Source organism: Paenibacillus glycinis (assembly GCF_009909185.1).
GTDB lineage: Bacteria > Bacillota > Bacilli > Paenibacillales > Paenibacillaceae > Paenibacillus_Z > Paenibacillus_Z glycinis.
The window spans coordinates 1-57,671 of sequence record NZ_JAAAMV010000001.1; the positions used below are offsets into that span (position 1 = coordinate 1).

Here is a 57,671-nt window from a genome sequence, read left to right on the forward strand (position 1 = left end):
CCGCTGTCGCGCAGGTTTTGCGCTTGCGCGTGACCTTGGGAACCGTAACCGATGACTGCGATCGTTTTGCCTTGCAGCACGCTTTCGTCTGCGTCTTGCTCGTAATACAATGTAACTGCCATGGATGAAACCTCCTGTATTTTAACCTTGACGTGCAGGCGATATCGCCGCTGCGATCAGCCCCACCGATCCTTCTGCATCGGCACTCCGCAGCCGGTTGAACCTAGTGATCGGTTTCGACCTGGTGAACGTCGGCCGGATTAACTTGGGTTAGGTCGGTATCATGAAACTCTTGCGATTGCGGGAGCTCTACTTGCAGCTTATCGATCGCATCGATTTGCGCGGTACCGGAACCCATTTTCAGATTCAGAACATGTCCGCCGATTTTTTTATCGTCGCTTACGAAGTGCGCGTGGAATCCGGGAACGTTCAGCATGGCGGCATAGTTAGGCGTGTAAAACACAACCAAGGTGCCGGTTACGTTTTGATACTCCCAGACGGATTGCTTTTCCAGCACTTTGGGAAGCGTCGGATACGGCTTGTTCTGCTTGGGCTCGGAACGGACTTTCAGGTAGTTCAGCGTCCCGTGCACCTTGAACGCGTAGAAGTTGTTTTTCTTGGTTATTTCCGTAGAAAGGATTTTCGTCAGACCCTCGAAAGTATCGATTTGACCCACTTCGATCGTTTTATCGGTTTGGAAATTCACTGTCGATACGAATGGCGTTTTCTCCTTCTCGTCTACTTGATAGAAATGACCTTCATTATCGAAACGATAGAATTTACCGTTCACCTGCGTCAGCTCGCCATCTACCCCGTTAAACGTTCCAAGCCCCGTATCCCCATGCTCCGCCACTTCGCGAAGCGTTTTTTCCCCATCGAATTGACCTTGCATCAAAGCGTTAATGGTCGAGTATTGGTACAACGAATTTTGACTGGCCTTCTCCGATGCTTCCTTCGCTTTCGACACGCTGACTTCCGCGGCGGCTTTCGCCGACTTGGCCTCGGCCACTTTGATTTCCGCGGCGGCTTTGGCTGCCTCGGCCTCGGCCAGCTTCAATTCTGCAGCTGCCTTGGCTTTCTCGGCTTCTGCCACGCTAAAATCGGCAGCGGCTTTCGTTGCCGGTTCGCTGCCGGAAGCATAAGCCGTGAGTGCCGCTGCCAGCAGAACTGCAAGTATGGCGACGGATGATACGATGGTCTTTTTGTTGTTCATGATGCTCCTCCTGGAAAAAAAGATTTATAGCAAGGCTTTCACCAATACTAATGCAATCAGACCGTGCAGAACGGGTATCTCTGGTAATTCCGCATTTATTTTCTTGATATTTAATAGCTTTTAATATTGTAGTTATATTATTTCTGTATTACAAATTACAAAAATACAACACTATCATAAATTTATTTATTACACGACCAAATATAGCGTTAATTTTCCGCATAAAAAGGATAATTTAGGATAATTTATTTGTTATTAACTACATGTTTTCAGGAGACGCTGGTCATGAGATTTCGAAAACATCTCTTCCATGGAATGGTTTCAGGACCCGATCCTGACGTAACCGGGATTCCGTTAGAGCCGAATATCTCGAAAAACGAACGCATGCTAAAAAGCGTATTCGAAGCTTGTTCCGATGTCGTGATCCATTCCGCTTCAACGCCCGGGCAGATCGACATGCTCGCGATTTACATCGCCGGCCTGCCCGATACGAAACATCTGGACGAACTGATTTTCAATCAGTTCGCGAGCCGCTCGCGAGACCTGGATAAGCCGGATGGCATGGAACGAGCCGTTCAAGCAAGCTTTATCCCTGTCAGCATGACAAAGAAGGTCGCTTTCCTCTCCGAAGCCGTCGATAGCATCTTGAGAGGAGACGTCGTTTTCCTTTTTGACGGCGTGGATTACGGTCATGCGGTTTCCGTTCAAGGGACGGAAAGAAGAGCCATTGAAGAACCCGCTTCGGAGCCCGTTATCCGCGGACCTCGCGAGGGATTCGTGGAATGCCTGCAAATCAACACCGGCTTATTGCGCGTCAGACTTCGAAGCGCCAGTTTGAAAATTGAAACGTTATCGATCGGAACGCTCTCGCAGACGGAAATCGCGATCGCATACATAAAGGATATCGCGAAAGACGAACTGCTCCATGACGTCCGTCATCGGCTTCGGCGCATTCGAATCGACGGGGTGTTGGAGTCGGGTTATATCGAAGAACTTATTACGGATACCCCCTACTCGCCATTTCCGCAGATTCAGAATACTGAACGGCCCGATGTGGTAATCGGGAGTCTTCTGGAAGGGAAAGTAGCCGTCATCACGGACGGTTCTCCTATCGCTTTGGTGCTGCCGATGACCTTTTGGACAGGCCTGCAAGCAAGCGAAGACTATTACGAGCGATCGATAACCGCAACGCCCATCCGTTGGCTCCGCATCTTATTTACGTCCGTTTCCTTATTCCTGCCTTCCTTGTATGTCTCGCTGGTCAGTTACGATCATCCTGCACTGCCGACGAGTCTGCTCTTGAGCATTGCTTCATCGCAACGAATGTCTCCATTTCCCGCCATTATCGAAACGCTGCTGATGGAAATAACGTTCGAAGCTTTACGCGAAGCGGGGTTGCGTCTTCCGAAGGGCGTCGGTTCCGCAGTCACCATCGTCGGCGGCATCGTCATCGGACAGGCCGCCGTCCAGGCCGGCTTTATCTCGGCCCCGGTGGTCATCGTGGTGGCGACGACCGGGATCGCGTCGTTTATTATTCCTCGCTATAATTTCGGACTGGCGTTTCGTTTATTACGATTTCCCTTGCTGCTGCTGGCTGGTTTTATGGGCTTCTTCGGACTCATGATCGGCATCATTGGAATCCTCATCCATTTAGCTTCGCTGCGTTCTTTCGGCACTCCTTACCTCTATCCGTTAGCGCCGCTTTCGATGGACGGATTAAAGGACGTGTTCATTCGCAAAGCGTGGTTCGGCATGAATTTGCGGCCAAGAACGGCCGCCGAACAAAACGGATTAAGGATTCCGCCGGGACAGCGGCCGGATTCCGGCGATCGCGGCGATTAGATGCGGAGGCACAGACGATGAAGACGGAGAAGCTCACGCAATGGCAGTTCGTGATTATGATCAGCATCTCCGTTCTGGGAACGGAAATTTTCAATATCGCGGCCTTCCCTGCGCAATTTGCCGGGCAGGATGCATGGATATCCGTGTTGATCGCGCCGATTACAAGCTTTTGGTGTATAGCGGTTTGCACGGCGTTAGCCCGTCGTTACCCCGACATGACGATCATCGAGTACAGCAGAAGCATATTGGGAAGCTGGGTCAGCACATTAGTCGAAGCCTACTACTTGTGCTTCCTCTTCGTATACGCGACCGTGATTTCAAAAGCGCTCGCCGATCTGATTGCCATGATCTCGCATCAGCTTACTCCTCATGCCATCATCTTGCTTATGCTGCTCGCCGTCTGCGGCACCGCCGCATGGTGCGGCATTGGCGTGATCGGTCGTTGCGGCGAGATCATCTTTCCGATCATGATCGTCATTGCGACCATGATTTTATTGATATCGATTCGCGATTGGAACGTGACGTACCTGCAACCCGTTGCGGAAAAGGGACTGCCGTCGATCCTGCGAGGGGCTTCCGTCCCGAGCGGCTGGCTAGGCGAAACCGTTCTTATCGCGTTCTTGATTCCTTTTCTGAATCAACCGGGACAAGCCCGCAAGGCATCGTACTATTCGACGCTGATCATTACCGTGTTCATGCTTAAAACCGTGCTGATATGCACCCTTGCCGAAGGGCCGCTCGTCACGAAATTCCCGTTTCCTTACGCCGCTTTAATCCGCTACATCAGTTTGGGCGATATGTTGGAAAGGCTCGATCCGGTTTTCTTTCCGATCTGGGTCTCCGTGGGTTTCATTAAATTAGCCACGTTTTTGTTTGTCGCGTGTCTCTGCGTCAGCCGGATCAGCCGAGTCAAGAATCAGCGAACGATAACGCTTCCCGTGGTTCTCCTCGTATTCGCCGGAACGACAGGGATCATGAAGGATGCTCCCGGCATGGATGCCATTCTGCAGTTCTACGTCTATACGTTCCCTGTCGCGAGTTTCGTCGCCGCAAATGCAATACCGACCGTGCTATTAGTCGTCGATTGGACCTATTCAAGGCGGAGGGCTTTGCATGAAGCGTAGAAATACGGCCGCCGCCGCGGTTATCGCGTGTTTGCTTATGATGACCGGGTGCTGGGATCGGAAGGAAGTGAAGGATCTCGCGATCGTTACCGCAAGCGGTCTTGATCTTAACAAGGATGGAACGTTGACGCAAAGCGTCCAGATCGTGATCCCGACTCCCATGCAATCCAGCGGGAGCAGCAGTGATGCAAAGTCCTTTTTCGTCATCGCCGCAGAAGGAAAAACGCTGGCCGATTCGCGCCAACGGCTGCAGGAAAAAATTCATCTGAAGCTGTATTACTCACATCGGCGAGTTATTATCATCGGCGAGCGCATGGCCCGACATGGACTAGAATCTGTTTTCGACAGCTTTCATCGCGAGATGGACATGCGGATGAGAAACATGGTATTTGTCGCCAAAGGAGCGGCTGCCGAATCGCTGCTTAATTATCCCGTCGCGCTCGAAGCGATTCCGGCGGATCAATTCAAAAACCTGCATAAGCAGCCGGCCGGCAGGGCAACCACGATCATGAACTTCGATGCAACGGCCGCCACCGAGGGAATCGAGCCCACGATGGGGGCATTCGAGGTGATTCAAAAGCAAGCGTCCGGCCCGTCCGCGTCTTCGACCGGGGCAGAACCGCATATCAAGCTTTACGGAGTCGGCGTCTTCAAGGAATTAAAGTTGCTCGGGTTTTTTAACGACGAAGAAACCCGCGCGATGAATTGGGCCACGAAAAACATGGCGGGTTCTTTCCTTACGGTCTACGTTCCGCAAGGAAACGGCAACGTCAGCGTGCAAATCCTGAAGTCCAAGCACGGTTTTCATCCGCTGGTTAAAGGGAATCGGATCACCATGGGCGTGTCTGTCCAAAGTGAATGCGAGCTCATCGAGAACGGGACGAAGCTTGATTTTAGCGAGCCTGCGAATGTTAAGCTTTTGAATGCGCTTCTCTCGTCGCAGCTTACGCAATCCATCGCAGCGACCGTAAAGAAAAGCCAACGGCTGTACAAGGCCGATGTCTTCGGATTCGGACGCAGCGTGCATGCCGCTTATCCTTCGGAGTGGAAACGATTGTCGGCTGCATGGGCGAACGTCTATCCCGAAGTCGAAGTAACCGTTCGAGCAAAAACATCCGTTATAGGCACAGGGTATGTAAAGTTGCCGTTGCACCGAAAAGAGACCAAAGGTGATGTGGAATAATGCAGATGATAACCGTGTTGCTGTTATTCCTGCTCGCGGCTGCCGTGACGTTTTTTCAAGTCCGCAGGCTGTTTCTTCAACGAGAAAAGACGGCAGCCTACGCCTATATGGCATTAATGTCCATAGCCGTGGCGATGTACGCGGTCGTGGCGTTAAGCAGGACGCCCCTGTTTAACCCCATGCGCCTCTTATCCATCCCGTTTGAAGCCATCGGGAAGTACTTGTTGGAATACGAGTGAAATAAAACGAAGAGAACGGCATAAAGCCGTCCTCTTCCCTGTCTTCTCTCTACGATATGACTTACGCTTCCTACTCCGGCCGCTTGCCTGCCGGTGCTTGCATGTTATTTCGCAATCGACAGGGTGCGAAGAATAACCGTTACGGCTTCTGCTCGGGTCGCTCCATTAGCCGGCCGGAACTCGCCTTGATAGCCTTCGATAATCCCTAAGCCTGCCGCCGAATGGATGGAGGCTTTCGACCAATCGGGCAGTTTGTCTTCGTCTTTGAAAACGATTGGGCTTTGTTCGTTCTTGCCCAGTTGGAAAGCGCGTACCAGCATCGTGATCATCTCGGCGCGGTCGATGCTTTTATTGGGAAGCAGCGTACCGTCTTCGTAGCCCGTTACGATGCCTGCCGCGACGGCCGCCCCCAGGCTTTCCTCGGCCCATGCCGGGATATCCTTGCGGTCCGCGAAGCCGCTCAGGTCATGAGCCTCGCTTAAGCCGAGCGCGCGAACGAGCATGGCGGAGAATTGGGCTCTCGTAAGCTGGGCATCCGGTTTCATGCTTCCGTCCGGGTAGCCGGTCAAAATGCCCAGTTTAACGGCTTCCGTGATTTCCGCCGCGGCCCAATGACCGTTTACGTCGGACCAAGTCGGATTCGGCAGCTCCGGCTTTTGCTCCCCGTCCACCGAATAAACGGCAAACTTGCCGATCTCCAGCGTTGCGACCGTGATCGTTCCATCCTTCACATAGCCGCCGAGCTCGATCCATTGATGACCGGTTTCATCCAACCGGAAGACGGAGGCTCTTCCCCCGCCTAGCGACGACGCATCGAACTGGATGGAAAGCGTGATTGCCTTGCTCAGCTTCCGGCCCGAATCCGTCTCGATCGCGTACACGGGGCTTATTAACTTGTACGGCGCCGTATCGGTTCCCGCTTCCAGCTTCCGAAGCTTCAGTCCCAGCCCCTGATTCTCTTGCGGGATATCGACCGTCAATTCGTCGCCCAGCTTCTTGGTCTCGCCTGCCGGCGCAGCCGGCTGCTGTACCACCACCGTGTGGCCGGAATCTGCGGGCGCCTGACGATGAACCGCAATGGTGTAGATCGTGCGATCCGCCACTCCTGCAGCCCTTGCTTCCAGCGTGACCAGATTGACGCCGGTTTGAAGCGCGATCGCTTCGCTTTCCTCTCCGCTTGCCACCGTGCGTTCCACGCCATCCGGCAGGCCGATCACGATCGAGAGGCTTGCATCCCGCGCCGCAGGACGGAGCTTCAGCTCCGTAACGCTATTCGGCACCTCGACCGTATACTGAAGCCGGTCCGGCGCAAAGGCCGGCGACAAGCTTCCCGCGGACAGGCCGATATCAGTTAATGCCGCGCTTCGTTCGACGACGATCCGGTATTCGCGCTTCGCTTGGCCGTCCTCCGACGTCACCGCGACGACGATGGTCGTTCCGTCGACGGCGGCGATCGGCATGCTCGCGGTTCCGCTCTTCACCTCGACCGGCTCGCCGTCCCCGGTACGCACCGTGATCGAGGCGCGTTCGTCGACCGCGTCAGGCGTGACTTGAATCGCGTCGCTGCCTGCCGGCACGAGCACCTTGTACTCGTAAAGATCCTTCGCAAAAGCCGGCGATAACTGGCCTGCCGTCAGCTGCAGGCCATTCAAATCGGCGGATACGCCCGACTTGCGAACGCGAACGGAAGCGTGCGCCTCTCCTCCGACCGCGTTGGCAGCCGTAATCGTGGCCGTTCCTTCGCCTACGGCCGTAACGTTGCCGTCGGCATCGACCGCGGCGACGTTCTCGTCGCTGGACGTCCAGCGCACCGAGCGGTCCGCCACGTTAAGCGGCTTGATCGTCGCGACAAGCTTGCTTCCGCTGCCGCCGAGCAGCAGATCGAGCTCGGAGCGGTCCAGCGTGATCGCCTGAATCGGCATCGTATACACGATTCGCAAATAAGGCCGCTGCGAGACATCCGTGTAATCTTTGGTGCGGAATCGCTTCGTCCCGGTCATCTCGGGATTGCTCGCGTCCTGATAAGTGGTCGTCTTCAGTACGACGCCATAGTTGTTAGCCGGCGTATCGATCCATTGCTGGACGTCTCCCGAGAGATTGAACGCGTACCAAGCCGGATCGTCGTTCACGTTCACCGTGGCGCTGGGAGCGGACGCGAACGGATCCGTTCCGTTCGTAATGTAATTCTCCCACGTCACCTCGCCGGCCTGACCCGGGGAGCCGTCGTTCGAATCGCCGCTGCCGCCGGAGCCTTCCGTCCAAGGCGCATTGGCTCTGTGCGCGAAAATGTCGAACGGGCGATTCGTGCTGCGTTGCGCGTAATGGTAGAGGTTCAAGGTAGCTTCGCTTACGATCGCCCCTTCCGGTATCGGCAGGTTGTCGAATCGAATCAGGCCGTACTTCTGGTCGCTGGCGCTCTGATTGTAATAGCCGACCTCGATGCCATGCTGACCGCCAAGATTGTATTGATAGTATTTGTTGCCCGTCGATCCCGTTCCTTGGGAAAGCTGGGTGTCCGCCGTGCCTGCGTAGCCGTCGACGCCTTGCTGCAACGCGACGGCAGCCTTCGGCACGGTGACGTCATACGTCTTCATGATCGTGCCGCCGATCGACACGGTCACGATAATGCGGTTATCGCCGATTTCGAGCGGGAAAGACGAGCTTTGTTGACCGCTCGCGATCTGCGTCGGCGTCTCTCCGTTGACCGACAACGCGATGACGGCATCCTCGTCTTCCGCGATCGGCGTAATCGCCAGGTGATTGTAGGTCTCCGGCACGGCAGCGGCGTACGTGGTCGTCTCCGGTTGGAACGGCGTCGTGAATTCGCCGGCGCTTAACCGGAGCTCCTGCAGCGATCCCGTCGCTTGGGGGCGAGTGACGGTTACCGTCATGGACGCGGTATGTCCGCCGTCCACGGTCGTTGCCGTCATGACGGCGCTGCCTTTGCTGATCGCATGCACCGTGCCCGTGCTATCGATGGTCGCCACCGCTTCGTTATTCGAGCTCCAGGTGACGTCGCGGTTCAGCGCGTAGTCCGGCAATACGCTCGCCGAAAGCTTGGATTGCTCGCCGGCTTCCAGCGTCAGCTCCGATGGCGTAATCGTGACGCCCGTTGCCGGAATCGTATAAGTGAGTTCAAGCTTTGGCCGCCATTCCAGCACGTTATCGGACGAAGCGAATGCGTAGGCCTTGTCCTTGCCTTCCAACAGGAAGCCGAAATTGGATGCCGGTTGTTCCATCCACCCCTTCGCAAGGCCCGTCATGTCGATCTCGTTCCAACGATAGGCCTGCTTGTCGATCGAAGCCGTGACGGACGGGACGGTATCATATGTGGGGCGCGTCTCCCAGGTCGTCCAGTTCTTCCCGCTTGGAACCGCGCTGCCGTTATCTCCCGTTCCCTCTCCCTCGTTCCAGCTCTCCGTTACCCGATGTACCGAGATGCCTTGAACAAGCGTCTCGTCCGCGATGCCTGCTTCGAGCATGTAAAGGCCCAGCTTGGCCGAAACGATTTTGGCGCCCTTCGGAATGGACGACAGATCGAATCGCATCAATCCGTTCCGATGATCCTGGGTCGCAGGCATATCCGGCTTGACCGCGCTTCCGTCGGACAATTGGATTTCCGCGATCTGAAGATAACCATCGCCATGGTTGGCCGTAAAATTGAATCTGTACATCGCATAGGCCGTTTGGTTTCCGATATTCCGGTAGGAATTGGTCGTGAAACGGTCGGCGAACGACTGTTCCGTCCTTGTGTCCAGCACATCCCAATGCTGACCGTCGTTCGACCCCTCGAAGGTCCAGTCCTTCGGATCCCTGGCCGGCGTATCGTTCGCGGACGAGAGCGCATAGCCGTTCACGGCAACGGGTGCCTTCATGGCGAACGTTACGACGGCTTGATTTTGAAACGCCAGCCATTTCGCCCCAAGCCCGTAATCGATCAGATTGTCTTTGCCTTCCTTATCGGGACTCGTGCCGGTGGCGGAGACCGTGGCCACTTTGCCGCTGACGTTGCCGTTCATCATCGGCAGCACGGGCTGCTGCGGTCCGACTTTCAACTGCATGTAATGGCCGAAGTTGTGACTATTAGCGTCATTGGCCGGGAGCTCCACGATTTGCGTGTCCGATGTCCCTGCATAACCGCCTGCCCCATTCTGCAGGACGGTCGTCTGCGTGACGCCGGTCTGCGGATTGCCTTCCCTTGCCTCCAGATAATGAAGCAGGAGCGCCGTCGTATCCGTTTGAATCATGTTGACTCCGCGGTTCAACAGCCACGGATACCCTGCATTCGGATCCGAGAGGAACGCATAGTCGCCATGTCGGCCTACCAAGCCCGGTACGGAAAAGATCGTGTTGACCCATATTCTTGCGCCAGCCGCCCGAAGCTCGCTGATTAAAGCAGGATCCACGATGGGAGCGTTGTCGTCGTTGAAGCTGATCTCGAAGGCATTGACCGTAAACGGCGTCGTGGCCGGATTCATGAAATCGCGGGCCGTACCCGGATCGGAGGTCAGCTGCATGAACAGCGGCTGCACGGCGGATTGATGGAATTTGGCCATCCAGGCTGCCGTCGAAGATTTGTCCGAGCCGGTTTTGTACAAGGCGTGATCCGTCGTGTCGGTGCGGACCAGGATATCCCACATCGTGTCCCAATTCGCGTTTTTGATGTCCAAGTTGACCATGATGTGGCCTCTTGCGACGGTCATCGCTTCCTCCAGCGTCGGAATGGTCTCGCAGGGGTTGCTGATCGTGCCGTTGCTGTTGCGGAGGCAAAGCTGCTTGATCTGCGCCAGCGTAAGGCTGCCCACGTTGCCGCTTCCGTTCGTCGTCCGGTTGACGCTGTCGTCATGCATGAGGACGGGAACGCCGTCGCTCGTCGTGCGAATGTCCAGCTCGACCATGTCCACGCCTTCTTCGATGGACGCGCGGATGGAGTTCAGCCCGTTCTCCGGCATGCCGTTCAGCCAATTCCCCCGGTGGGCGACGACGAGCACGCGACCGTTCGGATCCAGGAAGTCGCGGATGATCTGATCGCCCGTTCCGCCGGTTTCCCTATGCTTGATCAAGACGGTATACACGCCGGTCTTCCCGGGCTCGTCGGCATGTTGCGATTCGACCTTCACGTCGACACGCGTGGCGTCCTGCTGCAGCGGAACAGCTTGGCTCAAGCTGCCGCTTGCGACCGTCTGCGGTTCCGCCCCATCGGCCGTTACCGTAATGACGGCATCCTGCTCGAAGGCCGTCGGGGTCAAATAGACCTCTTTCGCGTTCAGCGGCACCTCGAGCGTATACTCGTGCACCTCGGATTTGAATCCGGGCACGATCGCCGCGCCCTTCACTTCAAGCCCGGAGAGGACGCCTTGCACATTCAGCTCGGTTACGGTCACTTGGACCGTATCGGAGTAGGAGGTGCCGTTGCCCGTCGCGGTCACTTGGATCTCCGCCGTTCCCGGACCGACGGGCGTCACCGTCCCGGCGGCGTCCACGGTCGCGACTGCCGCATCGCTCGAAGACCATGCAAGCGCTTCGTCCAGATGCGCGTTAAGCGGTCTCGGGAAGGCGTAGTCCGCAAGCTCGACCGGCGCTTGTCCGGCCACGAGCTCGACCGGCTCGCTTGCCATGCGGATGCCCGTCAGCGGCATCTCGTAATTGAGCGCCAATTTGGGTCTGATACTGGCATTGCTTTGCTGCGCCGAGGCAAAATCCTTCGTCGAAGGCGTCGTTTCGCCATCGCTCGCACTGTCGATCTCCTTTAAAATGACGCCGTTGTTCGCTTCGCTGCCATCGATCCATTTCTGAGCCAGCTCGGTTAACCCCCAATCGTACCAAGTGCCCAGGGTAGTGCCGACGACCTTGGAGTCCAGTGCGGCGGTTTCGTCGAAGCCGGGCTTTGTTCCCCAGACGACGCCCGGCGCTCCGGCCGTCCCGTCATAGCCGGCACCCGTTCCCTCTTCCCACGCGCTCGTAATTTTGTACAGGTTCAACGTCTTGTCGTATTTCGCCCCGCTGCGGACGCGCATATCAATCAGGTTCAATTCCAGCCGCGCGTCCTTCACAAGCGCTCCTTGCGGAATCGACGATACGTCGAATTGGAAAAGCCCCCACTTGCGATCCGTCTTTAACGGATCGAAATAACCGACTTCTATGGCCTCGTTAGCACCGGTATTTTTGCTTCCGTGTTTCCCCTCGCTGACGTGGGCGTCTTTTTGCCCGGCGTAACCGGCGCCCTGTTGCAGGACGATTGCCGTCTTGGTCAATGCAATGGAATAGTCGGTTCTTGACTGGCCGTCCGCGGATTCTACTCGAACCGCGATGACGTTACGGCCGATCTCGAGCGGCAGCGAAGGGCTTGCCGCCCCGCTTGCCACCGGGATGTCCGCATCGCCATTGATCGATACCGAGATGCTCGCTTCCGAATCGGACGCCGTCGGAGTAAGCGATAACGCGTTAACCGAATCCGCCACGTTCGCGGCATAGGACGTATGCGTAGATTGAAAGGCGGGGGAAAGCGAACCCGAGCTTATGGAAAGCGAAGCAAGGGCGGGCTCTTCCTCCGATGCCGCGAGGATTCGGGCCGGGAATAAGGCCGCTAACGCCGACCATAAGAGGAGAAGCGTCATTACCCCGGCAAGCAACCGCTGACCTGAATTGTTTTTAATCGCATTCATGCTTCATATTCCTCCACATTTGTAAGTGATAGACGCGTACTTCCTTCGTAACTGACTTCTCGCTGTCCGTCCATTGCGATTTCCTGGCTTTACGTCACGCTGTATGTACGAATCTGTGCATGAATCCAACCGTTACGCATGCGGGCCGACGGTAAAGCAATCACGGGTGATGGCCCTCCGCTCCGATCCGGCATCGTCGTCCGGATCGCGCAGGCGCCAGCATGCGGCGGGCGGAAAAAGCGGTTACCACAGACAAAACAGTTCCCTCCTTATTTTTTTCTACGCTTTAACTATGAAAGAATGGCGGAGAAACGACAATGAGGTAACGTTGCCAAGATGTTGATTATTTTGCATAACGATCGGCGAGACCTTCAAGGTGCGCATCGGGCTCTCGTCCACGGGCTATCGCGCATCATGAGTGTAGCGCATGTTTATTTTCAACGATTCAATGACATATAAATAAATGGATAATCGGGAAGAAAACGCAGCGTATTCGAGGAATTGCGACGGCAGAGGACGCTAGCCGCCCGGCACCGGGCGGCGCGGCGAACAAAAAGAACCTTGAGCGGCGCAAAGCCGATCAAGGTTCTAGGTACGACAGGTTTGGATGTTCGACGGCAGCAGTCGGCTGCGCTCGCGATCGATATCTTCCGATCCAGCAAGTTCCCGTCTCTTTTCCGGTCAGGCAACACTAGGCACGACTATTTCTCCAACTCGTAGCGGGTCGCGATAATGCCCGACTGGAGCGTCCGGCTGGACAGCAGCTTGAGCTTGATTTTCTCGACGCCGCCGTCGAAGACCGATTTTCCGCCGCCCAGGACGACCGGACAAATCGTCAGCAGGAACTCGTCGATCAGACCGAGCTCAAGCAGCGTCTTCGCAGCCCCCGGGCTGCCGAAGATAACGAGATTTTTGCCTGGCCGCTCCTTGAGCGCCTTGATTTTCTCTGCGATTCGGTCCTTGATCAGCACCGTGTTGTTCCACTCGGCCTTGTCCATCGTGCCGGAAATGACGATCTTCTCGACATCCTGCAGCCATTTGGCATGCTCCGTTTCATGCCTCGACGCATTCGGATCATCCAGCATCGCGGGCCAGTAGCTCTCCATCAACCGGTACGTCGCACGTCCGTAAACGGGAGAACCGACTTCGGCTACGATCTCCTCGGCGTAGTTCGCCAATTCCTCGTCGTACGGAATCCAGCCCAGTCCTCCGTTCGAATCCGACGCATACCCATCCAGCGACACATGCATGAACAATACGAGTTTTCTCATGTTCGTTCCTCCTCCGATTTCCAATGGATCCCGTACGATTTTGTGACCGTTGTCCCGCGTGTTGTCCTGCTGTCACGTTCACAATAAATCATTACGTTACGTAAGGTGCAAGGGGAAATCTTATTAAAACCAGCCATCGGGTGCATGTAAGACATTCACTTCCGATTGATTGATATCCCCGACATGCCCCGTGCCGTCGATGATGATATCAGCCGAATCAAACGGGTGTTGGACCATAAAATATCTATCCTCGTCAGGCAGCCATACCTTTTCCCACATTTCGCGGTTCCCTCCGCCGTCACGCCGCACGCCTCTTTCGAGTCTGAATTCACGAGGACTATCCACCCAGATTCGAATGTCGTACAAGGACGACAATTCCTCTCTTAATGCATAACACCCTTCGATCATAACAATGCCGCCGACGGGTACCGAATGCCAGTCGGTCAAAGAATCGCGATCCCAATCGTAAATTTGATATTTACCTTCCTCGTTTCGTTGTAACGGCTCCAGAATCTGCATAAGAAGGCGCTTCCAATCCCAATTGCCCCCGATTTCATTTTGATGCGGACGTTGATTTCTATACGCTGACACATGATAAAAATCATCCATGTGAACGACGGTTACGTCGTCTTGAAGAGCTTGAAATTTCTGAGCAAGCGTGCTTTTACCGGAAGCGCCGCCGCCGTCGATCCCTATGATCAGCGTATTTCGCTCTTTGGGTGCTTCGAGAAACTTATCGAACAGATATTTAATCGGCGTCAGCACGCCTACCACCCCGTTTTGATTACTGATTCGGAATTGCTTGCTCCAAGATGCGTAAGTATCCGGTCGTTATAACGCCACCTCTAATTGAATATCCCGCACTTCTCGTTGATATATCCGCTCATTAATCTCTGCTGCGTGCACGCAGCCCATTGTACGATAAAAATGCTGCGTTTCCACCGATGGGTGCGCCCCAATATACAGTTTCTCCGCACCTAATGATTTTGCAACTTCTTTTGCCTTTAGAAATAGAGACTTACCTGCCTTTCGTCCTCGGGCGGGGCAAGTTACATGGAGAAAAGATAGCTCCCGATAAATAGACCTGCTGCCGAAAGGCACGGCTTCAATAACAGCAAAACCGATCAATCGCGCACCTTCTTTTGCGATTACGACCGCACCGCCATTCTTAATCGTCTCCGTAAAATGCTCCACGATCTCCCGTTTCCTTTCCAAACTCCAATTATCTTCGAACGAATCCTCGATCTCGACCCACTTGTCCCGATCTTTGAAGAGCACCTTCGTTGTTTTTTGAAAACGTTCAAAAGAATCAAGCATCTCGGTCCATACATCGTCTAGTCGCAAAACTTCCAACGTTAACACGGATCCTCACTCCTAAACAAGCCGTACCTCGCTCATATCTCCGGGCAGTTCCCGAATCCTGCCGATGGCAGACCCGGTCAAAGCCGCGCGAAGGTGATGTAATCGACTTGGACAGGCGCTGCCGAATCGATCCGAAGTGCCCGGTTGATCTGTCCCCGGTGATACTGCCCATGCAAGAGCACCTGCAGCAGGATGTCCCGGACGGACGTTCGGAACGGAACCCCGCTCTGGCTCGCATAGTCGATCATCTCGTCCAGCTCGGACTCCTCGAGTCCGGCGATATAGGCCCGGTAGTGCTCGGCGTTTTCTTCGAACATCGTCCGGATCGCCGTCAGGTCTTCCGCGTCCTCCCACAACGAATATTGCGCGGTGCCCTTATTCTGCAATCGGGATAGCCAGACTCGTTCCGCGACCGCGACGTGCCGAACCAGCTTCAGCAGTTCCTTGTTCGGCGTCTCGCACTCCTCGAGCGCGTCCAAGATGCGCCCGTCCGCCCAGTACAGGTGGTCCATCATGCGCGTGATGGTTTTCATTTCGTTTTCCCCCTCTTCGCCTCGTCGATGACTTGAACCTGCCGTTCTCCATTAGAGCTTAACGCGTCCGCAGCAAGTCTACAACTTTATTTTCAACCCTCGGGATGCGACGAGCGCGCTGCTTAGGCATCCTGGTGCCTGACCGGTCGAAGCTGTAATGCTCTCCCGAAGATAGTCAAGAAAGAATTCGATTAAGATTCTCATTGTTTTCTAATAAAACAGGCCATTCCCTGATCAGCCAATGGTTTACTCCTCTTCTAGCAAATTATAGGCGGCTTCCGGTCTGCTATACTTGACCAGGCGATGATTCAGCTAACACCAAGGAGGAGAACAACAGCGATGAAATTACATCTTAGATGGACTAAACGCTTGGCCATTGTTACGATCGGAGCAACGATTGCTATTTCTGGCGGGGCAATCAGTCGTCCTCATGCTGCTCAAGCCGCTAGCATTTCTTCAATGTCCGCGACCGCTAAAGCCGATAGCATCATCTCTTTAGGGAAAAAATATTTAGGCACGCCCTATAAATTCGGTGCTAAAGTCGGGCAAACGCGCAACTTCGACTGCTCGTCATTTACGAAATACGTTTATGGGAAATACGGAGTTACCCTTCCGCGAACGGCTGCTCAGCAAGCGAAAGTCGGAAGTTACGTTTCAAAAAGCAATCGCAAGAAAGGCGACCTGCTCTTCTTCTCCGTCCCCGGCAGATCGGGAGTCGCACATGTAGGCATTTACCTTGGAAGCAACAAAATGTTAAACACATACGGTGCGGGCGGCGTGAAAATCACGACGCTTAACTCCTACTGGAATTCCCACTACTTAACGGCACGACGCGTGATCAAATAAGCAAAAATCCCCCCGTAAGCCGCGATGGCGTCCATCGCTGTTTTACAACATCTATTCCCAACACAAAAAGCCGCATTTATTGCGGCTTTTTGTGCGGTCATTTCCGGTCATCCGACAAACCGGCATTATGAATCCCATGCATGGCTTGTTCGCCGGCGGTAACGGCCGAACGGCGCAGCGCTTTGGTGATTCAAGGATTTCCAAGCGAGTTCCTGCCGGCCGCAACCGCGATTGCAGTATGGGCCACGCGTTTTCCCAACACTTCCCCCAGCTCGAGACCCTTCGCGAATAGCGATTGAATGAGCTCATCGTTGGTTTCTTCGACGGGAGACGTCACTCCGACTCCATAATAGCTGCCGTACAGCGCGTTCTCCGGAATATTGGCCGGCAAGCCGACAACCATCATGCCTTGGTGCAGCATCGGCGTGATCAGGTTAAGCAAGGTTGCCTCGATACCGCCATGAATGGTGACCGTCGTACAAAATACCGCGCCGACTTTATCCACTAACGTCCCGTTTGCCCACAAATACCCGAGTTTATCGATCCATTGCTTTAAGCCCGAGCTAATCGTGCCGAAGTGTCCCGGACATCCCCAGATAATGGCATCCATATCGGCCAGATCCCTGACGTTCGCCTTATTCACGTGATTGATGAACACCTTGGCGCCTTCCACGCTTTGTGCTCCTTTGGCAATGGAACGGGCCAGTTGTTCCGTATGCCCCGCTTCGCTATCGTAAACGATATAGATTTTCATCGATTGTTCTCCCCTCTTGACGGTTATTCAGACCGGCTTATGACTCGTTTTTCTGCTGGCGCCCCGTCAATTTCTTCAGCGTTTCCCGGTAGGCTTTATCGGGGGGCATTCCTTCGTATCGGTCCTCTTCCTTGTTAGCGGCATCGTTCAGCTTCAGCAGCGCCTTCCGGTATTCGTTGTCGGTGAACGGCCCATCTTCTCTCGCGGGCTGAGGCGGGGTCAAGAAACCTCGAATGGCGTTGCGGAATTCGCCATCCTTGATGGGCAAGTCCGTATGAGCCGCCGCTGCCTCCGCGCGGGAAGAATCGCCGGGTACGTCCGTATCCAGACGCTTACGCTCCATTGCGTTATCGGCCGTCCGGTGCCGCTTCACCACCGATAAAAGGATCAAGCCGACGGCAACGCCGCCAATCGCGGCCAGCGTCCACGTCGGGCTTTCCAAATTCAATCCTCTGAAATAAAACAGATCCCGCAGCCCGTCCGCCGCGAACCGAAGCGGCATCCAGTCGTACAGGAAGCGGCGGCTGAATGCCGGCAGCAGCTCCGGCGGAAGCGCGAGCAGCGGGGCCGAGAAAAAGAAAAGCAGCACGAAGAGCGGCATGCCCACGAAGCCCAGCCAGCTGACGACCGTCGTCTGGACCAGGAAGAACACGAGGCAGACGAAAAATAAATACCAGCCGATGCCGGCGTAATCCGGGATATGCAGGCCGAACCATTGGCCGGCGATCCAGAGGATGCTAAGCGCGGCGGCGCCCGAGGCGGGGATGCCCATGAGGATTTGGGACGCGCGGATACCGAAGCGATGCAGGCGGAACCCGTTCGCGGTCGCCCGGTTCGCCGCCACGAACAGCATCATCGTCGCGACCATCGCGGCGAACCAGACGAGCTGGGTCAACACGACCGGCGCGTTGCCGTTCGAGCTGTTCGAACCGACGGCGTTGATGCTGCGGCTCGAAACCCGGATCGGCTCGGCGAGCGCGTCCGTCTGCGCGGGCGTCAGCGTACCGCCCGGACCGGCTTGCGCCAACAGCCGTTCGCGAAGCTGGGCGTTCGCGGCGCCCAGCATCTGCGACACGATGCCGCTTGCCATCGTCGCGCCGTTATAATTCATGCCCTGGTTAACGTACAAGACGGTGGAAGCGGACCGCGGATCGGGCGAGAGCAGGCTCGACAGCTTCTTCGAGAAATCCGCCGGAATGACAAGCGCGGCATAGGCCACTTCGCGGTTCATCGCCTTGATGGCCGCAGCCTCGGAAGAAATGACGTGCCAGACCAGCACCGGTCCCTCTCCGCCCGGCGGCTCGGCATTCCGCAGGCGCTCCGACAGGTCGCGCCCGAAATTCGTGTCGCCGGCGGGCGTCATCGTGCCGGCATCTCCCTGCACGAGCAGCACGGGCAGGTCGCGCGGCACCGGGTTAACGCTTGAACCGAGCTGCGCCAAGCCGAGGACGAGCACAACGAGAAAGACAAGGAGGACCGTAAGATAAGGATGCCTTTGTCGAAAAAATCTGATCATGAACCGTTTAAGCCTCCACTTCATTCATTCTACGTTCGGTTAATAAAACTAGAAAAAAGAAATCACTTTCGCCTTGGGGTCACGGCGAAAGCGACCGTGTTTCGAATACGACTCCTAAGCTCGACGCGTGACTGGACTCCGCGTCTCGGAACATCATCCGGATGAATGCCCGGTCTTTCGTCTGGAAATCCTATTCCGTGCATTCGCCTCGCTTTCCTCCAATTTCATTCAACGAATGTATAACGAAATACTAAACGATTTTCATCCGCAAGTCAATTCATGGACAGCGTGCGGCATACGTGCAACATATGGAAGGAACCGGCTTTATCCGCGTCGCAGCTGCGATTCAAAGGGATTGGACGGTTTTACGGGCGCTCCCTGCGATAAAACATCCTGCTCTGCCAGCTCCCGATGCGATCCAGCGTAAGGATGGTCTCGCCTTTGCTTTGCCGATAAGCGTCGTCCGGCACCACGCGGCTGCTGCCGTCGGCCATCAGCTCGCAGACGGTTCCGATGTCCGCCGCTGCCCGCAGCTTGACCTCGATCGCGCTCGCATCGTCGAACGACCCGTTCACTAACAGGACGAACCAGGCGCTGCCGTCCTCCGCTTCTTTGAAGAACGGCATCACCTTGCAGGCGCGGTCGATGACAACGGGAAGACGCCCGTAGCTCAGCCAATCCGAGATTCGCAGCAATTGCGTTCTTTTGACCCCGGAGTGGATATGCTGCCAAGGGATGTAGCCTTGAACGGCAACCCGGCCGCCCAGCGTATTCTCGTATACCGAGGAGACCGGACCTAGATCCGCATTGCCGAAGCTTACCAGCCGGCTAAGCACGCGCACATCCTCGCGAAGCGGGGTCAAGGCGTAGCACAACCCTTTCGACATCGAATTGCGCGCGTCTCTCTCCTCGCCCTGGTGGCCATCGTTCAGCGGATCGTCCGTCAAACGTTCCAGTACCCCGTTGTCATAGATGCGGTCAACCGCTACTCCGCAATAAGCGCCCAAGCCGCGTTCGGTTAAAATCTCCAACGCGCGACCGTCCAGCAATACCCCTCGGCTTAACATCGCGACCAGCTCTTCCGTCGCGTACGCTTCCGGCATGTTCCCCCAGAGTACGACTCCGCATGCGGTGGCCTGATTCATGGCCAGCGGAATGCCAATCTCGCTCAGCACGTAAGGCTTCGGGGAATTGTCTACCGCGATGCTGTCGAACCAGTTGCCGTTCTCGACGTTTCTTTTGGCTTCATAGGCGGCAGGCAAGGCGGGGTAAAGCCCCGCCGTTCTATACGCCCCGGCAATGCGCTCCATCTCGGCCCATAACGGTCTGCTCGCTCGAATGCCGCGCATCAGCTCGCGATATTCATCCAGCGATCCCTTCTCTCCCTTCAGCGCGTCGAATGCCACGCCGTTCGAACCGGCCATGATCGCGGCCGTGCATTCCAAGAGCGTGATATGCACGGATTTGGCCAGCCGTTGGAAAGGGAAATTTTCCAGCTCGTACTGGATATCCCGGACGGATTCCGGGTAGATTCCGATTTGACGATTCGTCTCGTGGATTTTGCGAACGAAGCCGAACGGCTTGCCGTCTTCGAAGAAACCGCCGCCCGGCCGGGCCTTCACGGCTTTCAACGCGTGAAACCATTTCGCGTAATCCGCGCCGGAATACGTGGAGATGCCGAGACTTACCGTCATCAGGCCCAGCTCGATCGATGCATCCACGCCATGAACGGCTTCCGCGATATGCGCAAGCAAGCGTTCGATCGTCGCTATGTTCTGCGCGACCCACCGCTCCCGGTGGATTCCGCCTTCGCTCGCGTTCAGCTCGCTCACCAGCTGCTCTCTCGAGAAGTCGGATGCGCAGCTGCGATTATAGATTCGCAGGCATTCCGGACAGAAGCAAGCATAGTCGACGCCCAAAGCGAACATCCGAACGTCGTCGTCGACCCAGATGAAATCCGGCTTCGTCTGCGCGGCAAGCCTATATTTGTCGGCAATATAAGCGCGAAACTCGGCGGAGTTCGGACAGAAGCTGCTCGTGGACGCCGCCCCGTCCGGCCCCACGGCTCCCTGATAAGGCAGCGCCGGCAACCAGTCCCACGCTTCCGGAAAATGGCCGAGCGTGGCAAGCATGTTCACGCCGACGTTCCGGAAGCCGGCCGCGCGCAAACGCGCGATCCGATCCTCGATGATGGCGCATCTGGCACTAAATTCATCTAACGGATAGTAACCTTGATGCCAATACTCCGAAAATATCGCGAGCTCGTCGATACAGTCCTTATAGTCCGTTAGGAAGGCCAGGAGCTGCCGAAATTGCTCCTCCTCCTCGTAGCGGTTCACGACGATCCGAAAAGAAAGCTTCAACTCGCCCGATCTGCCCATCGCTTGCCTCTCCCTCTATGGTCAAAATGACAGCCCCATGAACGCAAAAGCCCGAATCGGCGCTGCTTAAGATCGAAAATCCATGCGTCTATCATGGCGTGAGCGGTATCAGCTTGCCCTCGCCCGGGTCCAACCGAATCGTCAATCTTCGATTGTCCTCGAACACGACGACCGATTCGGCCGGTCGCGCATAATCGCGGTTCACCACGAATAATGAATGAGGCCGATTGCCGCTGGCGAAACAACCCGCGATAACCGGATCTCCCTCCAGGTCCGTCACGGGACCGAAGGATCGGCCTGCATGCTCGACGCCGGGCAGCGCGTCCCCGGATACGAGCAGCCCGACGGACTGCAGCGACTGCAGCATCGGACCAACGGAAGCCACTTCGCGATTCACGATTTGAACGTTCCGATAGGTCGAGGTCTTGGAACCGTCCATCCGGATCAGCGCCTCCCCGTAAGTTTCTCCGTTCGCGGGTTCCGGCGTCCAATAGGTAAAGTACTGAATCCCTTTCGCGCCGAACGCGAGACTGACATTGACTTGCCAACGGATCTCCGCCTCGTTCGGTTCCCGGTACGTGCCGTTGAAGCCGATCGCTTGGATGAACAGCCAGAACGGCACTTGGTGCAAGCGGCATGCTTCGCGGATCGTCCACAAGTTCGCGTAATACGTCGCCTTCACCGAACCGTCCATCCGCAAAGGATAGTAGTCGTACGATAACACCTTCGGCTTGAACGTCCGCAGGAACATTTCCACGTGGTCCGCGTACGCGTCCGTTCCCAATTGCTGGGCGGACGCATAGTCAGGCAGCAAATTCACGTAGGCCAGTCCGCCCGGTACATGCGATTCGTAGGTTCGGGCAAGCGCTGCCAAGCGGTCGAATTGGTCGGTGCCCGGCTCGTCGTAGAACAAATGTCCCATATAGGCGGGATGGGAGGAGAATGGGGATACCAGCGGCTCCAGGACCGACAATTCGGTCACATCCAAATTTTTCACGAGCGGATCGCTGACGATATACTTCAACCCGTTTGCCAGCGAGCAATCCAAAGCATGGATCACCGCCTCCTCGCCGTGTTCGATTTCCCTGAATCCGATCACGAACGTAAAACCGGCATCGCGAATATCCTTGTAGCTTTCGACGGAAACCTCATGAGCCGGTGGCGGTACCCAAAGGCCGATCGGAAACGGCCGCAAACCGGCGGATATGGAATCGTTCATTGCTTGCTTCCTCCATTCAATATCGTTTGCAAAATCGGCGTCAAGCGGTCCGCGATGCTCATAAAGCCGAGATCGGTCGGATGAACGCCGTCTACCGTGCATTCGTTCCAGAGATCACCGGTCAAATCGGCGCCATCGTAGAATGCGATATATCGATCGCCAAGACCGCGAAGCCGCTCGACCAGCTCCCGCTGATAATCCCGTCTCGCGATCCTGTCCTGCCTGGATGTCGTCAGCACGTGTTCGTATCCGTACGGAATCCGCGACAGGACGAGGATCGGCACCTCGGCATGCCGGCTTCGCAATATGCGCAGAAACTCGGGCATCGTGCGAATCAGATGATCGATATGCGGATTATTCGCGTCATAATCGATCACGAAGCAGCCCGGGTCGTCGATCTCGCTCATGAACGTCGCGATTTCCGGATCGCCCTGACCGTTGCCCGAGAAACCCAGATTGATAAATTCCCTGTCGAATCTGCGGCTCAGCATGTTCGTATACGACATGCCCGGCCGCGACGCGCAGCCTCCCTGCGTAATCGAAGTTCCGTACAGCACGACTTTGCGATCCGACGCATAGGCCGGATAATCAAGCAAGCAAGCCTCCGAATCCACCCCGATCCGAACTTCATGGACGCCCTGGAACAACGGGAAATTCAAGGTGACGGCGCGCATCTCCGGTTCCAGTCCTTCGAAGAACGCGTACTCGTAATGATCGGCATCGTGCGGGAATCTCGTCGTTCCGAAATACTGCTGCTCCCCGGGTCCTCCCAGATAACAGTCGAATCCGTTCACGGCCGTCGCGGGGATATGCTCCGCGGCGTTCGGCGCGAACAGCTTGACCCGAATCGCGAGCTTCGTCGCGTTCGTGCGGAAACGAATTTGTCCGCCGGACGTGTGATACGCCAACTCGTCCAAGATTTCCCGTATGGCGCCTGGCGCCGTGACCGGCAGCCGGCGATACTTGCGCTCCTTCGCCCACCAAGCGAAGCCGGCGATCTGAAAGGGAGCTTCGTCGGGCGAGAGCCACTTCAACTCATCGTTGGGCGCGGTTCGTTCCATCGTTAGCGCTTCCTCCATTCGGCGATTTTGACGATTTGAACCGGGTCCGGAAACGGTATTCGCCGGACCCTGCTTGAAAGACGCGCCTGTTGCCGATAATCCCGAGATCGATAACGGACGCGCCCGTCCCGTCAGTCGCCCCGCCCGGTATCGGTTGCCCGCTTTCATACACGGGCTCGCCGTCCGCGTACGGGATATAGATGTCGGCTATCGTATTCGGCGGGATCGTCACCTGCATGTCGGCGATATCGTCCTCGATCGACCACCGGCTCCGGATCGTCCCGTAGCTGCATTCATAGCGGCAATCCACGAACGAGAGCCTCTCGTTCATGATGGGACGAATCTGTATATGCTTGAACCCCGGGGTATCGGGATGCCTGTCGATCCCGCCCATGTAACGATACATCCATTCCCCCACGGCGCCGAGCGCGTAATGGTTGAAGGAGTTCATGCCGGGATTCTGGAACCCTTTCTCCTCGGTCCAACCGTCCCATCGCTCCCAGATCGTCGTCGCCCCGTTGCGAACGGAATAGAGCCAGGAAGGATACGTGTCCTGCAGCAGCAGGCGGTAAGCCGCGTCCTCGTAGCCAGCTTCGCATAATACCGGCAGCAAGTATTTGATGCCATGGATCCCCGTCGTGATATGCCAGCCGCGCCGCTCGATATCCGCGACCAGATGGGCGGCGGCTTGACGCCTCGTCTCTTCGGGCAGCAAGTCCATGAATAACGCCATCGCGTAACCGGTCTGCGTCTCGCCCGCGATTCGGCCGTCCTCGGCGACGAACGCTTCGTTATACCGGGCACGAATGCGTTCGAATAACGCGCCGTACGAAGCAGCTTGCTCCGTTCTCCCTACCGCCTCCGACATGTCCGCCATGAGCTTGGCGCAATAGGCGAAGTAAGCGGTCGCGAACGCGTCCATCGGCGTGTTCGCGTTCAGCGACAGCCAGTCTCCGTAATACTGGGTATCCGTGCGCAGCAGGCCCGGATTCATCTTGACCAGATAAGCCATCCAGGCGGCCATCGCGTCATAATGGTCTTCGATGAGCTTCCGATCCTCATAAACGACGTACATCGTCCACGGGATGATAACGCCCGCGTCGGCCCAGCCCGCGGAGGCGACGAACGTGCTCCAATCCGAGAAGCCTTTGAGAAACGGGGCCGTGTCCGTGAAAGCGCCCGTTTTCCGCTGCGCGTCCGCGATATCGGTCATGTACTTCGCGAAGAAACCGGCGGCGTCCATGTTATACGTCGCCGTGCGGGAGAAGATCTGCGCGTCCCCGGTCCACCCCATCCGCTCGTCCCGCTGCGGACAGTCCGTCGGGACGCTGATAAAGTTCGCGCGCTGCGTCCATAGGATGTTGCCGAACAATCGATTGACGCCCGCATCGGACGTGACGAGCCCGCCTGTCGGCTTCATCGCGTTGTGGATGACGCGTCCCGTGATTTCGATCACGTTCACGTCCGCGGATGCGGCGATCTCCACGTACCTGAAGCCGTGAAACGTAAACTTGGGCTCGTATCGTTCTTCTCCCTCGCCTTTGAGGATGTAAGTATCCGTCTGTTTCGCCGTTCGCAGGTTATCGGTGTAGATCGAGCCGTCCGGGTTCAACACTTCCGCGTAGCGCAATGTAACCGTCGAGCCCCGTTCGCCCGTCAATCGGATGCGTACCCAACCGACCATATTCTGGCCGAGGTCGACGAGCTGCGCGCCGGACGCAAGCGTCTGCTTTGCAATCGGCTCCTTTTCTTCCATGACCCGGATCGGCGGGCTGATCTGCGCATGAATCCATCCTTTGAAATCCCCGAATGCATGAGGGCTGCGCCAGGCCGAATCATCGAAGCCCGCTTCGTTCCAACCGCCGTGCTCCAACCTGGCGTCGTAGCGCTCTCCCATCAGAAAGTCCGAGCACAGAATCGGTCCCTTGCTCTCTTTCCACGAGGCATCCGAGACGATGGTCTCCTCCGTGCCGTCTTCGTAACGGATATTCAGCTGCAGCATGAAACGAAGCGCCTCGCCGTACAGGTTCTTCCCGTACCAGGCGATGTGGCCGCTGTACCATCCCTCTCCGAGAATGCTTCCGACGGCGTTCGAGCCCTCGCGAAGCAATGCGGTGACGTCATACGTCCGGTAATGAACCCGCGTATGGTAATCGGTCCATTCCGGAGCGAAATAGTCCTCGCCGACGCGGCTGCCGTTGAGGCTGATCTCGATCGCGCCGAAGGCGGTCGCATGGATCGTCGCGCTGCGGACCGGTCGGCCGATCGCGAACGATTTACGGAAGAAGCCGGCTTCCCGGCTTCCTTCGACGGGCGCGAAAACCTCGCCGATCCAATTCGCCTTCCAATCGCTCCGGCTCAGGAGTCCCATGGACCATTCGCCGATGTCGCTCCACTCGGACGGATTCCCTCCCGCGTCCCATACGCGGACCTTCCAATAATAGCGCTCGTTGGACAATAGAGGCGTCCCGTCATAATTAACGAATACCGACTGATCCGAGTTCACTTTCCCCGAATCCCAGACGAATCCGGATTCATCGAGGAGCTGCCGTTTGTCCGCGGAGACGAGGATGCGGTATGCGGATTGGAGAAAGCCCCTTGCCTTGGTCTCGGTCATCCAACTCAATCTTGGCCGCGGCGAATCGATGCCAAGCGGGTTGACTAAATATTCCGTTTTGAGATGCGTCGGGATGATGCTGTGCATGTTAACGCCTCCGATTTGTCGACTTCATTCGTTCTCCAGGATTTTCAATATGGCCTTGCCGAGCACGCGATCGAACGGCCCCCAATTCTGGTCGACTAGCCCGTAAGGATGGTTCACCATGTTGCCTTTGAGCTCCGTGAGGAAATACTTCCCGAACAAATGAAGCTGGCTGAAATAGGCGTAAGCGCCGACAAAGGCCATTCCATATTCGGCGGCCAGGCTGCGATACAGCTCATGATACTTCCGAAAGCTGCTTGAAGAGCCGTTTCCGGAGAAGAGCGGGTTGGCTCCGTTATTCGTCAGGAGGATGCAAGGAATGCCGGCAGCTTGGATGTTTTGCAAAATATCGCGGGCGGCCCGCTCGGTCTCCTCCGGATCGCCGAAGCAGACATCGTTGATAAAATACTCCATCACGATCAAGTCGGGCGCGACGCGCAGTACTTCCTCGCGGAAACGATGCCGGCCATGGCGCATCTCCTCCCCGCCGTACGCAATGATCGAGGTCGAGATGGCGGTTTGCGGATAGGCCTGCCTGAGTTCCCTGACGACTTGAGCGGGCCACAATCCGGCACGCGCGTTGCTGGCGCCGAAGAACGCGACGCGCACCGGATGTCCGGAAGCGGCCTTATGCCTGAACCCGTCCAGATGACCGGGCTGCTCCAAGGGAATGAAGGCCAGCGGATCGCTGCCGTTAAGCGCCTGTCTTCGATCGAATATCATGTCCGGGTAAGCTGTAACGCGGTATTCGCCAGACAAGTCAAGCTTGGCATCCGACTCCATTGGCGAGAAATCCAGCTCCAACCCCCAGCTTACCGGATATCGGTAGGCGGACTGCGCGAGCAAGGGCAGCTTCCGATCGGGCGGCAGCGGCTTCTGTTCCGTCCATCGCAAATTATCCATCGTCAAGGATTCCGCCGTGCCGTAATCCTCGCCCGTAGCGCCGATCCTGACCCGGTATCGTTCCTCGGCATCGCTAGCCGCGGCCGTAACCTCGACCACGTAGGTACGTTCCGCCATGTCTTCGTATCGTCCCTTCAGAACCGGCAGCGATCTCTTCGACCGCGAAGAAGGAGGCGAGCTGCTCGCGGCGATCACGCTGCCTCCGCCGTAGATGCAGGTCTGTCCCCAGCCCGTGAAAATATGGGCCAAGACGAATCCCGCATGAACCGGCGGCGGCTCGGGCAGCAGCAGCTCGCGCGACTCCGGCGCGGCGCTTGCGCCTTCGACGACTTGGATCGTGCCGTCCTCGCGCAGAACGACGGCATCGTATCTGCATAACCATGCCTCGTAATCGATGGAAAGCTCTTGCTCCGCGGCGATCTCCCCTTGCGGATGGCGCTTAATGGTGCCCCAATAGCTGTCTTCGGTATAATCGACTTCCGAAACGTAACGCTTTTCCCGGTCTCGGGAAAACACCTGCAGCGATCCGGGAACCATGCGTTGATAAGGCATTCCGGCCGAGCCGCGCAGGCTCTCGCCGTTCCAGCCGCTCGGGGAAGCGGTCCCTTCGCCTTGAATGCGATAGATTTGCTTGTCATACCGCCTCTGCCCGCCCTCGCGAATACGAACCGAGACCGTCTGGGCAAGCTCGATAAGCCGATCGCCCGTATCGATTATTCCCGGCTCGACGATGACGTTCATGGAAGCCGGCCTCGTAGGCACGACCGCAAGGCCCGAATAGTTAATGCTCATGGCTGTCTCCTCCCGCTAAGTAAAAAGGGACCCCCTAAGGCAGTCCCTTTTTGCTGCATCCATCCCCGATGACCAGGGTTGAAGCGACGCTGCGTCCATTCCTATTCCAGGTTGTTGTCCTTCGCGAACTTTTTGGCATCATCGATGAGCTGGTGGAACTCGGCATACGCTTTGTCCACGCCCATCGCGACGAAATCGTCGACGGCTTTGTTCTTCGCGGCATCGAAGGCGGCGTCGTCCTTGGCCATGATGTATTTGGCGACGTTCGCCAAGAAGTATTGGTCCGCTTTAACGAACACCTGTTGACTCGGTTCGGACAACTGCTTGACGAATGCCGTGTACGCGAAGTACTTGGAATCCGTAACGGCTTTTCCGTCTTTGACCAGCTTGTCGTATACTTGCCCAGGGTACAGCTCGGCGCCGTTTTGCTGAGCGAGTTCCTTTTCGGCTTTCGTAATGGTGGCCGGGTTGATGACAAGCTTGAGATCGAGCGGATATCCGTCTTCCGCCGTCCAGGCTTCATGCAGATTCGATAATTTGTTCAGCGTCGTCACGCCTACGCTTTTCACGTAATCGTTGTACCCCGGATCGGAAGGATTCGCCATTTTGCCGATCAGCTGCGGCTTGCCGTCCACGACGTCCCAATCTACGCCTTTCACGCCGGTAAACAGCAATCTTCCGCCTTCGTCTCCGCTAAGGTAGTTGAACAGCTCCATCGTGCGTTCCGGATATTTATTCGCCTTGGTAATGGCGCGAGCCGGCCCCAATAGATTTCCGCCGGGAGCATCTTTGGCATACAACGCCATATAGCCTGGGAACGGTCCGGGCAGCTGCTGCAATTCCGCATTATCGTTGCCGGTATTCGCGATCAGATCATTGCCGCCCGTCCAGAAGCTCGCTGCCGAGTTGAAGACTTGGCCGTTGTTCAGCTTGGCGATGTACTGATCGATTTTCTGCGTGAAACCTTCCGGATCGAACAATCCCATGCGGTAAGCTTTATTGAAGAACTTGATTCCGTTCCAGAATACGCCATCCTTGTCGAGGTAATTGTCGACGACGTCTCCGGTCGTCGCGCTGATGGACGTATCCGCCGTCCAGTTGTTGTACCCCATGGAGAACGGATACGAAATGATGTAAGGGAACGGATCCGCGGCCCATGCCGAGAACGCGTAGGTTTTCTTGCCGTCCTTGGTTTTCGGGAACTTATCCTGCATTTCTTTATTGACCTTCAGGAAGTCGTCTTCGTTGCTCATCGCCGGGGCGCCGATCGCTTTATACAGATCCCATCTCGTGTAGAACCCGGCAAGCGCGGTCAACAATGGCGTAGGCGTGCTTGCCGCTTTGTTCACCCGAACCGGCAGGAAATAGACTTTGCCCGTGTTGTTGCTGGCCGTCGCTTTCATGATATCGAGTGCTTGCGGCGTATTCTTCGTGATGTTCTGGCCGTATTTGGCAATCAAATCATCGAGCGGAATGACCTGGCCGCCTTGAATCAAGGAGTCGACCAGCGCGCTGACGGATCCGCCGGTCGTAATCACGTCAGGCAAGTCGCCGCCGGCGATCAACGTTTTCTCTTTGACGTCGTCGCCCGTGATGAAATCAAGCGTGATGCCGAATTTCTTCTGAATTTCCTTCGCGATGCTGGTATTCCAAACGCCCTTGTTATCGTCCGTGCCGCCGATGAATACTTTCAGCGTAATGGGATCCCGGGGAAGCTCGCCGTTATCCGATCCTGCCGAAGCGTCAGGCGTATCGGTTGACGCATCCGCGCCGTTGGATGCGGCCGGCTCGGAGGATGCCGCATTGTTCGTGTCATTCGTATTGTTTTTGCTTGAGCAAGCCGATAGCATCAGAAGCATCATGACCAGAACCATCGCAAGCGGATATCTTCTCTTCTTCATCGAATAGCCTCCCTGGAATTATCGGTTCAAAGATGGATCTATTGATAAATGGTTCTCTAGAAAAACCATCGTATCCGCATTCTATAGCCGCATTAACCTTTTACCGCGCCAAGCATGATGCCCTTGATAAAATTCTTCTGCAGGAAGGGATAGACCAGGATAATCGGAAGCACCGAAATGACGGTGATGCTCATCTTGATCGTTTCCGGCGAGAGATGGAGCTGCCTGCCCGAACCCGCATTGGCCAACATGGCCGATATGTCCTGGGTCAAGCTCTGCGCTTCGTTCAGATAGCCGAACAAGATGACTTGAATCGTCTGCAGGTTGGGATTCTCGACCAACAAGTAATTATCGATCCAACTATTCCAGCAGCCTACCGAGGCATAGACGGCAACCGTCGCGACGATCGGCTTGGACAACGGAAAGATAATGCGATTGAAGACGGTCATGAACCCGGCGCCGTCGATTTGAGCCGACTCTTCGAGCGAGGCGGGCAATTGCTCGATATACGTCTTGATCAGGATGATATAGAAGGCGTTAATGATGCCCGGCAGGACGTAGAGGAGGAAGGAATTGCGCAATCCATACGTCTTCATCGTGATATACCAGGGGATCAAGCCCGAGTTCAGATACATGGATGAAATCACGATACGATACATGACTTTGCGGAAAGGCATCACGTGTTTGGTGAACAGATAAGCAAGCATCGAGGAGAAATAGACGCATAATACGGTGAAGATCACGGTTTTCTCTACCGAAACCAGAAAGGCATGCGGAATCGTATGAAGGCTGAAGATTTTGATATAAGCATCGACGTTGAATTGGCCCGGCCAGAGATACACGCCCTTTTGCGCCAATCGGGGTTCGCTGATCGAATAGATGAAGACGTAATAAAACGGATAGATGCAGATAAAGGAGAACAAGGCCATGAACGCGTAGTTCAAGATGTCGAAAATCCGTTCGGCCAGCGAACGCCGTTGGTTGCTTATCACAGGATCGACTCCCCCTTCGTTTTCTTGGAGAGATAGTTGACGGCGAACAGCAGCGCTATGCCCAGCAGAGACTTGACCATTCCCAGCACGGTAGCATAGGAATAGTCGCTGACTCCCCAGCCGACCTTGTAGATGTAGTAATCGAGGACATCCAATTTATCCGCTACGAGCGGATTATAGAAAACGAAAAATTGATCAAGGCCGTTGTTCAACAAATTGCTGATTTGCAGCAAGAGGAGAACGAATAGCGTCGGTCCCAGTCCCGGAATCGTGATATGGCGCATCAGGCCGAACTTGTCGGCGCCGTCGATGCGGGCCGCTTCGTACTGCTCGCTGTCGATTCCCGCGATCGCGGCCATATAGATGATCATCGTCCAGCCGATCGTCTTCCACGCGTACAGACCCGCCTGGAAAAACCAAGCCGCCCCGTTGTTGCCCATGATGCCGATCACGGGCACGTCGATATGCAAGTTGCGCAGCAGCGTATAATAGAGTCCCTCATTCGAAAAGATGGCGAACGATAAGGCGAATACGACAATCCAGCTTATAAAATTCGGCAGCGTCGTCACCGTCTGAATGAATCGCTTGAACTTGTTATGCTTGATTTCATTGATCATCACGGCCGCGATCATCGGCAACGGCGTGATCAGGATCATGAGGAAGCTCATCGCGAGGGTATTCTTGAGCACCCGGAAAATCTCGCTTCGTTCATGGAAGATCTTCACGAAGTTATCGAAGCCCACGAACTTCAGCTGCGAGAAACTGAGCGCCGGATTGTAGTTGTAGAAGGAATAGACCCAACCGAACAGCGGCACGAAATAGAAAGCGATCACGTAAATCATGAAGGGCATGGCGACCAGGAAATAGGTCCATCCGATTTTGTTCCGTTTAGATAGCATCCTTGATTCTCCTTACCTGTCGATAGTAGGTCTTCTATATTCATTATAGAAGGAGGATAATCGTTAAAAAATGGACTATCTAGTGAAATACACAACAAACCGAATGCCCAAAAGCGGCTTATCGCCGTCATGCCGAATTAGTTGCACTTTCTTTACGTTTTTTGCACTTTCGGAAGCTTAAAGTTCAATTCCGTCCCTACTTGCAGCTTGCTATGAATCTTGATGCCGTAATGGTCGCCGAAGTGAAGCTGGATCCGGCGGTTCGTATTGTACAAGCCGATCCCCTTCTTCTCCCGCGACGGTTCGCTATTGCCGTTCAACAGCGATGCCCGTTCCTCCTGCAGCTTCGCTTCGGACATGCCTTCGCCGTTGTCGGAGATGCTCCAGACGATCTGGTCTTTGTCTTCCGCGGCCATGATCGTGATCGTTCCGCCGGTTCGGTTTTTCAGCCCGTGCATAATCGCATTTTCGACCAGCGGCTGCAGCAGGAAGCGCAAAATCGGGTATTCGAGGACTTCCGGGGAAATCTGATACTCGAGCTTTACCCCGCCTGCCATCCGGTAATTCATGATTTTGATATAGTTCTCGATATACTCGATTTCTTCCCGGATGGTACAGAGCATGCCTTGCTTGAACATCGGCTGCAAATAGTCCCCGAGGGTCGTGATGCTCTCCACGATATTGTCCGCCTTGACCATAATCGCCATCCATTTGATCGTATTTAACGAGTTATAGAAGAAATGAGGGTTAATCTGCGACTGCAGCGCCCCGATCTCGATCGTCCGTTTCTCTTCCTGAATGGTTTCCTTCTGTTCGATCAAGTCTTGGATATTCTTGGACATTTTGTTGAACTGCGCGATGAGGATCCCGAGTTCGTTCTTCAAATCCAGCTTCAGCGTGAGTCCCAGATTGCCTTGTCCCATTCTTCGGACGACGCCGGTCAAACTGTTGAGCGGCTTCGTTACCCTGCGAATCCAGTACCGCGAAAGAATGGCCGCCGTTGCCAGGCTGAAAATAAACATCGTCACGACGATGAGCCGGAGCGTCGAAATATCTTTGGTGAATAGGCTGACGGGAATCTCGTGAACGAGCAGCCAACCCAAACTGTTGATCCGGTACGACATGATCTGTTTGCCGTTCCGTTCCGCGCTGGCGAACAGATCGCTTGCGTCCGCGGGAGCATCGGCGTTTACGGGGAGGGCGCCCTCTTGACCGATCTTCGTTTCTTCCCCGCTGGAGACGATCCTCCCCGTGTCGTCGACCAGATACAGTTCTTTATTTTGTCTGTCGTCGGCATGATTATAGATATCGTTGAAATACTTCATATCGATATTGAGGACAAGCGTAGCGGAGTGGTTATTCGAGAAAAAGCTGCGCGCGGCGGTAATATAATGCGTCGGCTTCGCGATCGTCCTGGAAGGCGGTTTCACGTCCGCGATATTAAAATCCCGATCGGTAAAGCCTCCGAACCAAACTAGCGTCTGCGCCGCCGACTTCACTTTTTCGAAAATCCGGGTTTGATAAAATTCGTTCACGGTACTGGAGGAATCGAATAAAATATCGTTGCGTTGCGCGGTCGCTCGAATCATGAAGCCGTTATCGCCGAAATAACTGATCGAGTCGATGTATTTATTGGCCGAAAGCGTTTCCGCGAAATATTGGAAAGCCGCCATCACCTGCACGACGCTGTTCGTCTCGGTCATGCTCTTGAAGTAAATCAAGCTTTCCAGTTCGGCCTTGAGGAAGAGCTGCCTGGATACCTGATCCACCTCGTTCACGAACACCGACAGATTATAATCGTTTTGCTTGAACTGCTGTTGATTTGCGTCTTTCGCATTGTTTTTCAATATATTCAAGATGCCGAAATAAGCGATCAGCGAGCTGATCGTGAAGATGAACAAGAAGATGACCAGGAACGAGACGACCAGTTGGTTCGCCAAGGAATAGCGATTTCCTTTATGGAAGATTCTCATCGTCGCCTTCGCCCTCTCTTTCCTCTCTGCCGTCCACGAACCAATGCTTCCGGAATTCATTCGGCCTCATGCCGGTCACCTTCTTGAAGATCCGGCTAAAATAACTGTCGTCCATATAGCCTGTCTTCTCGGCGATTTCATAGGATTTCAGATGCGTATTCATCAACAGGTTTTTGGCCATATCGATCCGATAATGGTTCAGGTATTCGATGAAGCTGGTCTGCAGATGCTTCTTGAACAGCTTGCTGAGGTAACTTGGATTCATTTTCACTTGATCGGCCAGCTGCTGCAGGGAAATATCTTGATCGTAATGGGTTTGGATATATTTGATCGCCTCGGCGATTTCTTTGCTGATCGCTCTTTTCTTCTTGTGATAATTCTGAACTTCAAGCAAATAATGCGTGAAAATCGCGATGTTCTCGTCCAAAGTCGCGCTTTGATGAATCCGGCCCGCATAATCGAGCGCCAGGCTGGAGATGTCGTTGGCGTAAATATTGAGGTTAACGGTCGGCCAGTGGATCCAGCGAATCATCATCACCTGGATGCCCTGCTTGGAGAGATTCTCAAGCTTTCCGAGCGACTGGATTCCGGCTTCGATTTCTTTGAAGTACTTCTCGTTGAACGGCTCCAGCTCGCGATACATCTTATCGAGCTTCACTTCCGCGTTTTTCCAGACGCGCTCCGTCTTCGTCAAGTCCGATCGGATATATTTCTCGTGCCCGAGAACGAATCTGAGCTCCAGCGCGCGGAGGCATTCCACGTACAGGTGCTTGATCGCGGCGTAGCCGTTGTCGATCGAACTGATGCCGAACGTGACGGACGCGTTCAGGTAGGATTTTATGACGCTGGCGATATGAGACAGGATATCCTGCAGCTGCTGATAGATACTCGACTCGCTGACGATATCTTGGAAGCTGAACGCCAAGATATAGTTCTCGTCACGCTCGTAGATGACTTCGCCCCGGTTGTAGCCGGCCAGCAGCTCGCTCACCATGTTCAGGATGCTGAATCGGATCAAATTCCCGTGGCTGTCTTTGAATTTGCTCTCCATCTGCTTGAAATTGTCGATCGCCATCACGCAGAGAATCAATCGCTCCGGCTGGAGACGGAAGCCGAGGTTTTTCGTGATGACGGCGAATTCCGCATCCGAGTACCGCCCGTAAGACATATAATCTTTCAGGGCGTTTTCCTTGAGATGGATGACGTTCAGCAGGTCGTGCCGCGGTTCCGCCGAAGACCGCACGCTTTTCGTTTGCAGTTCCGCCCGCACTTTTTGCAGCACCGCCACCATTTCGTCGATGGACATCTTGAACTTGAGGATATAATCGGTCACGCCGAACCGCATGGCTTTATGAACCCAATCGAATTCTTCGTAGGCGGTCAGAATGATAATCTTGGTCTGCGCGTCGTTCTCCCTGACGCGGGAGATCAGCTCCATGCCGTCCATATTCGGCATCCGGACATCGGTCAAGATGAGATCGGGCTTGGCTTGCTGATAGAACTCCCACGCAGCCTGCCCATTCGAGAAGTCCGCTACGACCTCCATGCCTATTTTCGCCCATTCGATCGAGTTTTTCAGGCCGATCCGCACCAGCATCTCGTCTTCTACGATAATGACCTTGATCATGACGCGCACCTCGCTTCTCTAGCTTACGTTTCCTAGTAATTACGATTATCAGGAGAAGACCCCGGATTGTAAATAGAAAGAGCCTATTCGGGTTAAGAATCGGCTCTTTCGCGGTAAATGCTGGGTTATATTGGTATGTTCGGAAACCGGAAACGGCGCCCGTCAATAAGGATTGGACGGCATCATTTCCCAGGCAAGGATGGATTCAAAGGAAGCCGCGCCGCCCTCGCAGAATAGATACACGCCGGTGCTATCCGGACGCTCCGGATATACCCGTCTCGCGATGGCCTGCCGATCGTTCGCGAACAGCTCGACGACGGACTTGTCGATATATACCGTCAGCTCGAGCTTCTCGCCGTCCGCCAATCGGAAAGGGGCCGCTTCGCGGATTCTCATGCCGGCCGTGCCGCTGCGGGTCGAATCGAACACGAGCTCGCCGGCCTCCGGGTCGTAGTAGAGCAGCGTCTCTTCCTTCCCGTCCGCCGACGCGCGCACCTTCAAGCCGACTTTGGCGGAGCTTCCGGGCGCGATCGTCAGCTTAAGCTCGGAAGACTCGCCATTCATGCCGGTCAGCTCGAGGCTCTCTTCGTCCCGGAGACTCGCGGCGGGGAATTCCATCGCGTTGTACCGCAGCGCGGCGAGCTCGTCGACCGGCGCCTGACGCAAATCGCCGTCTTCGCCCAGCCATAAGGTGCGAGGCAAGCTGAACACGCCGGACCACCCGTATTTCTCCAGGTCTTCCTCGGGATTATCGATCAGCCATGCCCACATGATCTGCCGGCCCTTCGCGTCCATCAACGCCTCCGGCGCCAAGAACGCCCGATCGCCCCAGGTCATTCGCCCGTGCCGCTCCGGCAGGAATCGCTCCCCTCGGTAATCGCCGATGTAATACTGGCAGCCTTTGTTGTGGGAGATGAACAGCTGCAGGTATTTGGCGGTAGGCTCGCCCCCGTGCCTCGACGACGGGAGCGGGAAGAAGCTCGGGCACATGTCGTCCTCGGATTCCTCCGTCCACTTGTTCGAACGGTCGCGTTCGTAGAAGCGGCCCGCGTATTCCCAGTCGATCAAGTCGGCCGAACGGAAGAGATCCGTGTAGTCGCCTCTCGCTTCCAGCGGGGAATCCGCCGCTCTCCCGAGCTTCCCGAGCACGCATAAATTGCCGGTCTGCATATAGTAAACGCCGTCATGCTTCCATATATTGCTCGGGTCGCAGCAGCCGGCGGAGAGCATCTCCCCGGCTGGACCGGCGATCTCGATAATGCCGAGTTCCGTGGCCTGCAGCGCGAGCTTCTCGAACTTCTCCCATTTGTCGTAGTGGCGATCCGAGCTCTTGGCGATGCCGACTCCGCCGCCGGACATCGTCTCGAGGTTCGTCGCCAAGCTCGAGTACGAGAGATAGGCCGTCCCGTCGTCGTCGACGAACGCGCCTCCGCTGAAAGCGCCGTTGTCCCCGTGGCTGGCGTCCAGCGCATCCGGGTGGAACCGCCAATGGACGAGGTCATGACTGGAAACATGCCCCCAATTATAGCTCTCCGCCGTCGTGTAGTGGTCCCTGTACAGGTACATCAGATGGTACCGGCCGTTCGCGTAGAACGTCCCGTTCGGGTCGCCGGGCCAGCCGAACCCTTCGGGTACCGCGAAATGGTACCCCGGGCGGTAAGGGTCGCCGAGCAGCTTGAATCGAATTTCCTGCGCCCCCCGAATTGCATCCTGAAGCTTTTGCTTGTGCACGATTCCCGCTCCTCGTCTCTATTCGCTTGACCTCCGGCAGTTAACGTCCGTGCGGCATGCTAGGGAAGCAGCTTGAAGTTCGGCATATAGCCGTGGATTCGGAACGCCCGGAATCCCTCGGCATACTGGCACCCGGCCTGCAGCCCTCTGAACTTGTCGGCGATCTCCAAGATGTTGATCAGGTTGTGCGTCTGGTAGACGTCCATCCAGTTGAACTGGCTGGCGTGCTTCGACAAGGCCTCCTTCTTCACGGGGAAGACATCGGAGATATCGACGTACGCTTCAGGCAGGAAACCGATTCCCGCGGCCGAGGAATAGTAAAAGAGCGAAGGATTCTTCGCGATCGGCGGTTCGTCGGCGGGGATCAGCTTGCCCGGAATCGACAGCATGACCTCGCTGACGATCTTCCCGGTGACCGCATGGTCCGTGCTCGCGTCCTCGGGATAATTGGCCAGAATGACGTCCGGATTCGCCCAGCGGATCGCGTTGATGACGGCGCGCCGCGTCTCGGGCGTGTCTTGCAAGCCTTGGTCGTCGAAGCGGAGGAAACGGACTTCCGCATCCAATAACTTGGCCGCGTCCAATTGCTCCCGCTCCCGCTGCGCGGCGATCGCCTCGCGGCTCTCGTACTCGTTCGAGCCGATGTTGCCGCTCGTCGTCAAAGCGATAAAGATGCGGTGTCCTTGCTGTTTGTACTTCAACAACGTTCCCGCGCAGAACACTTCGATGTCGTCCGGATGCGCGCCGATGGCCAATACGTTCATGAGGATCCTCTCGCTTTCTTAGTGGAATTGGATTTTAGTCAATCGAATGACGTTCCAGCTCAGCTTGGGCAGTATCGTCCGCAAGCGGCCGTCCCGCAGCTCGGAATCGCCTCCGGCATGCGGCGCGACCCGAAGCGGCCGAGCGGCCGTATTCCTTGCCTTCGGATCCGGATCGTCCAGCACCAGATGCCCGGCGATCCGATAACCGGCGAATTGCCGGAGATCCGCTTCGACTTCGAGCGCTTCCTTCAGGTCCCGGTTCACCGCGAAGATCGTCAACTGCCCCGACTCCTCCTCGTAGACGACGGCCGACTCCAGATAAGGAACGTCCGTATACGCCGCGGAATCGTACTTGGGACTTCGAATAATCGGCTTCAGCGAAACGCCGCGGCCGTAGAGCGATGCATGCATGTACGGATAGAAAATCGTCTGCCGCCAAGCGTCCCCGCCGTTCGCCGTCATGATCGGGGCGATCACGTTCACCAGCTGGGCGATGCAGGCCATCCGAATCCGGTCCGCGCGCTTCAGCAGGGAAATGATCATGCAGCCGACCACGATCGCGTCTTCCAAGGTGTAGACGTCCTCGATCCGCGGAGGCGCGATCGTCCACCGCTCGAGCTGCCGGTCGGCGTCCGCGCTGTGATACCAGACGTTCCATTCGTCGAAAGACAGCATCATGGTCTTCTTGCTGCGCTTCTTGGCCTTGGCGTAATCGCAGACGGCGATGACGGAATGAATGTAATCGTCCATCTCGAGCGTCTTCGCGACGAAGCTGGCCGTATCGTCCTTGCGGTTGCCGTAGTACGCATGCAGCGACAAATAGTCGACTTCGTCGTACGCGTGGCCCAGTACGGTATCTTCCCATTGGCCGAACGTCGGCATGTCGCGCATCGAACTGCCGCAGACGACGAGCTCGATCGAAGGATCGACCCACTTCATCAGCTTGGCGGTCTCCAGTGCCGTGCGTCCGTATTCGTCCGCCGTCTTTCCCCCGATCTGCCAGGGACCGTCCATCTCGTTGCCCAAGCACCATGTCTTGATCTCGTGAGGCGCTTCGTACCCGTGCGATCGGCGCAGATCGCTCCAATACGTGCCGCCGGGATGGTTGCAGTACTCGATCAAATTCCGGGCATCCGCCGGCCCGCGGGTGCCAAGGTTAACGGCCATCATGACTTCCGCGCCGACCTTTCGCGCCCATGCCGCGAACTCGTTCGTGCCGAATTCGTTCGTTTCCACGGCCGCCCAAGCCAGATCCAACCTCCGCTTGCGCGATGCGGCGGGGCCGACCCCGTCCTCCCATTCGTACCCGGACACGAAGTTGCCGCCGGGATAGCGGACGACGGGGACTCGGAGCTCCCGTACGAGCGCCGTCACGTCTTGGCGAAAGCCCTGTTCGTCCGCCTCCGGATGGCCCGGCTCGTAGATGCCGCCGTAGACGGCCCGGCCGACATGCTCGATGAACGAGCCGTACAGCCTCGGATCGACGGCCCCGATGACGAATTCCTTGTCGACGATCAGGCTCGCTTTATTCATGGGCGCTCGACTCCCCGTGGCGGTGCATCTTCCAGCCCATATACTTGCCGAGGGCCTCTTCGATCGAATCGGCTACCTGCGACATGTTCGAGGAGACGTGGTGCTCGAAGCCGTTCTCGCAAATGTAGCGCAGCAGCTTCTGGAACTTCGGCACCTGCACGACGCCGTAACCGCCGAACGTCAGCAGCGGATCGCGGGTGAAGATCCCTTCGCCCGCATACGCCGCGATGCCGCCGTTCAAGTCGTCGGTCGCGATGCCGCAGTACGTGAAGGGGCTCGCCTTGATTCGGCCTTGGATCGTCCCGAGCGTATTCTCCCGTCCGACCGTGCCCGACAGGATCTCGTGGTAGTCCATGCGTATCTCTTCGAAGACTTCCTTCGGCAGATTGCTGCAGTGGAAGACGACGCCTTTGTCCGGATCGTCCCCGTAATTGTTGTTCCAGTCCAGCAGCGCGCTCGGCCTGCCCGACGCTTCCTGCAGCGCGTACATGCCGACGAGTCCGGTGATATCGACTTCGCAGGCGCTCGGGATGAGGCTGCTGCTCAGCATGCTCATGATCGTGCAGGGCACGATGCCGAAGTACTCTTCCATCGACGTCCAGCATTGCAGCGCCGTGCCGGACAGGTCGTTGTCGTCCATCCACTGTTCGACGACGACGCCGAGAGACGCCATGCGCACGAGGTTATCCCGCGGGAATCCCGCCACGTCGACGTAGGCGGCGATCTCTTCCAGCTTGCGCTGCACCTCGGGATCGCTCTCCTTGCGCTTGTTCGCGCGTCCGAACACCTCGGACAGATCGAGCGTCTCGATCGTGATGCCCGAGCGTTCCAGCAGCTTCTCGCTGTAGCGCACCGTATTGAACGAGGCCGGACGCGCGCCGATCGAACCGAGACGGGCGTTCCGCAGCGACTTGACGACGCGGCAGGCGGCCGCGAAGCGCTGAAGGTCCGCGCGAAAGCTCGGGCTGTCGGGCTTTACCGTATGCAGCGTCGTGAGCGTAAACGGAATGCCGTATTGCTTGAGGTTGTTGCAGACGGACATCTTGCCGCAGAAGCTGTCCCGGCGATCCTGGATGCCCATCGCGCCGATCTCGTCGGCGAAGGCGTGCACGAGCACGGGCACGTTCAAGCCGGAGTACCGGATCGTATTCGCGACGGCCTTCTCGTCCCCGAAATTGGGCAGCGTGATCAGGATGCCGTCGATCCGGTCGCGGTTCGCCTTGAACAGATTGCCGCACGCCTTGGCGTCGTCCAAGGTCATCACCGCGCCGTACTTGGTCGTTTCGACGTCCAGCAGGACGGCGTCGATGCCTTCCTCTTCCAGGATGCGGACGATGTCCGCGCGCCCGGTCTCGCATAGATGCCCCGGGAAAAACCCGCGATTCCCGACGATGACGCCCAGCGTCGTACGCCCTCTTGTTTTACGTGCCATCGATGGTCTCCCCCTCGTATTCGTCGCGGCCCTCGCCGTCCGCGTCGGCCGGTCCGGCCCATATTCCCGCTCGTTCCTGCCAATGCCAATGCGGCAGCGGCCTGCTCATCGGGAGCCGAGCCCATCCCGAATCGATTCTCGCTTTCACCGCCTCCCACGACCGAATGCCGCCCGTCGCGCCGAGATGCTCGACGCTGAACGCGCCGACCGCCACCGCACCCGTCATCGTCTCCTCCGGTCCGAGACCGAGCAGGAAGCCCTTCAAGAACCCGGCGATCGTGCAATCGCCCGCTCCGGTCGTTCCTTCGACGCGGGCGCGGAAGCAAGGCGACCATAATTCCCGGTTGCGCCATTCCGCCCCGCGCAGGGCGAAGCGTTCCGAGCTGCGCAGGTAGAGCCCGGATGCGCCGAGCTTCAGCACGACCATGCCGCAGCCCATCGCGAGAAGCTGCTCGGCGAGCTCCCGGACCGTCTCCGCGGAGACGGTCTCGCACAGGTCTTCGCCGCGGCTGTCGAGCTGCTCGTACCGGTCTCGACCGACCATCATGAGCATCTCTTCCAGGCTCGGCAGGAAGATGTCGACGTATGGAAGCGCCCGGTTCAGGATACCGGCCCAATCGGCCGAATAAGCGGCCGTTCCCCTGCCCGGCATCGCCATGTCCAGCGAGACGGTCATGCCCTGCTGCCGCGCGGCGCGCAGCATGCCGGCCAGCCGTTCGCCGCCGTCGGCGTACATCCCCTTCATCAGCGGCGGATACCCGAAATGAAAGTGGCGCGTGCCTGCGCTTCGTTCCCAGTCGATATCCCGCTCGGAGAACGTGTCGTTCGTCCCGGGGCAATGCAGGAAGATCCGGTCCGTTCCCGGCGGATTGACGACGATCGTGTACGAGCTCGTTTCTCCCTTCGCCTGGACGATGCCCTCCGTCAGCGCCGGATGTACGTCGCCCAGCAGACGCAGCGTTAAGCTGCCGAAGAAGTCGTCGCTTACTTTCCCGACGAGGCGCACCTTCGCCCCGAGCTTATGCAGCGCGATGCCGGTGTTCGAGACGGCGCCGCCGGTGCTGAATTCCGCCGCACCGGTCTCGATCAAGCTGCCCGGCGTCAGCGTCGCGCCGCCGGGTTCTTCCGAGCCCGCGCGGAATCTCGGAATGACGTCGACGGAAATATGGCCGCATACCATGACATCGACGGCTGCCGCCGACTCCTTGCCGGATTGCGTCATTGTCGCCGCTCCCTTCCCTTGCTGTCCGTCTACTGTTTCACGTACCGGCGCCAATAGGCGACCGATTCCCGGTGGTCGGGAATGATGCTGAACTCCGACGACCACGCCTCGCGGTGATAGATCTCGAAGATCAGCTCCGCCTCGGTCGCGCCGGACGCCTCGATGGCCGCGATGACTTGATCCGCATGGATGATGCCGATGTCGTTATAGGGCTTGGTGAACGGCCAGTGCCGGCTGTGACCGGCTTCCGTCTGCTGCAGATGGATGATCGGCGACTCGCCGCCCAGCTCGCGGATCCAGCGGTACGGGTCGCGATCGTTCGGATGCGGCGCGTGGCCGGGATCCAGGCACAGCTTGAACGGGATGCCCGCCCCGTCGTTCAGCCTGGCGAGCAGGTCTCGCGTCTCCTCGACCGTGTTGGCGAATTCCCGCGGGATTGACATCGGCTCGAAGATCATGCAGGTCATCCCGAGCTCGCGGCAGAACCAGCTGAGCTCCTGCCAGTACCGGATGCCTTCGGCCGTCCGCTCTTCCCGGCGGACCGGATCGCCGTAGTCCGCGAAGGTCAGAATGCCGGGGTGGCCGCCGGTCATCTTGGCGCCCATCCGCGCGGAGACGACCGCGAACTTCTTGAACCAGGCCAGCCAAGCTTTGCGCTGTTTCGCGTCCGGATGCATGAAATGATTGACCCGGGTATACGAGCTGAGGAAGCTGCTCGTGATCGACAGCTTATAATGGTCCGCGTATTTGATAATCTCTTCCGTCTGCTCTTCGACGATGTCTTCGGGCAGGTAGACGTTAAGCAGGTCCGCGACGAACTGCACGTACTTCAGCCCCATCTCCTCCGCGACGATACGGGTCCAGACTTCGGGCTCGGGATACTTGTTGTTCGCGAAGCCCATGTTGATGCCCAGCTTCAGATTCGGCGCCATGGAACGAAATCCCCTCGATTCGATGTATTCTTAGCCTTTGCGTTCGCGATCGCGACTCCTGCGGCGATGAGCGCGCCTCCGGCGATTTGCGCGAGCCGGATGGGATCGCCGAGAACGGCGTACGCGACCAGGATGGCGACGAACGGCGGAATGTTCATGTACATCGCGCTCGCCGAAGCGCCGACCTTGGAGATGCCGCGGTTCCACCAGAGGCCGGCCATCCCCTGGGCGAACAGCGCCATGACGATCAGGAGCGCCCACGGATACGAATGATCGCCGTAATGCAGATGGCCCTGCAGCCGTTCGGCGCCCGCCGCCGGGATCATCAGCAGCGTGCCGATGAGCGTGGAATAAAGCGTCACGTCCCGGGACTTCATCGTCATGGCGGCTTTGCGGATCAACAGCACGCTCGAGGCCAGCATCGCCATGGCCAGCAGGATGAAGTAGTCCCCGCTCGAGGCGTCCGTCACGTTGCCGCCGTTCAAGACGATGAGCGCGACGCCGGCCAGCGCGACCAGCGCGCCGAGCAGCTGGAAGCCCGTCATCCTTTCCTTCAGGAAGGCGCGCGCGAGGAATGCCGTGGCGACGGGAGACAGCGCGATGATGAGCGCCGCGTTGCCCGCGCTCGTATGCGCGAGACCGACGAAGTAGAAAATTTGGTACAGGAGCGAGCTCGTCACGCCGATCAGGATAAGCAGCGCCCATTCCTGCCGATTCGGCTTCGCAATCCCCCCGCGCCGGAGGCATACGCCGATCAGCAGCAGGCAGGTGACCGTTAATCGCAAGAACGCGAGCAGGATGGGCGAGAACGCCGTCAGCAGATAAGCGCTGGCGACATAATTGCCGCCCCATAGCAAGGTGACGCCGAGCAGCTGGAAAACGACCGATTTGTCCGACATGCCGCGCCTCCGCTAGTTCGTCGACTCGAACCGGTACGTTCCCGAACCCGCTTCGATTTTCCAATGATCGCGTTCCTCCGCGACCGAGAAGACGCCCTCCGCCCGCGCTGCCAGAACTCCGCTTTCCTGGAGCGAACCGCCGCCGATCTTCGGCACGTATACCGTCGCGGTCGTGTTCACGGGGATCGTGACCGCAAGCGCGAAGCCGCCGGCCGTCTTCTCCCACTTCGACCCGATTCGGCCGCGGACGGTGTCGATCATGCCGCTGACCTGGGTCAGGTCGCCCAGCGCATAAGGCTGGATGACGCTCGTTCGGTACCCGTTCGAGACGGTCCGGATCCCCGCCAGATGCTTGTAGAACCAATCGTCGATCGTGCCGAGGAAGTAATGGTCGTAGGAGCGCGTCTCCTCTTCCCACGCCTCCCAGAACGACGTGCCGCCGACGGCCAGGCAATAGCCCCAGCTCGGGTACGTCGTTTTGTTCGCGATCTCGTACGCGAGTTCGCCAAGCCCATGCTCCGTCAACACCGGCGCCAGATACTTCGTGCCGAAGCAGCCCGTGTCCAAGTGTCCGTTCGTCCGCGTCCGGATGTCCGCCGCCAAATTCGCGATCACGCGAGGCACGTCGGCTGCGGGCACCGCGCCGAAGGCGAGCGGGAGCACGTTCGACGTCTGGCGGTAGCCGGCTTCGATCGGCGTGCGGTATACCTGATGATCGGCATCGTAAAATTTCCCGTGCAGCGCCGTCCTCAGCCGCTCTTCCGCCGCCAGATACGCCGCGCGATCCGCCTCTTCCCCCAGCACTTCGGCGATTCTCGCCATCAGGGTGCAGGAATGGAACACGTAGGCCGTCGCCAGCAGATCGCCGCCTTCCGGCCCGATGAACGGCCCCGGAACCGCCCAATCGGCGTAGCTCTCGTCCGTGCTCGTGCCGTCGACGAGGCGATTCCATTCGTAGTGCAAGTACCGCTTCATGCCCGCGTAATGCTTCCGCATCGTCTCCCGGTCCCCGTAATACTCGTACAGCGTCCACGGGATGATGATGAAGGCCGACATCCACGCCGGCGTAGGCGTCATGTAGAGAAACGGGCCCGGCGCCGTGTGGCAGACCGCTCCGTGCTCATCCTGCGAATCCGCGATGTCCTGCACCCACTTGGAGAAGAACGCCGTCAGGTCGAGGTTCATCGTCGCGCATTCGGCGATCGCCTGCGCATCCCCCAGCCAGCCCCTCTTCTCGTGGTACGGCGTGTCGGTCGGAATGCTGTGGAAATTGTTCAGCATCGTGTCGACCATGGCGCGGTGAATGCGGTTGAACAGCGGGTTCGAGCATTCGAAGCTGCCGATCGCTTCGACGTCGTTGTGGAAGACGAGCGCTTCCAGCTTCAGGCGGCTGATGTCGCACGAGCTCTCGATCTGGATGTAGCGGAAGCCTTTGTAGCTGAACTTCGGCTCCCAGCTCTCCTCGCCGCCGCCTTTGCAGACATAGACGTCCTCTTGCGCGTTCTCCCAGAATTGATGATCGTAGCCGCGCTTCCAGATGTCCAAGGTGCCGTCGTCGCGCAGCCGCTCGTCGTAGATCAGCTTCACGCTCGTTCCGCGCTCGGCGGTCAGCGTCAGCCTTGCCCAGCCTGCCGTTACTTTGCCGCAATCGAACACGTGGACGTTCGGCTTCGGATTGCCGATCAGACCGAACGGGACGGTCTCCACGACGCGGATCGGCGGGACGAAAGCGGCTTCGATCGCGCCTTCGTTCGGCGTCATCAGGTTAACGGGCGCCCAGTCGCCGCTCGCGAATCCGGCCGTGTCCCAGCCTTCCCGCTCGAAGCGGGCGTCGTACTTGTCGCCGTACCAGATATTGTCGTCCCGGGTCGGGCCGTCCGCCGTGCGCCACGTTTCGTCGCTGACGATCGTGCCGCTCGTGCCGTCCGCATATTCGATCTGCAGCTGAAGCAGGAATTTCGGCTCGATCGTGCCCGTGCTCGGCTCCGGCTTGCTCAGCACGTCGCCGATCCAATCCTTCTGGTAGGCGTAATGGCCGCGCCCCAGCTCGACCCCGACGCAATTGCTCCCTTCCGTCAGGAAGGACTCGCCCTCGAACGTCAGCGCGTACGTCCGCTTCGGAAATTGCGTGTAGTCCGGCTGCAGCAGACCGTCGCCGAGGCGCTTCCCGTTCAGGCGCAGCTCGAAATACCCGAGGCAGCAAATATGGAGGCGAGCGCGCTTCACCTGCTTCTCGACGGCGAATTCCTTCCGCAGAAGCGGCGCCGGCCCTCTTCGTTTGATACGGCCCCACGGCGCGTCGCCGTACTCCGCGACGATGACCGCCGGCTGCCCTTCGTTCCCGCCGGCTTCCTTGTACGAGGCTTGCCACGCGGCATCGGTCGAGATCAGCTCGATCGATCCGTCCTCGTACCGGAGCTCGAAGGCGGCGATGAAGCCCGCCTGTTCGCCGTCCGTAGAGGCGGCTTCGCAGGTCAGGACGTTATCCCCTTCGCCCAGCTTGGACGTGAAGTCGATGTAGGTGAAAGGGGACGTCCAGTCCTGCTTCCATCGCGCATTCTGCTTCGCGACCGTGCTGCCGTTGACGAACAGCGTGAACGCGCCGCCGCATGTCCCGTGGAAAATCGCCTGGCGAAGCGCCTGGCGCGACGGGACGCGGATCGTTCGCCGGAAGACGACTTGCGCGTCCGCCATGGCGGGCAGCGCATGCCAGATCCACTTGCATCCCTCGAGCGGGTTGTAGCCCGAGTTGCCGCCGATCCACTTCCCCAGCCATTCTTCGGGCTGCAGCAGCCCCGTCTCGAACCAAGCCGCGGCGCTCCATTCCGAAGCGGCGTCATTGCCGTCCCAGACCATGACCTTCCAATAATAGCGTTGCCCGGACGCCAGACGGTTTCCCGAATAGCGGATCTGCAGCGTCTCGTCGGAAGCGACTTTCCCGCTGTCCCAGACGCTCCCGACCGAACGCGCCAATCGCTCGGCGTCCGTGTCGACGAGGATGCGGTAGCCCGTCTGCCGCTGCGCCCGCCCGGAAGCTTCCGGTTTCCAGCTGAACAACGGTTGCTGCGTGAGGATCCCGAGCGGTTGGAAGGTATTGTCCGTCTTCAGTTCGTTGGCTATCATTGCGCATCAATCCCCCCGCTTCTGATGGTCAACGCGGCTTTGCCGGATAAACCGGAAGGCTGCGGCGACGCCACTTGCTGTCTTTCCTTGTGTCCGTACAGCCGCCTGTCGCGAATCTGCCTGATCTTCTCCGTGAAGTACGGCCAATTCTCCGACACGGGAGACGCCGGCTTCGGCTCGACCGCGTCCGGCGACAGCATATGGTTGATCCACAGGTTGACGACCTTGATGCGCAGGTCGTTCTCTCCCTCGCGCAGCCGGTCCGTCACGTCCAAGCGTCTCGGAGCTTTCCAGAGAACGCCGGCGCTCTCGCCGTTCACGAAGACTTCCGCTACTTCGTGCACGCCCTCGAGCTCAAGCCGGATGCTGCTTGCCGGCGGGATCTCCGGGAGGACGATCGTCTTGTCGTAGTAAGCATGGCCGCAGTAATAGCGCGTTTCCTCGAACCGCTCCCAGGTCTCCAGCCGCGTCAGCTCGCGTTCGAAGCCCGCTTCCGGAATCCGCAGCGTCCAACCCTGCGAGATGTCCTGCAGCACGTCGACTTGTTCCGGCGCTTCCGCCAGCGTCGCGAAGTCCCCAGCCGTCTCCGGAAGCGCGTCGTCGAAGATCACGACGAACGATTGGAACGGTTCGAACGCGAGCTCGACGACCGTATCGCCGCGATGAACGAACCGAACGGCTTCCCGCGACATCGGATCCAGCACGGCCGCGGATCGGCCGCCGTATTTGAACGTCATCCGCGCCTTCCGCTCTTCCCCGGACACGTTGGCGACGAAGTACAGGCGGCCGCTCTCCAGGATCCGATGCGCGTAGCCGATCGTTTGCGCGGCTAGATCCGGCTCTCCGGCTTCGCCGATCTCTTCGATCGCGACGACGGGAACCTGCGCCTCCCGCAGACGCGCGATCACCCCGTCTTCGCCGGCGACCCGGATCGTCTTCCCTTTGCCGACCGGATGCCACTCCTCGCCGCGGTCGTCGAACAAAGCGTCCATCAGCTGCCCGAGGCGCTCGTTGTTCGCTTCCCGGCCGACATAACCCGGCACCGTCCGCGGACGATCCCCGACGGCGATCAATACGCCGCCCTCGCGCACGAACGCCAGGAGACGGACAGCCGTATCGAGCGGCAGCCGGGCGACCTTCGGCAGGATGATCGTCCGATACCGGTTCGCGCCGAGCGCCATCCCCTGCTCCGTCATGCGCGACAACGCCGTCACGGCTTCGTCGTTCAGGAAGTCGAACGCATAGCCGGCCTTCTGTACCCGGTCGACCAGCGTCTTGCCGATATGCTCCTCCAGCTTCATCGCCATATGCAGCTCCGCGAGCGGCATGGAAGACCAGACGTCGGCCTGCGGCAAGTAGATGGCGGTCTCCGCATAGCTGTCGCCGGCCTGCAGGAACGCGGATACCGAATGAATGTAGGCGGACAGAATCGGATAGTATTCCCACCACGTGTTGTTGTGCGAGATAAAGGAGGACGCGTAGAATGCCCAACCGGGTTTTCCCGCCGATTCCGGCGAATAGGAGTAGCCGTGATTGACGATTTGATTGATGCCGTCGAGGAATACCGCGTCGACCGCCGCTTTCATCATTTCCAGCGTTTCCATGAACCGCGGCGTCCGGAGCCAGGTGAACGTCTCGTTCGTGATCACGTTGCGCCCGTAGACATGGCCCGCGGACGATGCGAGCCGCCGATGAACGGCGTTCACCTCGTACTTGTCGTTCGCGCCGAACGTCTCGCCTTCCGGATAATCCGCCGCCGCGTACGCTTGCAGGATATCGCCCCACGTGCCATGCGCCTGGATGCGGGTTTTCGCCCCGCGCGAATGGCTCCAATCGGTGAAGTTGCGAAAGAAATTTTCGATCGTCAGCTCCGAGAACGTGCGGTAATAATCGTAGCGGATGTCCCCCGTCGCTTCGCCGATCTGGCCCCACAGGGCGGGCATGAAGGGAGTCAAATCGTATCCTCTGCGCGCCAGGAATTCCTCCGGCAGGATCTTCGTCCAGTTGTTGCCGCCCAGCTCGATCGAGTCGCAGAAGAAGGCGCGGACGCGCCCTTGGCCCAGCTTCTCGATCAGCGGGTCGCCGAATTGCGCGAAGTAAAAGTCCGAGACGTCTTTGCGGCAGTGGTCGATGGCGTAGCCTTCCATGCCCGGCGCAGGGATGCCGACCTGCTGCTTATACATGTTCGTGATGAAGACGTAGATTTTCCAATGGCCTTCCGGAATGCTCACCTTGTTCATCCGGTGGCCCCAGGGCCAACCGTGAAGCCAGGTCGCGTCCAGGTATGCCGCGAGATCCGTCAACGTATCGGGCACGATCGCTCCGTTCTCGAACTTGCCCATCACGGCATGGCAAGGATTGCCCGGCAGAATCGTGGTGAAGTCCATCTCGTATTCCGTGGGTCCGACGAGGTCGATCTGATAAGGAATGAGAATTTCCGGCGCCATGTCGTACGGAACGAACGGACCTCCGAAAGGCCAGCCCGAGCAGAGCGTCAAGTCGACGAACAGCCCGAGCCGTTCGGCTTCCGACAGCGCGTAGTCCAACATCTCGAAAAAGTCGGGCGAATAATAAGCGCGATTCCGAATGCCCTCCGCTTCGGAATCCTCCTGCAGCGGATAGGTGATCTGGATCTCGACGCCGCCGAGCCCCGCCTCCCGCATATGCGCGAGCTCGCGGCTGACCTGCTCGCGCGTCACCGCCGCCCCGTACCACCACCAGCGCGTGAACCCCTTCGCTTCGACGGGCGGGTGCAGCAGCATGTTCCGATATACGTCCATGCGCGAGCCGCTCATGCCGGCACCTCCAAAGCCGATCGCAAATCGTCCATGAGATCGGCCGGATCTTCGAGTCCGACGGAGATCCGGATCAGCGGATCCAGCCGCGGTTCATAGTCCGTCCCGGCAAATTGCTCGTGCCCCCCGCTCATCCCCGGCGAATAAACGAGGCTCTCGAAGCCTCCCCAGCTCACGCCGATCTTGAAGTATCGCAAGCGATTGATCATCCGGACCGCGGCAGCCTTCCCGCCGCGAAGCTCGAAGCTGAGCAAGCCCGAAGGCGCGTCGAATTGCTTCCGGGTCAGCGCATGCTGCTCGTGGCCGGGCAGGAACGGGAAATTCACCTTCGCCACCTGGTCGTTCGCCTCCAGCATCCTCGCGATCTGCATCGCCGAATCGGCATGCTGCCTCATCCGGAGTCCGAACGTCTTCAAGCCGCGCGTGACCAGCCAAGCCTCGAAGGGACCTAACGCGCCGCCGAATATGCCGTACTCGGTCTGGACGATGCGATCGATGATCGCTTCGGACGAGATCACGGCCCCGGCAATGACGTCGCTGTGCCCGCCGAGGTATTTGGACGCGGAATGGACGACGACGTCGAATCCCCATTCCAGCGGGCGCAAATTCGCGGGAGACGCGCATGTATTGTCGATCACCGTATGCAGTCCGTGTTCCTTGGCCATGGCTACGATCGCCGCAAGATCGAATACGTCCATGAAAAAGGTCGAATACGACTCGCAGACGATTAAGCGGGTATTCGGCTTTATCGCGGCGCGCACGCGGTCCGTGTCCCGAAAATCGACGAAGTCGACCGATATGCCGAACTTATGCATATAAGATCCTAGAATTCCGAAGGTTCCGCCATAGGCCGGCGTACTGCAGACCGCATGGTCGCCTTGCTTCAAGAAGTGAAACAGCACGGCGGATAGCGCGGCCATTCCGGAGGCGAACGCTTTCGCGGCTTCGCCCTGTTCCAGCGCGGCCAGCTTCTTCTCCAGCACGTCCAATGTCGGATTCGCGACGCGGGAGTAATAATAGCCCTCCCCCTCTTGGAACGCTTCGTAAGAATCGTGGACGAACGTGGAATTCAAAAAAATCGGCGGAACGACCGCTCCATGGATATTCTCTTCGCCGAAGTGGGTCAGCATCGTCTGCATGCGTGCCTTCATGATCGGAACAACCTTTCGTTTATGGTTTCTTCGATTAACCGACGCGATAACGGTTCAATACCGTCTCGTTAAGCTCGATGCCCAGACCCGGGCGGTTAAGCGGAACGGTGACGTAACCGTCCTTGAATTCCACTTCCCGGCTGACCAGATCCCTCGCGAGCGGCGATGTCGATACGGTATGTTCGATCATGTAGCCGTTCGGAATCGCGGCGGCGAAATGCGTGCTGGCCGCGACCAGAATGCCCGTCTTGAACGCGTGAGGCACGATTCTCTTATGCCGGTCGTACGCGAGGTAGGCGATTCGTTTCCCTTCCGTCAAGCCACCGACCCGCGCCAGATCCGGTTGGATGATATCAAGGCCTCCTTCGTCCAGCAGACGCTGGAACGCCAGCCTGCCGCTTTCTTGTTCGCCACCGGCGATGGAGAGGCTCGTGCGCCTCGAAAGCTCGCGATAACCGTCGATATCGTTGGAATGAACGGGCTCTTCCAGCCAGTGGACGTTATACTTCTCGTACACGTCCGCCATCCGCAGGGCGCCCTTCAGATCCCACGCCAGTCCGGCGTCGATCATGACGTCGATCCCGTCCCCGACCGCGCCCCGGATCGCTTTGATTTGTTCCTCGTCGAACCTCGGATTCTTGCCGATCGGGCCCCAGCCGAATTTCATCGCGAGATACCCTTGGTTGGCGTAGCGCTCCGCCATGCGGGCTGCTTCGTCGACCGTATCCGGCATTAAGGCGCTCGCGTAAGCTTTCAGTTTGGAATTGAATACGCCGCCCATCATCTCGCAGACGGGACGATTCATGGCTTTGCCGATGATGTCCCATAATGCGATATCGACGCCGCTCATCGCGTGCAAGGCCGGGCCGGTCCTTCCGAAATAGATCGTGCCGCGGTACATTTTGTCCCACAGCCGTTCGACTTCGACGGGATTCTCTCCGATCAGCAAGCTGCGCAGTCCGACCGCGATCGAGTGGGAGGCCGGCGCATCGACGACCGCTTTGGCCACGAGCGGGGAAGAATCCACTTCCCCGACGCCCGTAATCCCCTCATCGGTATGAATCCGGATGACCAAGGTGTCTTGCGTTCCGTCGCATTGCGCGGCGTCCAGATCCGGGATTCGCAAATGAATCGCTTCGACTTCGGTAATTTTCATGCGTTCCACTCCCTTTGTCATGCTCCTCGATTCGTGCCATTGCATGTTTCGGTCAGGGAAGCAGCGAGCCCGCGATATTCCGAGGATACGCTTTGGCTCTGATGAATCCTTCCGCATAACGAACCCCGCATTGTATCCCCCGGAACCGGGACGTGACCTCGATCATCTCCATGGCATTGGAGCCGTATTGATCTTGCAGCCAGTCGCCGATCTGGCTCTGATGCCGGGCAAGCATGTCTTTCTTCGCTTCGAACGTCTCCGTGATGTCGACGTATTCCTCCGGTTGAAAGCCCAGACCCGCGACGCTTTCCATAAAGTACACGATCGGAATTTTCGCGAGGGGCGGGCTGGCGGTCGTAATGTTGGGGACGGTCGTCATGATCGCGACGTCGTTCGCGATGCGGCCGGCAATCGTATGATCCGGATTGTAGAGATCGTCGGGCCAATGCGTCAGCACGACGTCGGCATGACTGGCGCGCATGGCTTCGATAAACGCAAGCCTCGTTTCTTCCGAATCGAACAAAAACTCGTCGCGGTAACCCAACCACAGCAGTTCCGCGCCGATTACCCGAGCCGCCGCGACGGACTCGTTCCTGCGGATTTCCGCGATTTCCGCTTTGGTATGGGTCGCGGAGCCGACTTCCCCGTTGGTCGCGATCGCGATCGTGACCTTGTCCCCGCGCTTAACGTATTTCGCCAATGTTCCTCCGCACCAGATTTCCGCGTCGTCGGGATGGGCGCAAATCGCCAATACGTTCATCTTGCTCCTCCTCTTCGCTCGATCATCATCGCGATGCCTTGACCTCCGCCGATGCAGAGGCCGGCAATGCCGGTCCGTCCGTCCCTTCGCTCCAGCTCGTGCAGCAGCGTAACCAAGATTCGCGCCCCGCTGGCGCCGATCGGGTGGCCGAGCGCGATCGCCCCTCCGTTCGGGTTGAATCGCCCTTCGTCGACCCCGAGCTCTCTCGCGACGGCGATGGCCTGCGCGGCGAACGCTTCGTTCAGCTCGAAGACGTCGATGGCGTCCGGCGAACCGACGCCGAGCGAGGACATTAGCCGGTTCGTCGCCGCATAAGCGCCCATGCCCATGATCGAAGGATCGATGGCGCTGCTGGCGTAGCCGCGCACGGTCGCGAGCGGCCGAATCCCCAGCTCGCCCGCTTTGTCGGCGGACATCAGCACGAGCGCCGCCGCGCCGTCGTTGATGCCGGAGGCGTTGCCGGGCGTCACGGTCCCGTCCGTGCGAAACGCGGGATTTAGTTTGCCAAGCGCTTCGGCCGTCGTGCCGAAGCGCGGATGCTCATCCTTGTCGAAGACGAGCGGCTCGGCCTTCTTGCGGGGAACGCGCACCGGCACGATCTCCCGCAGGAACGCGCCTGCCTCGATCGCCCGTTCCGCCTTCCGCTGGCTCATCGCCGCGTAGGCGTCCTGCTCCTCGCGGGAGACGCGATAGCGCTCGGCCACGTTCTCCGCCGTGATGCCCATATGCACGTCGTCGATCGCGCACCAGAGGCCGTCGCGGATCATCGCGTCGACGAGGGGAGCATCGCCCATTCGAAGGCCGGCGCGCGCTTCGTTCAGCAGATACGGCGCCCGGCTCATGTTCTCCATGCCGCCGGCGACGACGATGTCGGCATCGCCCGCCCGGATCGCCTGCGCGCCGAGCACGACCGCCTTCAAGCCGGAACCGCACACTTTATTGACCGTCATGGCCGGAACCTCGTTCGATAATCCGGCTTGGAGCCAGGCCTGCCTGGCCGGATTCTGTCCGAGTCCCGCCTGGAGCACGTTCCCCATGACGACTTCGTCGACCTGCGCGTCGCGCAGGCCGGCGCGCACGAGCGCCTCCCGAATGACGGTCGCTCCCAATTCGGTCGCGGGCACGGAAGCGAGGCCGCCCCGGAAACTTCCGATCGCCGTCCGAACGCCGCTGACGATCACGACTTCCCTCATGATCGTTCCTCCTCGCCGGTCCCGCCCAGTCCGGGGCCGAGCCGATAACGCGCCTCCGTCTTCTCCCGCACTTCTTCCGCCGTGACGCCGGGCTGCAGCTCGACGAGCGTCATCTCGCCGTCCCGGAAGTCGAATACCGCCAGCTCCGTGATGAGCCGGTGCACGACGCCCTGCCCCGTCAACGGAAGCGCGCAGGATCGCTTCACCTTCGAATCTCCTTGCTTGTTCGCGTGTTCCATGACGACGACGATCCGCTTCGCCCCATGGACCAGATCCATCGCGCCGCCCATGCCCTTGACCATCTTCCCCGGGATCATCCAATTGGCCAAGTCTCCGTTCTCCGCGACCTCCATGCCGCCCAGAATCGCAAGGTCGACATGCCCTCCCCGGATCATCGCGAACGAATCCGCGCTATCGAAACAGGAAGCGCCGGGCACGGCGGTCACCGTTTCCTTCCCCGCGTTGATCAGATCGGCGTCCTCGAGCCCTTCCTCGGGATAAGGGCCGATCCCGAGCAGGCCGTTCTCGGACTGCAGCATGACGCCGCGATCGGCGGGAATTTCGTTCGCGATCAAGGTCGGCATCCCGATACCCAGATTGATGTACATGCCCGGCTTGATCTCCTCGAGCGCCCGCGATACGATGATCGAACGGCTGTCCCTCATTCGCGCTCCCCCTCCGGTCTCCGCGTCGTTCGGCGCTCGATCCGTTTCTCGTAATGCCGCCCGTGCACGACGTGCTGCACGAAGATGCCCGGCGTATGGATCTCGTCGGGATCCAGCTCGCCGACGTCCGCGATCTCTTCCGCTTCCGCGATCGTCACCATGCCGGCTGCCGCGGCGAGCGGGTTGAAGTTGCGCGACGTGCGGCGATAGACGAGATTGCCGCATGGATCCGCCTTCCAAGCTTTCACCAGCGCGAAGTCCGTCTTAATCCCCCGTTCGAGCAGATAGGCGCGTCCGTCGAACGTTCTCGTCTCCTTGCCGTCCGCCACCGGCGTGCCTACCCCCGCCGGGGTATAGAAGCCCGGGATGCCGGCGCCGCCGGCGCGCAGCCGTTCGGCCAGCGTCCCTTGCGGGACGAGTTCGACTTCCAGCTCGCCGCTCAGGAATTGCTGCTCGAACGTCTTGTTCTCCCCGACGTAGGAAGAGACCATCTTCTTGATCTGCCGGCTCGCCAGCAGCAGGCCGAGGCCCCAATCGTCCACGCCGCAATTGTTGCTGACGATCGTGAGTCCGCTCGTTCCAAGGTCCCGCAGCGCCGCGATCAAGTTCTCCGGTATGCCGCACAACCCGAATCCGCCGACCGCGATCGTCGCTCCGTCCGGAATGTTCCGGATCGCCTCTTCGGCCGAACGCGCTAATTTGTTCATGCTGCCGAAACCTCCTATTGAGCCGTATAACCGCCGTCGATCATCAGCGCCGCTCCGGTAACGCCCCGCAGCTTGTCGCTTGCGACCACGGCCGCGTAATCCGCGATCTCTTCCGGATCCAGCAGCCTGCGCTGGGGAACCAGGGGGTAGATGACTTCTTCCAGCACGTCGTTCAGCGGCACGCCCCGCGCGAGCGCCAAATCGCCGAGTTGTCCGCGTACGAGCGGCGTATCCACGTAACCGGGACAGAGCGCGTTGACGGTGATGCCATGCTCGGCTCCTTCCAGCGCCGCGACCTTCGTCAAGCCGATCAAGCCGTGCTTCGCGCTGTTGTAGGCCGCCTTGCCCGCGAACCCGACCACGCCGTTGATCGACGCCATGTTGAGAATGCGGCCCCGGCGCTGCCGCTTCATGATCGGGAACGCGTGCTTGATGCCGATGAAGGCGCCGGTGACCATGACCTGGAGCATGTATTCGAATCGTTCCGTCGGAAATTGCTCGATCGGCGACACATGCTGCAGGCCCGCGTTATTCACGAGAATGTCCAGACTTCCGTACGTCCCTTCCACGCGCGCGATCGCATCCGCGAACCGCGATTCTTGCGTCACGTCCAGCTCGATCCCTGTCGCCGCCGCGCCGTCCGCTTCCAGGCCGCGCGCGGCGGCGATCGCGGCTTCGCCTCTTCGGTCGGCCAGGACGACGATCGCCCCTTCGTCCGCGAACTTGCGCGCGATGGCCAGTCCGATTCCGCTCGCCGCTCCCGTTACGAGCGCGACTTTGTTCTCCAACAGCATGGCTTCCGGCCTCCTCGCCCGCGATCCGATCTCTGCCATCTCGAAGGCGCCGGCTCCGGCACTCGAACGGCGGCGTTTCCGCCGTCCGCGTGCCGAAGCGCGCCTTTTATGAACGCCATATGCAAGGACTCGCCGCCTACAAGATTTGGCCGATCCGCGGCTGAAACTGCGGATCCTTCGGATCGTAAAACACCATTTCCCTCTCGAAGCTCGCCCCGTAGCGGTCGAGCTTCGCGATATCCAGATCGATGCCGAAGCCCGGCAGATCCGGCACCGCGATCCGGCCTTGGTTGAACGTCAACGGCTCGCGCAGCAAGTCGCCGGTCATGAAATTCAAGTGCGTGTCGTTCGCGAACGGGAAGTTGCGCGAAGCGGCGACGAAATGCGCGTTGCCGAGCGTTCCGATGCCGGTCTCGGCCCAGCTTCCGGTGACGCACCAAATGCCGGCATGGTTGGCCAGATCGACGATTTGCTTCGCCTTCAAGATCCCGCCCGCTTCCGACGGGTAGACGAGGAAGCACGCGCACGCGCGCTTGTCGATCAGCCGCAGCGCATCCTCGTAGGTGGCGCAGCCTTCGTCGGCGATGATCGGCACGTCGACCGCGCGCGCGACGGCGGCCATGCCGTCCACGTCGTCGTACCGGGTCGGCTGCTCGACCATCTGCAAATCGTATTTCTCCATGGCGCGAATCGCTTTAATGGCGGTGGGCACGCTCCAGTTCTGGTTCGCGTCGATGCGGATTTTCATCGCCGGGCCGACCGCCTCGCGCACGGCCTTGACCCTTTTCGTATCCAAATCGATGTCGCGACCGACCTTCAGCTTCAACTCCGTATACCCGGCCGCGGCGAATTTCCGGGCTTCCTCGGCGTTCGCTTCCGGCGCGTCGATAAAGATGTAGCCGGCGAACGCGACGTCCGATTTCACCTTCCCGCCCAGCAGATTGTAGGCTGGCGTGTTCAAGATCTTCCCTCTCAAATCCAGGAGCGCCATCTCGATGCCCGCCATGCCGTAATAGCCGATCTGCTTCCAATTGACGCAATATTCCTCCAGCCGGTGGAGGATGGATTCCAGTTCCATCGGGTCGCGGCCGACGACGAACGGGGCGAATTCTTTGTCGACCACCGTCTGAATGACCGGTATGGTCGGCCCGACGGATTCGCCGACGCCGATCAAGCCCTCGTCCGTCTCGATCCGGATGATGAGCGAAGGCGCGCTGTACCTCGTGCCGCCCGACCATTTTTCGCCTTTGTAGAACGGGATTTTAATCGGCTTCGTGCGTACGGCCGTGATTTTCATTGCGATTCCCCCTGATTTTCATCTACGGTAACGATGATTTTGATCGCTTCGTCGGTCTGGCTTCGGGCGAAAGCGATCGCCCGGTCCAGCTCGCCGAACGGATACGCGTGCGTGAGCAGCGGCTTCACCCGCGCTTGGCCGGACGCCATCATCCCGATGACGCGGGACCATACGCGCGGCGCGTTCGTCGAGCCCAGCAGGCTTAATTCCTTCAGCACGACGGTTTGCATGTCCACCGTGATCGGCTTGCCGGCGAGTCCGAACAAGAGCAGCCGTCCGCCGATCTTCAGCAGTTCGATGCTTTGCGCAAGCGAGGTCTCCGTTCCCGCCGCGTCGATGACGATGTCTTGGGAAGCCGCCGCGGGCGGAAGCGAATCGGCGGCCAGCACGTTCGTCGTTTCGTCCGCGCCGAGCTCCAGCGCCAGCTGCAGCCGATAGTCCCGCATGCCGATCAGTCGGACCTTGCCCGCGCCCGCCGCTCTTAACAGCTGGACGAAATACAAGCCCGTCGGGCCGTCCC

Annotated in this window: 41 protein-coding genes and 1 pseudogene (1 of these 42 running past the window's edge); 5 read left to right on the forward strand and 37 right to left on the reverse strand. The window is 58.3% G+C overall.

Annotated features, from left to right (window positions below):
* Together GT019_RS00005 and budA are read right to left on the reverse strand one after the other, a co-directional pair.
* Nucleotides 1–122: pseudogene (locus GT019_RS00005) on the reverse strand (ketol-acid reductoisomerase); the annotation flags it as partial.
* 101 nt (nucleotides 123–223) lie between these two features.
* Nucleotides 224–1,213 carry an acetolactate decarboxylase gene (gene budA / locus GT019_RS00010; protein ID WP_161739940.1) on the reverse strand — a complete coding sequence of 330 codons (990 nt, stop codon included), beginning with the start codon at nucleotides 1,211–1,213 and terminating at the stop codon, nucleotides 224–226.
* 249 nt (nucleotides 1,214–1,462) lie between these two features.
* On the opposite strand from budA, the gene GT019_RS00015 reads away from it, so the two are divergent.
* Genes GT019_RS00015 through GT019_RS00030 form a run of 4 tightly spaced genes read left to right on the forward strand, consistent with a single transcriptional unit; the run spans nucleotide 1,463 to nucleotide 5,601 of the window.
* Nucleotides 1,463–3,055 (forward strand): spore germination protein, encoded by a 1,593-nt coding sequence (locus GT019_RS00015; RefSeq protein WP_235946585.1) that lies wholly within the window; start codon nucleotides 1,463–1,465, stop codon nucleotides 3,053–3,055.
* A 17-nt stretch (nucleotides 3,056–3,072) separates the two neighbouring features.
* Nucleotides 3,073–4,179: a GerAB/ArcD/ProY family transporter gene (locus GT019_RS00020; RefSeq protein ID WP_161739943.1), complete on the forward strand. Its 1,107-nt coding sequence runs from the start codon at nucleotides 3,073–3,075 to the stop codon at nucleotides 4,177–4,179.
* Nucleotides 4,169–5,362, forward strand: coding sequence for a Ger(x)C family spore germination protein (locus GT019_RS00025; RefSeq protein ID WP_161739945.1), 1,194 nt, complete (start codon nucleotides 4,169–4,171; stop codon nucleotides 5,360–5,362). Before GT019_RS00020 ends, GT019_RS00025 begins: the two co-directional genes overlap by 11 nt.
* Complete coding sequence (locus GT019_RS00030; protein WP_161739947.1) at nucleotides 5,362–5,601, forward strand: hypothetical protein; 240 nt, start codon at nucleotides 5,362–5,364, stop codon at nucleotides 5,599–5,601. Before GT019_RS00025 ends, GT019_RS00030 begins: the two co-directional genes overlap by 1 nt.
* Nucleotides 5,602–5,705: 104 nt before the next feature.
* On the opposite strand, the gene GT019_RS00035 is transcribed toward GT019_RS00030, so the two are convergent.
* The 5 genes from GT019_RS00035 to GT019_RS00055 all read right to left on the reverse strand — a co-directional run bounded on the left by GT019_RS00035 (nucleotide 5,706) and on the right by GT019_RS00055 (nucleotide 15,432).
* Entirely contained in the window at nucleotides 5,706–12,266 is a 6,561-nt protein-coding gene (locus GT019_RS00035; RefSeq protein WP_161739948.1) for a DNRLRE domain-containing protein, read from the reverse strand.
* Nucleotides 12,267–12,967: 701 nt separating this feature from the next.
* Complete coding sequence (locus tag GT019_RS00040) at nucleotides 12,968–13,537, reverse strand: dihydrofolate reductase family protein (protein WP_161739950.1); 570 nt, start codon at nucleotides 13,535–13,537, stop codon at nucleotides 12,968–12,970.
* A 123-nt stretch (nucleotides 13,538–13,660) separates the two neighbouring features.
* Nucleotides 13,661–14,302 (reverse strand): uridine kinase family protein, encoded by a 642-nt coding sequence (locus tag GT019_RS00045; RefSeq protein WP_328803879.1) that lies wholly within the window; start codon nucleotides 14,300–14,302, stop codon nucleotides 13,661–13,663.
* A gap of 66 nt (nucleotides 14,303–14,368) precedes the next feature.
* Nucleotides 14,369–14,899: a GNAT family N-acetyltransferase gene (locus tag GT019_RS00050; RefSeq protein WP_161739952.1), complete on the reverse strand. Its 531-nt coding sequence runs from the start codon at nucleotides 14,897–14,899 to the stop codon at nucleotides 14,369–14,371.
* 77 nt (nucleotides 14,900–14,976) lie between these two features.
* Nucleotides 14,977–15,432: a DinB family protein gene (locus GT019_RS00055; RefSeq protein ID WP_161739954.1), complete on the reverse strand. Its 456-nt coding sequence runs from the start codon at nucleotides 15,430–15,432 to the stop codon at nucleotides 14,977–14,979.
* Nucleotides 15,433–15,771: 339 nt separating this feature from the next.
* On the opposite strand from GT019_RS00055, the gene GT019_RS00060 reads away from it, so the two are divergent.
* Entirely contained in the window at nucleotides 15,772–16,278 is a 507-nt protein-coding gene (locus tag GT019_RS00060) for a C40 family peptidase (RefSeq protein WP_161739956.1), read from the forward strand.
* A gap of 190 nt (nucleotides 16,279–16,468) precedes the next feature.
* Here GT019_RS00060 and GT019_RS00065 read toward each other — a convergent pair whose 3' ends face one another.
* The 30 genes from GT019_RS00065 to GT019_RS00210 all read right to left on the reverse strand — a co-directional run.
* Nucleotides 16,469–17,032 (reverse strand): NAD(P)H-dependent oxidoreductase, encoded by a 564-nt coding sequence (locus GT019_RS00065; RefSeq protein WP_161739959.1) that lies wholly within the window; start codon nucleotides 17,030–17,032, stop codon nucleotides 16,469–16,471.
* Nucleotides 17,033–17,069: 37 nt separating this feature from the next.
* Nucleotides 17,070–18,548, reverse strand: a complete 1,479-nt coding sequence (locus tag GT019_RS00070; protein ID WP_161739961.1) for a YhgE/Pip domain-containing protein — start codon at nucleotides 18,546–18,548, stop codon at nucleotides 17,070–17,072.
* A gap of 365 nt (nucleotides 18,549–18,913) precedes the next feature.
* Nucleotides 18,914–20,929: a hypothetical protein gene (locus GT019_RS00075; protein WP_161739964.1), complete on the reverse strand. Its 2,016-nt coding sequence runs from the start codon at nucleotides 20,927–20,929 to the stop codon at nucleotides 18,914–18,916.
* A gap of 91 nt (nucleotides 20,930–21,020) precedes the next feature.
* Entirely contained in the window at nucleotides 21,021–22,148 is a 1,128-nt protein-coding gene (locus GT019_RS00080) for a beta-galactosidase (RefSeq protein WP_161739966.1), read from the reverse strand.
* Entirely contained in the window at nucleotides 22,145–23,209 is a 1,065-nt protein-coding gene (locus tag GT019_RS00085; RefSeq protein WP_161739968.1) for an SGNH/GDSL hydrolase family protein, read from the reverse strand. The genes GT019_RS00080 and GT019_RS00085 overlap by 4 nt, the downstream gene beginning before the upstream one ends.
* Nucleotides 23,184–25,913, reverse strand: coding sequence for an alpha-L-rhamnosidase (locus GT019_RS00090; protein ID WP_161739970.1), 2,730 nt, complete (start codon nucleotides 25,911–25,913; stop codon nucleotides 23,184–23,186). Before GT019_RS00090 ends, GT019_RS00085 begins: the two co-directional genes overlap by 26 nt.
* A gap of 24 nt (nucleotides 25,914–25,937) precedes the next feature.
* Nucleotides 25,938–27,605 carry an SGNH/GDSL hydrolase family protein gene (locus GT019_RS00095; protein ID WP_161739972.1) on the reverse strand — a complete coding sequence of 556 codons (1,668 nt, stop codon included), beginning with the start codon at nucleotides 27,603–27,605 and terminating at the stop codon, nucleotides 25,938–25,940.
* A gap of 101 nt (nucleotides 27,606–27,706) precedes the next feature.
* Nucleotides 27,707–29,506 (reverse strand): type 2 periplasmic-binding domain-containing protein, encoded by a 1,800-nt coding sequence (locus GT019_RS00100; RefSeq protein WP_161739974.1) that lies wholly within the window; start codon nucleotides 29,504–29,506, stop codon nucleotides 27,707–27,709.
* A gap of 92 nt (nucleotides 29,507–29,598) precedes the next feature.
* Nucleotides 29,599–30,498 (reverse strand): carbohydrate ABC transporter permease, encoded by a 900-nt coding sequence (locus GT019_RS00105; RefSeq protein ID WP_328803880.1) that lies wholly within the window; start codon nucleotides 30,496–30,498, stop codon nucleotides 29,599–29,601.
* A complete protein-coding gene (locus tag GT019_RS00110; protein WP_161739976.1) occupies nucleotides 30,495–31,397 on the reverse strand; it encodes an ABC transporter permease subunit in 903 nt (300 codons plus the stop codon). Before GT019_RS00110 ends, GT019_RS00105 begins: the two co-directional genes overlap by 4 nt.
* Before the next feature lie 152 nt (nucleotides 31,398–31,549).
* Nucleotides 31,550–33,337, reverse strand: a complete 1,788-nt coding sequence (locus tag GT019_RS00115) for a cache domain-containing sensor histidine kinase (RefSeq protein ID WP_161739978.1) — start codon at nucleotides 33,335–33,337, stop codon at nucleotides 31,550–31,552.
* A 16-nt stretch (nucleotides 33,338–33,353) separates the two neighbouring features.
* Nucleotides 33,354–34,997, reverse strand: a complete 1,644-nt coding sequence (locus tag GT019_RS00120; RefSeq protein ID WP_161739980.1) for a response regulator — start codon at nucleotides 34,995–34,997, stop codon at nucleotides 33,354–33,356.
* Between the two features lie 162 nt (nucleotides 34,998–35,159).
* The gene (locus GT019_RS00125; protein ID WP_161739982.1) at nucleotides 35,160–36,728 is read right to left on the reverse strand and encodes a glycoside hydrolase family 32 protein; all 1,569 of its coding nucleotides are present in this window, start codon (nucleotides 36,726–36,728) and stop codon (nucleotides 35,160–35,162) included.
* Between the two features lie 59 nt (nucleotides 36,729–36,787).
* Nucleotides 36,788–37,492 carry a PIG-L deacetylase family protein gene (locus GT019_RS00130; RefSeq protein ID WP_161739984.1) on the reverse strand — a complete coding sequence of 235 codons (705 nt, stop codon included), beginning with the start codon at nucleotides 37,490–37,492 and terminating at the stop codon, nucleotides 36,788–36,790.
* Nucleotides 37,493–37,510: 18 nt separating this feature from the next.
* Complete coding sequence (gene arfA / locus GT019_RS00135) at nucleotides 37,511–39,025, reverse strand: arabinosylfuranosidase ArfA (protein ID WP_161739986.1); 1,515 nt, start codon at nucleotides 39,023–39,025, stop codon at nucleotides 37,511–37,513.
* The gene (locus GT019_RS00140) at nucleotides 39,018–40,457 is read right to left on the reverse strand and encodes an L-fucose/L-arabinose isomerase family protein (RefSeq protein WP_161739988.1); all 1,440 of its coding nucleotides are present in this window, start codon (nucleotides 40,455–40,457) and stop codon (nucleotides 39,018–39,020) included. The genes arfA and GT019_RS00140 overlap by 8 nt, the downstream gene beginning before the upstream one ends.
* On the reverse strand, nucleotides 40,447–41,679 hold the full coding sequence (locus GT019_RS00145) for a carbohydrate kinase family protein (RefSeq protein WP_161739989.1): 1,233 nt from the start codon (nucleotides 41,677–41,679) through the stop codon (nucleotides 40,447–40,449). Before GT019_RS00145 ends, GT019_RS00140 begins: the two co-directional genes overlap by 11 nt.
* Before the next feature lie 29 nt (nucleotides 41,680–41,708).
* Nucleotides 41,709–42,611 carry a sugar phosphate isomerase/epimerase family protein gene (locus GT019_RS00150; protein WP_161739991.1) on the reverse strand — a complete coding sequence of 301 codons (903 nt, stop codon included), beginning with the start codon at nucleotides 42,609–42,611 and terminating at the stop codon, nucleotides 41,709–41,711.
* On the reverse strand, nucleotides 42,596–43,510 hold the full coding sequence (locus GT019_RS00155; RefSeq protein ID WP_161739993.1) for a DMT family transporter: 915 nt from the start codon (nucleotides 43,508–43,510) through the stop codon (nucleotides 42,596–42,598). The genes GT019_RS00150 and GT019_RS00155 overlap by 16 nt, the downstream gene beginning before the upstream one ends.
* A 12-nt stretch (nucleotides 43,511–43,522) precedes the next feature.
* On the reverse strand, nucleotides 43,523–46,633 hold the full coding sequence (locus tag GT019_RS00160; protein WP_161739995.1) for an alpha-L-rhamnosidase: 3,111 nt from the start codon (nucleotides 46,631–46,633) through the stop codon (nucleotides 43,523–43,525).
* Nucleotides 46,630–49,428, reverse strand: coding sequence for a glycosyl hydrolase (locus GT019_RS00165; RefSeq protein WP_161739997.1), 2,799 nt, complete (start codon nucleotides 49,426–49,428; stop codon nucleotides 46,630–46,632). The genes GT019_RS00160 and GT019_RS00165 overlap by 4 nt, the downstream gene beginning before the upstream one ends.
* Nucleotides 49,425–50,579, reverse strand: a complete 1,155-nt coding sequence (locus tag GT019_RS00170; protein WP_161739999.1) for a trans-sulfuration enzyme family protein — start codon at nucleotides 50,577–50,579, stop codon at nucleotides 49,425–49,427. Before GT019_RS00170 ends, GT019_RS00165 begins: the two co-directional genes overlap by 4 nt.
* 34 nt (nucleotides 50,580–50,613) lie before the next feature.
* Nucleotides 50,614–51,735, reverse strand: a complete 1,122-nt coding sequence (locus GT019_RS00175) for a mandelate racemase/muconate lactonizing enzyme family protein (RefSeq protein WP_161740001.1) — start codon at nucleotides 51,733–51,735, stop codon at nucleotides 50,614–50,616.
* Between the two features lie 52 nt (nucleotides 51,736–51,787).
* Nucleotides 51,788–52,495 (reverse strand): PIG-L deacetylase family protein, encoded by a 708-nt coding sequence (locus tag GT019_RS00180; protein WP_161740003.1) that lies wholly within the window; start codon nucleotides 52,493–52,495, stop codon nucleotides 51,788–51,790.
* Nucleotides 52,492–53,688: an acetyl-CoA C-acetyltransferase gene (locus tag GT019_RS00185; RefSeq protein ID WP_161740005.1), complete on the reverse strand. Its 1,197-nt coding sequence runs from the start codon at nucleotides 53,686–53,688 to the stop codon at nucleotides 52,492–52,494. Before GT019_RS00185 ends, GT019_RS00180 begins: the two co-directional genes overlap by 4 nt.
* Nucleotides 53,685–54,353 carry a 3-oxoacid CoA-transferase subunit B gene (locus GT019_RS00190; RefSeq protein ID WP_161740007.1) on the reverse strand — a complete coding sequence of 223 codons (669 nt, stop codon included), beginning with the start codon at nucleotides 54,351–54,353 and terminating at the stop codon, nucleotides 53,685–53,687. The genes GT019_RS00185 and GT019_RS00190 overlap by 4 nt, the downstream gene beginning before the upstream one ends.
* Nucleotides 54,350–55,060: a CoA transferase subunit A gene (locus tag GT019_RS00195; RefSeq protein ID WP_161740010.1), complete on the reverse strand. Its 711-nt coding sequence runs from the start codon at nucleotides 55,058–55,060 to the stop codon at nucleotides 54,350–54,352. Before GT019_RS00195 ends, GT019_RS00190 begins: the two co-directional genes overlap by 4 nt.
* A 14-nt stretch (nucleotides 55,061–55,074) precedes the next feature.
* Nucleotides 55,075–55,851: a 3-hydroxybutyrate dehydrogenase gene (locus GT019_RS00200; protein WP_201755198.1), complete on the reverse strand. Its 777-nt coding sequence runs from the start codon at nucleotides 55,849–55,851 to the stop codon at nucleotides 55,075–55,077.
* Between the two features lie 139 nt (nucleotides 55,852–55,990).
* Nucleotides 55,991–57,151 (reverse strand): mandelate racemase/muconate lactonizing enzyme family protein, encoded by a 1,161-nt coding sequence (locus tag GT019_RS00205; protein ID WP_161740014.1) that lies wholly within the window; start codon nucleotides 57,149–57,151, stop codon nucleotides 55,991–55,993.
* Nucleotides 57,148–57,671: the 3' portion of a zinc-dependent alcohol dehydrogenase gene (locus GT019_RS00210; protein WP_161740016.1), read on the reverse strand. Its footprint extends 523 nt past the window's final position; only the last 524 of its 1,047 coding nucleotides appear in the window; its start codon lies beyond the right edge, outside the window; it ends in the stop codon at nucleotides 57,148–57,150. Before GT019_RS00210 ends, GT019_RS00205 begins: the two co-directional genes overlap by 4 nt.

Coding starts and splice junctions, on each gene's coding strand:
- GT019_RS00130 (WP_161739984.1), bottom strand. CDS start 37,492: ATGAACGTATTGGCCATCGGCGCGCATCCGGACGACATCGAAGTGTTC.
- GT019_RS00075 (WP_161739964.1), bottom strand. CDS start 20,929: ATGGGCAGATCGGGCGAGTTGAAGCTTTCTTTTCGGATCGTCGTGAAC.
- GT019_RS00040 (WP_161739950.1), bottom strand. CDS start 13,537: ATGAGAAAACTCGTATTGTTCATGCATGTGTCGCTGGATGGGTATGCG.
- GT019_RS00165 (WP_161739997.1), bottom strand. CDS start 49,428: ATGAGCGGCTCGCGCATGGACGTATATCGGAACATGCTGCTGCACCCG.
- arfA (WP_161739986.1), bottom strand. CDS start 39,025: ATGAATAAAGCGAGCCTGATCGTCGACAAGGAATTCGTCATCGGGGCC.
- GT019_RS00175 (WP_161740001.1), bottom strand. CDS start 51,735: ATGAAAATTACCGAAGTCGAAGCGATTCATTTGCGAATCCCGGATCTG.
- GT019_RS00085 (WP_161739968.1), bottom strand. CDS start 23,209: ATGGAACGAACCGCGCCCAACGATGAGTTGAAGTGGCTCTCGCCCGAC.
- GT019_RS00100 (WP_161739974.1), bottom strand. CDS start 29,506: ATGAAGAAGAGAAGATATCCGCTTGCGATGGTTCTGGTCATGATGCTT.
- GT019_RS00090 (WP_161739970.1), bottom strand. CDS start 25,913: ATGCACAGCATCATCCCGACGCATCTCAAAACGGAATATTTAGTCAAC.
- GT019_RS00120 (WP_161739980.1), bottom strand. CDS start 34,997: ATGATCAAGGTCATTATCGTAGAAGACGAGATGCTGGTGCGGATCGGC.
- GT019_RS00025 (WP_161739945.1), top strand. CDS start 4,169: ATGAAGCGTAGAAATACGGCCGCCGCCGCGGTTATCGCGTGTTTGCTT.
- GT019_RS00110 (WP_161739976.1), bottom strand. CDS start 31,397: ATGCTATCTAAACGGAACAAAATCGGATGGACCTATTTCCTGGTCGCC.
- GT019_RS00160 (WP_161739995.1), bottom strand. CDS start 46,633: ATGATAGCCAACGAACTGAAGACGGACAATACCTTCCAACCGCTCGGG.
- GT019_RS00065 (WP_161739959.1), bottom strand. CDS start 17,032: ATGAAAATCTATATCGTTTACGATAGCGAAGCGGGGCATACGGAACAA.
- GT019_RS00070 (WP_161739961.1), bottom strand. CDS start 18,548: ATGATCAGATTTTTTCGACAAAGGCATCCTTATCTTACGGTCCTCCTT.
- GT019_RS00140 (WP_161739988.1), bottom strand. CDS start 40,457: ATGGCACGTAAAACAAGAGGGCGTACGACGCTGGGCGTCATCGTCGGG.
- GT019_RS00170 (WP_161739999.1), bottom strand. CDS start 50,579: ATGAAGGCACGCATGCAGACGATGCTGACCCACTTCGGCGAAGAGAAT.
- GT019_RS00185 (WP_161740005.1), bottom strand. CDS start 53,688: ATGAGGGAAGTCGTGATCGTCAGCGGCGTTCGGACGGCGATCGGAAGT.
- GT019_RS00055 (WP_161739954.1), bottom strand. CDS start 15,432: ATGAAAACCATCACGCGCATGATGGACCACCTGTACTGGGCGGACGGG.
- GT019_RS00035 (WP_161739948.1), bottom strand. CDS start 12,266: ATGAATGCGATTAAAAACAATTCAGGTCAGCGGTTGCTTGCCGGGGTA.
- budA (WP_161739940.1), bottom strand. CDS start 1,213: ATGAACAACAAAAAGACCATCGTATCATCCGTCGCCATACTTGCAGTT.
- GT019_RS00145 (WP_161739989.1), bottom strand. CDS start 41,679: ATGACGCAATCCGGCAAGGAGTCGGCGGCAGCCGTCGATGTCATGGTA.
- GT019_RS00155 (WP_161739993.1), bottom strand. CDS start 43,510: ATGTCGGACAAATCGGTCGTTTTCCAGCTGCTCGGCGTCACCTTGCTA.
- GT019_RS00020 (WP_161739943.1), top strand. CDS start 3,073: ATGAAGACGGAGAAGCTCACGCAATGGCAGTTCGTGATTATGATCAGC.
- GT019_RS00180 (WP_161740003.1), bottom strand. CDS start 52,495: ATGAACGTATTGGCGATTTGCGCCCATCCCGACGACGCGGAAATCTGG.
- GT019_RS00095 (WP_161739972.1), bottom strand. CDS start 27,605: ATGAGCATTAACTATTCGGGCCTTGCGGTCGTGCCTACGAGGCCGGCT.
- GT019_RS00205 (WP_161740014.1), bottom strand. CDS start 57,151: ATGAAAATCACGGCCGTACGCACGAAGCCGATTAAAATCCCGTTCTAC.
- GT019_RS00190 (WP_161740007.1), bottom strand. CDS start 54,353: ATGAGGGACAGCCGTTCGATCATCGTATCGCGGGCGCTCGAGGAGATC.
- GT019_RS00080 (WP_161739966.1), bottom strand. CDS start 22,148: ATGAACGATTCCATATCCGCCGGTTTGCGGCCGTTTCCGATCGGCCTT.
- GT019_RS00060 (WP_161739956.1), top strand. CDS start 15,772: ATGAAATTACATCTTAGATGGACTAAACGCTTGGCCATTGTTACGATC.
- GT019_RS00195 (WP_161740010.1), bottom strand. CDS start 55,060: ATGAACAAATTAGCGCGTTCGGCCGAAGAGGCGATCCGGAACATTCCG.
- GT019_RS00150 (WP_161739991.1), bottom strand. CDS start 42,611: ATGGCGCCGAATCTGAAGCTGGGCATCAACATGGGCTTCGCGAACAAC.
- GT019_RS00030 (WP_161739947.1), top strand. CDS start 5,362: ATGCAGATGATAACCGTGTTGCTGTTATTCCTGCTCGCGGCTGCCGTG.